Raw genomic sequence first — 54,896 nt, 5'->3', positions numbered from 1 at the left:
ACGGTCGCCGACCTCATCTGGACCCGGGTCCTCGACGTGGCGGCGGCATTCGGCGCGCGGCCCTGGACGAGCGACGGCGAGCTCGTGATCGCGGTGCGCGATGCGCTCGGGCTCGTCGACGGCGGCTACCGGATCACGGTCGACGGCGGGGAGGGGCGCGTCGAGCGCACCGACGCGGCCGCGGTGCTCGAGCTCGACGTCGCCGACCTCGGCACGCTGCTGCTCGGATCGGCCCGCCCGTCGACGCTCGCCCGCGCGGGCGCCGTGGTGCTGGCTCCCGAGGACCGCGAGCGGGTCGACCGCTTCTTCGCGCCGGTCGCGGAGCCGTACTGCATCTCGTTCTTCTGATCCGGCAGGGCGTTCGGAGCCGCACACATAAGGCTCAGAGCCGGGCTCCAGCGGCATTCGCCCCATTCGGAACGCTGAGCCTCACTTCTGCAGGCCTCGCGACTCGCAGGCTCCTCCGGGCATCCCCGCATGCGGCGTCGGTCATGCTGGAGGACCCCCCAACCTGGAGGTCCGCGTGGGTGCATCCGTGATCGTCGACGTCATCGTCGTGCTGAGCCTGATCGGCGCGCTCGTCGACGGCCTGCGCCGCGGGTTCCTCCGCACCGCCGGTGGACTCGCGGGCATCGTCGCCGGCGCGATCGGCGCCTCCTTCGCGGTGCCCGCCGTCTCGGCCTGGGCCGCGGGGAGCGAGTGGCGCCTGCTGGCCGTGATCGGCACCGCGGTGCTCTGCCTCGGCATCGGCTACGCGATCGGCGCCTCCATCGGCGCCGCGTTCGGCCGCGGGGCCGACAAAGTGAAGCTCGGCGTGCTCGATCGGCTCGCCGGAGGAGTCGCGGGCGTCGCGATCTCGGGTCTCGTCTGGATCGCGATCACCTCGGCCGTCTCGCTCCTGGGCGTGCCGCTCGTGACCACCTCGGTCGCGGGTTCCACCGTCATCCGCACCATCGACGATCTGACCCCGGATCCGGTGCGCGGCTTCCTCGCGCAGCTCCAGTCGACGGTCGTCGACGAGGGCACGTCGTGGATCGTCGAGGCGATCGACGCCCCGACGCAGGCGCCGAGCATCGCCGACGTCGCGACCGACGACCCCGAGGTGGCGACCGCCGCCGACTCCGTCGTGCGGGTCTCGGGCACGGCCTGGGCCTGCGACGTCGGAGTGACGGGCAGCGGCTTCGTCGTGTCGGACGACCGCGTCGTCACCAACGCCCACGTCGTCGCCGGAGTGTCGGAGCCCGTCGTCGAGGCACCGGGCGAGCCGCCGCGCACCGGCCGCGTCGTCCACGTCGACACCGCCGCCGATCTGGCGGTCGTCGCGGTCGACGGACTGTCCGCCGCTCCGCTCGCGCTCGACGACGCGGTCGCCGCGGGCGACGACGCGGTGGTCGCCGGCTACCCCTTCGGCGGGCCGCTGACGCTCGGGTCGGCGCAGGTCTCCTCCGACGCCACCGTGTCGCTGATGGTCGACGGCGCCCCCACCTCGCGCGAGGTGCTGACGCTCGCGGCGGTCGTCAACCAGGGCAACTCCGGCGGCCCGCTGCTCTCGCTCGAGGGCACGGTCTCGGGGGTCGTGTTCGGCAAGGCGGCGTCGGTGGACAACGTGGGCTACGCGATCCCGCTGTCGGTGCTGTCGCCCCTGGCGGCGCAGGCGCCGTCGCTGAGCGCGGCCGTCGATCCGGGAGCGTGCGTCTCGCGCTGAGAGTCAGCCGAGGGGACCGCGGGTGAGCACGAGGTCGAGGCCGTCGAGCCGCAGCACCTCGTCCGAGGCGCCGGGGCCCTCGAGGTAGGCCGCCACGGCGGGGTCGACCGGGAAGCGGGCCGACTCCTGGACCGCGATCGCGACGATCCCCTCCGACGCCGGATCGGTCGTGTACCGGTCGCCGAGGTACGGGACGTAGACGCCCGAGGACATGCCCTGCACGAGCACCAGCCCCTCGTCGAGGCCGCGCTCGCGGAGGGCGTCGGCGACGCGCGCCACTCCGGTCGGCCGCTCCTGCAGGACCCCGACCGTCGAGGTCGCCCCGATGACGACGGAGGCGGCCAGCAGGACCGCCCCGACCCCGCGGGCGATCCGGGGCGGCAGGGAGACGCGCCCGCGCAGCGCCTCCGCGACGCCCACTCCGGCGAGCGCGCAGAGCAGCCACGCCCAGACCGCGTAGTAGTGCGGAAGCGCGACCGAGCTGATCGCCAGGTGGAAGACGAGCAGCAGCGCCGTCGCCGAGCCGAGGTACAGCACGAGCGCGCGCTGCCGCGGTGCGATCAGCGCGAGGAGCACCCCGGCGATCAGCACGGCGAGCGCCGGGACCCCGAGGCCCACCGCCGTGAACCAGAGGTTCGCCCAGCACGGCGGGAAGGCGTAGGCGGCGCCGGCCACGTCGATCAGGTGCCCGTCGGCGTTGTGCTCGGACTGGAACTCGACCAGGTACCGGATCGCCTCCACCGGATGCACGGGCAGGTAGGCGAGCACGGCGGCGACGAGGAAGGCGGCGGAGAAGCCCGCGGCGCCGAGCCACGCGCGCCGGCGACTCCGCCGACCGACCATCAGCAGCGGGATCAGCACGACCGGCGCGAGCACCGCCGTCGTGAGCTTCGACGTGACCGAGAGGGCGAGGAGCGCGCCCGCGAGCGGTATCAGCCAGGGGCGCGCGCCCTCTCGCCTGGCCCACGCCCACGCGGCCGCCATCGCGGCGACGGCGAACAGGATCATGAACGGCTCGAGGATCGCGAACCGGTCGATCCTCCCCGGCCCGCCCGCGCTCGAGCGGGGAAGGAGGAGGAAGAGACCGGCCGGGATCAGGGCGAGCACGAAGCCGAGCTCGCGCTTCAGCCAGAACCAGAGGATCGCGCCGGTGAGGAACGTCGCGGCCGCGGCGGCGAGGCGGCCGGCGAACAGCCCCTCGCCCAGGAGGAGCTGCGCGAGGCCGAGCACGTACTTGGCGGTCGGCGGGTGCTCGAGGTTCGCGCTCACGTCGCCGTGCAGGTAGTCCCAGCCTGCGGAGAGGTAGACGGGCTCGTCCGAGTTCACGTTCGCGGCGGTCAGGTTGCCGAAGCACTGCACGAGACCCCAGAGGACGGTCACGAGGAAAGCCGCCCACTTCATCCGGCGATCCTATGCGCTGGGTGCGGTCCCGGTGCTGCCGCGGGAGGCCCCCCGCGGTGCCGTCCCGCGGCCGGGGCCGCGCGGGCGGCGGCCGGTAGGATCGACCCGCATCCCCCGCCCCCTCTCCAGGAGCCTCGAGCACATGGCACAGAGCCGCATCGCCGTCCCCGACACCACCGCGAACGCGGAGGCGACTCCCGAGAAGGAGCAGCCGTACGCGGCCCTGGGCCTCAAGCCCGACGAGTACGCGAGCATCCGCGAGATCCTCGGTCGGCGCCCCACGAGCGGCGAGCTGGCGATGTACTCGGTCATGTGGAGCGAGCACTGCTCCTACAAGTCGTCGAAGATGTACCTCCGCCAGTTCGGGCAGAAGGTCTCCCCCGCGATGAAGAAGAACCTCATGGTCGGCATGGGCGAGAACGCCGGAGTGGTCGACGTCGGCGAGGGCTGGGCCGTCACGTTCAAGATCGAGAGCCACAACCACCCGAGCTACATCGAGCCGTTCCAGGGCGCGGCGACCGGAGTGGGCGGCATCGTCCGCGACATCATCTCGATGGGCGCGCGGCCCGTCGCGGTCATGGACGCGCTGCGCTTCGGAGCGATCGACGACCCCGACACGGCGCGCGTCGTGCACGGCGTGGTCGCCGGCATCTCCTTCTACGGCAACTGCCTCGGCCTGCCGAACATCGGCGGCGAGACCTACTTCGACTCCGTCTACCAGGGCAACCCGCTCGTGAACGCCCTCGCGGTCGGAGTGCTGCGCCACGAGGACCTGCACCTCGCGAACGCCCGCGGAGTCGGCAACAAGGTCGTGCTCTTCGGGGCGCGCACGGGCGGCGACGGCATCGGCGGCGCGTCGATCCTCGCCTCCGACACCTTCGCCGACGGCGGACCGACCAAGCGCCCGGCCGTCCAGGTCGGCGACCCGTTCGCCGAGAAGGTGCTCATCGAGTGCTGCCTCGAGCTGTTCCGCGGCGACCTCGTCGAGGGCATCCAGGACCTCGGCGCGGCCGGCATCTCGTGCGCGACCTCCGAGCTCGCCTCCAACGGCGACGGCGGCATGTTCATCGAGCTCGACTCGGTGCTGCTGCGCGACCCCTCGCTCACGGCCGAGGAGATCCTCATGTCGGAGTCGCAGGAGCGCATGATGGCGGTCGTGACGCCCGAGAAGCTCGACGCGTTCCTCGAGGTCGTCGGCAAGTGGGACGTCGAGACCAGCGTGCTCGGCGAGGTCACCGACTCCGGCCGCCTGATCATCAACTGGCACGGCGAGGAGATCGTCAACGTCGACCCGCGGACCGTCGCCGTCGACGGACCGGTCTACGAGCGCCCCCTCGAGTACCCGGCCTGGCTCGACGCGCTGCAGGCAGACTCGTCCTCGCGCCTGCCGCGGAAGACGTCCGGCGACGGCCTGCGCGCCGAGACCCTCGCCCTGCTGGGCTCGGCGAACCTCGCCGACAAGAGCTGGATCACCTCGCAGTACGACCGCTACGTGCTCGGCAACACGGCGCTCAGCTACCCCGACGACGGCGGCATGGTCCGCGTGGACGAGGAGTCGGGCCTCGGCTTCGCCGTCGCGACCGACGCCAACGGCCGCTGGTGCCAGCTCGACCCGGCGCAGGGCGCTCGCCTCGCGCTGGCGGAGGCGTACCGCAACGTCGCCGTCACCGGCGCCTCCCCCGTCGCCGTCTCGGACTGCCTCAACTTCGGCAGCCCGGAGAACCCCGAGGTCATGTGGCAGTTCCGCGAGGCGGTCACCGCCCTCGCCGACGCCTGCCTCGAGCTCGAGATCCCCGTCACGGGCGGCAACGTCTCGTTCTACAACCAGACCGGCGACGTGCCGATCTTCCCGACCCCGGTCGTCGGCGTGCTCGGCGTGATCGACGACGTGGCGCGCCGCATCCCCTCGGGCTGGCAGGACGAGGGCGACAACGTCTACCTCCTGGGTACGACCCGCGACGAGCTCGACGGCTCGGCCTGGGCCGGCACCGTGCACGACCACCTGGGCGGCCTGCCGCCCGAGCTCGACCTCGGTCAGGAGAAGGCCCTCGCCGAGCTGATCGCGGCGGGCGCGCGGGAGTCGCTGATCGCCTCCGCCCACGACCTCGCCGACGGCGGGCTCGTCGTCGCGGTCGCCGAGTCGGCCCTGCGCTTCGGCGTGGGCGTGCGGATCTGGCTCGACGAGCTGATGGAGCGCGACGGGGTCGACGCGACGGCCGCCCTCTTCTCGGAGTCGACCGGCCGCGTGCTGGTGTCGGTGCCGCGCGAGGACGACGTGAAGTTCCGCGGGCTCTGCGAGGGGCGCGGGTACCCCGTGCTGCGCATCGGCGTGACGGATGCCGCGACTCCGGCCGTCGAGGTGCAGGGGCTGTTCACGCTGCCGCTCGCGGAGCTGCGGACGGTGAACAGCGCGGTGCTGCCGAAGCACTTCGCCTGAGGGGCGTCGCGGTTCCGCAGAAGTCGCGGTGAGCGCGCGCGCTTCCGCCGACTTCTGGAGGATCGCCGTGCGGGCTCCTGCGGGCTCAGTTCCGCAGAAGTCGCGGTGACTGCTCACGCTTCCCGCAACTTCTGGAGAGTGGGCGCGTCTCCGTGGCCGTCGCGCCGTCCACTGTCCAGAAGTCGTCGTACCGGGGCTCGAGTACGACGACTTCGGAGGACTCGAGCGCCGCAGCGGGACGCGCGGGCTCCCGCCCGCTCGCTTCCTCAGAAGTTGCGGTGACCGCGCGCGCTTCCCACAACTTTGGAGAAGAGGCGGATCCGAGGGTTCCGTTATTACGGAATAGTTGCAAGAGTGGAGGCATGACCTCCCGCGACCTCGCCGCCGAGCTCGACGAGCTCCGCGCGCGCCTCGACCGGCTCGAAGCGGGCGGAGTCGTCGCCACCGCGCCCGGAGCCGCGCACGACGACCCACTCTGGGCCCTCACGGCCCTCCGCGACCGGCTCCCCCCTCCCGGCGGCGTCGTCTTCGCGGGCACCGTCGGCACTCCGGCGGGCCCCGTCGAGTGGCAGTACGGGCTCACCACCGACGCGTTCTTCGAGCGCGACTGGGGCGCCAGCCCGGGCCCGGCCGCGCTCGCGGCCCTCGGCAGTCCGGTGCGCCTGCGCTTCCTCCAGGCCGTCGCCGGCGGAGTCGAGACGGTCGCGCAGCTCGCCGAGAGCGAGGGCGCCGGCACGACGGGTCAGATCTACCACCACGTCAACCAGCTCGTCGCGGCCGGCTGGCTCGAGGCGCGCGGACGCGGACGCTACGGCGTCCCTCCGGAGCGCCTCGTCCCGCTGCTCGTGATCCTGCTCGCCTCCGGAGGCCCCCGATGACCCGCCGCACCCGTCTCGTGGCCGCCACCACCGCCGCCGTCGCGGTCCTCGCCGCCGGTGTCCTCCTCCGCCCGCCGACCCCGTCCCTCCCCCCCGAGACGACCGGCGACGCCGAGCTCGCGAGCTGGATCGGCGACAACCTCGGCGACGGCGTGCGCGACGAGATCGTCGCCGCGGTCGTCACTCCGGAGGGCGTGCGCTTCGCCGGCTTCGGCGCGGACGAGACGACCGAGGTCGAGATCGGCTCGGTCACCAAGACGATCACCGCGCTCGTGCTCGCGCAGAGCGCCGCGGCGGGCACCGTCGCGCTCGAGGATCGGGCCGCCGATCACGCCGACGTCGGCGACTTCAGCGGCACCCTCGAGGAGCTCGCGACGCACACCTCCGGACTGCCGCGCCTGTCGAGCGGACTCGGCACGATCGGGCGGTCGCTGCTCGCGCAGCTGCGCGGAACCGATCCGTACGCGGGCTACTCCGCCGACGACGTGCTGCGCCACGCTGCCGATGCGTCACGCGTCGACGAGCCGTTCCTCTACTCGAACCTGGGCGCCGCGGTGCTCGGCCAGACCCTCGCCCGGGCGGAGGGGGTCGACTACGCCGATCTCGTGCAGGAGCGCGTCTTCGCCCCGCTCGGCATGACCGGCAGCCGCGTCCCGACGACCGCCGACGCCCTCGGACCGGACGCTCCGACCGGGTACGCCGCGAGCGGCCGCTCCGTCGACGCCTGGGCGATGGGCGGCTACGCGCCCGCCGGAGGCGTGCGCTCGACCGCGGCCGACATGGCCCGGTACGCGCAGGCGCTGCTCACCGACGACCCCGCGCTCGGAGTCGCCGCCGACGAGGTGCTCGCGCCGCGGCACGACGCCGGCGGGTCGGGTCGGGTCGGCCTCGCGTGGTTCACCTCCGAGGCGGTCGGCGGCGGCGGGACGACGTGGCACAACGGAGGCACCTCCGGCTACTCCACCATGCTCGCGATGGACCGCGAGCGCGGAGTCGCCGTCTTCGTGAACGGCAGCACCGCCACCTCGGTCGACGACGTCGGCCTGGACCTGCTCGCCCACGTCCTGGAGGGGGAGTCGTGATCCTCGCCACGCTCGTCGCACTCGTCATCAGCCTCTACGTCGTCGGACGCACCGCCCTGGCCGCAGTGCCGCTGCGCCGGTTCCGGAGGCTCCTCGCCGGCGACCGCCTCCGCCTGCTCTCGCACCTGGTCGACGCGGTGCTCGTGCTCGCGCTCGTCCGGGTCTTCGCCGACTGGACCGCGGTGACGCTCGCTCCATGGTTCGCACTGGTCGTGGTCACCGCGGCCGCCGCCGCCGGAGCCGCCCTGCGCTGGGAGTCGCTGCCCTGGCTCGCCGAGGGCGAGAAGGCCGGCCGGCGCGGAGTGGGGCTCGCCGCATCCGTCGCGGTGACGGCGGTGCTCGTGGGACTCGTCGCGGCCTGACGCGCGGTCAGTCCTCCTGCTCGGGCAGCGGGTCCGGGGCGTCGTTGTCGAGCACGCGGCCGTTCTGGTCGCCGACGCTCAGCACGGTCGACGGGCTCAGGTTGAGCGTGTCGCCGGCGTAGAGCGAGTCGATGCCCACTCCGTCGCGCCGCACCGAGTTGAGCGCGTCGAGGAACTCGGGGCTGACGCAGAACCGCTCGGCGATCTCGGCGCTGATGTCGCCTCCGGCCACGAGGTAGGAGGCGGGGCTGCCGTCGGTCGCGGTCGTGACGGTGCCCGTCGCGCCGGTCGTCGGACCGCTGTCGCGGACGGACTCGAGATCGACGTCGCCGATCGAGCCCGAGGGAGCGGCGGCAACCGAGGCGCAGGAGCCCGTCGACGGCGTGGATCCGGAGGCGCCCGCCAGCGGAACCGGCGCGAGCACCTCGCTCGGAACGGGACGCGGAGCGGCGGCGGGCTCCGTCGTCGCGGCCGGTGTCTCGGCCGGAGCGCTCGGGCTCGGGGCCGGCGACGTGCAGCCCGCCAGCAGGAGCGTCGAGGAGAGGGCGATCAGGATGCGCTGGGTCGTCGTCTGCCGTGCCACCCGGCGACTCTAACGCGGCCTCCGCCCGACGGCGCCGCCCCGCACCGCCTGTCTTCGAGACGGGCGCACCTCGGGTCTGCACGCGGGTCGAGCATTGCCTCCGAGGGCGCTGAGGATCACACTGTCCCGCAGGAGGCGATGATGCCTGATCCGTACTGCTCGTCGATCGACCGGGATACCGCCGACCCGCGCCCGCACACGTCTCACTATCGAGGCGGTGGGAGCCTCCGCGCGCAGTGGAGAACACTGACGATCGTGCTCCTGCTGGCGGCCCTCGCCGGCCCGGCCGCCGGTGCCGCCGGGAGCGATCCCGTCGTCACCGTCGAGGAGACGGTGACGACCCCCGCTCCGGGGACGACGGTCACCACGACGCGCACGTCGACATCCGCCCCGCCCGCAGAACCGGAGGAGCCCGCCGCGGTGGACCCGGTCTGCACCGCCGCTCAGACCCTGATCGACCAGGGCCGGCCCGTCGACGCCCTCGCCCTGATCGACGCCGAGCGCACGGCACGGGGCGAGGAGGCCGCACAGCTGTGCACGGAGCAGCGCCGGGACGCCCTGCTCGCCGAGACCACGGGGCCGGAGGGACCGATCGGCGACGCCGATCGTGCATGGGAGGCCATCGTCGAGCAGTGGATAACCCCCCTGCTCGGGAGCATGCTCCTTGCCCTCGGCTGGACCGCGCTCGCCTTCGTCGTCGCGGTTCGCGTCCTCACCGCCCTGCCCTGGATGCACTCGCGGCGGCGGGACCGCGGCGCTCAGGCGGCTCTGGCGGTCGGAGCCGCGACGAGCGCGGTGGTGGCTCTCGTGCTGATCGCCGCGCTTCTCGACCAACGCGGTCGAGGTTCGCGTTTCGAGGAGGGCGGTGTCGCCGGAGAGGGAGTCGTCCAGGCGCCGTCCGTGTTCTGGATCGGGCCGGCCGTGCTCCTGGTCGTGTCCGCCGTCCTGACCGCCGCCCACCTCCTCGGGCGCCTCCGGGTCTCGCTCCTGGCGATGGACGTGCAGGGGGACGTCGACCGCTCGAAGGAGAGGACGACTCAGCTGATCGCCCTCCTCGGAAGGGTGGGCGGCAGCCCGCCGGCCGGCGTCGAGATCCCGCGAGGCAGCGACGTCACGTCGCTCGGTGACTCCATGTTGCTGCCGGCCCCGGTCGGCGCCGTGGCGAAGGCGGTGCTCGGGATCCTGGCGGCACTCGTCGGCGGGACGCCCTGGAAGGTGGCGCTCGACTACCTCGACGACGACACCGCCGCGGTCGTCGTCAGCAGGAACGGTCGGACGGTGCAGACCGCCGAGCTGTCGACGTCGGCGGGTCCGGCGGTCGGCGGCGTCTTCGCCGGGAACGACATCGAGGAGAAGCGGTCGATGCTCTGCGCCCTCGCGGCCGGGGTCGTGATCGTGGCGCTCAGCCGGGCCCATCCGGGCTTCGAGGGACTCGGAGGCGCGACCGACGGGCGGAGCGTCGGGCTGCAGTACGTCGCGACGACGACCTTCACCGACGACCACCGGACGGCGATGCTCCTGCTCGGAAGGGCCCTGCAGATCGACCCGGGGAACCGCGCCGCGGACGTGGCGCTGCAGAACCTCCTCCACCGGCGGGCGACGGACGCCGTCGAACTGCGCGCCTACCGCGACAGCCTCGCGGAGACCGCCGACTCCCTCCAGCGGGACGGTCACACCCTCTTGGCGCAACGGGTGCTCATCACCTACTTCGCCGTCCTCGTGAATCTCCACGCCGCGGCGCCCACGACCCTCCGCCCCTACGACCTCCCTCAGCGCCACCTGCAGATGGAGAAGCTCCTCGCCGAGACCGAGCGTCGGGACCGCGTCACTGAGCAGGATCCGCTCCTCCTCGCGACACGGCAGCGGTACGCGGTGCTCGTCGCGGCGGTCGAAGCCGAGTACCGCGGGATCGGGTCGGAGCCCGCGCCGGGCGGACTCGACGCGGTCGCGGCGTCGACGGCGCCGGCCGCGGGCCCGCCGACCGTATCCGCAGCGACGACGCCGACGGCGGTACCGGACCGCTCCCGCCTCGACCCTCACGGCGCCTACAACTCCGCCCTGGTCGCACTACAGAACAACGAGGACGCACTCGCGGAGTTCCTCATCCAGCCCGCCCTGACCTCGCTCGAGCTGCGCCGGTGGATCCGTCGGGACCCGGATGTGGTGCGGAACCGCGACCGGGCGGCCGTCGCTCGGATGGCAGGAGGAGGGTCACCCGCCCGACTATGGGATCTGGAGCTGTTCGCTCCGCACCGCGCTGCCTGCCGCCGCGCGGGCATCGCGACTCCTCTCGCCCTCGCCACCGTCGGGTCGGACGAGAAGACCGCTGCCGATCTGGGCCTGACGACCGCGACGCTACGCCGACTGGCGGATGCGGCGGGCGTCGCCGGTCGCCTCTGGAGCGTGGCGGCTCCCTCTCTACCCCGTCGAACGAACTTCCTGACCGTTAGAACAGACCTCGCTCAGTGGCGGGTGGATCTGGCCGAGATCGTGCTCGACGGCGACGAGCCCGACGTCGCCACGCCGAACGGGGTCGTCGAGGCTCTCAGGAAGCGGGTGCCGCGGCCCGCTGCCGAACACGAGGACTTCGCCGCCGAAGTCGGAGCGTGGCTCGTCGAGCTCGGGCTCGTCGCCTGAGGAGCGCCGACGACTCCCCGCCCGCATTGACCTCCGCCGCCGCTGAATGCCATGACGAGCCCCTGTTGGACACGGGGGCCCGGGCGGCGTGGGATGGGAGCATGCAGTACACGAATCTTGGCCGCACCGGCCTGTCCGTCTCCCGCGCCGTCCTCGGCACCATGAACTTCGGACCCGAGACCAGCGAGCCCGACTCGTTCGCGATCATGGACCGGGCGCAGGAGCTGGGCGTCAACTTCTTCGACACCGCCAACGTCTACGGCGGCGACGGGAACCGCGGCGGCACCGAGGAGATCGTCGGCCGCTGGTTCGCGCAGGGCGGCGAGCGCCGCGAGCGCACCGTGCTGGCGACCAAGGTCTACGGCGACATGGAGCAGTACGCGGCGCCCGGCGCCGAGCGCGGCCGCGACTCCTGGCCCAACGGCGGACGCCTGTCGGCCCTCAGCATCCGCCGCGCCCTCGACGACAGCCTGCGCCGCCTGCAGACCGACCACATCGACCTCTACCAGTTCCACCACGTCGACCGCTCGACGCCGTGGGACGAGATCTGGCAGGCGATGGACGTCGCCGTGCAGCAGGGCAAGGTCCTCTACGTCGGCTCGAGCAACTTCGCCGGCTGGCACATCGCGCAGGCGCAGGAGGCGGCCCGATCGCGGCACTTCACCGGACTCGCCTCGGAGCAGTCGATCTACAACCTGCTCACCCGCGACATCGAGCGCGAGGTGCTGCCGGCCGCGCTCCACTACGGGCTCGGCGTGATCCCGTGGTCGCCGCTGCAGGGCGGGCTGCTGGGCGGAGTGATCGAGAAGACGGAGTCGGGCAGCCGCCGCAATGCGGGCCGCTCCGCCGAGGCGATCGAGAAGAACCGCCCGGCGCTCGAGCAGTACGAGGCGTTCGCCCGCGAGCGCCGCGTCGCGCCCGGAGAGCTCGCGCTCGCGTGGCTCCTGCACCAGCCGGGCGTGACCGGGCCGATCACGGGCCCGCGGACCATGGAGCAGCTCGAGAGCGCGGTCGCGTCGGTCGACGTGGCGCTCGACTCCGACGACCTGGCGCGCCTCGACGAGATCTTCCCCGGACACCGTACGGCGCCCGAGGACTACGCCTGGTGACGCCGCCACTCACCCACCCACTCCCCACGAACGAAGAGGACTCATGAAGCAGCGCGCACTCGGCGACATCACCGTCGGCGCGATCGGCCTCGGCGGCATGCCGATGTCGATCGAGGGCCGCCCCGACCGCGACCGGTCGATCGCCACGATCCACGCGGCGCTCGACGCCGGCGTCACCCTGATCGACACCGCCGACGCCTACCACCTGGGCGGCGAGGACGACCTCGGACACAACGAGCTGCTGATCGCCGAGGCGCTGCGCGGCTACGGCGGCGACACCTCCGGAGTGCTCGTCGCCACGAAGGGCGGGCACCTGCGCCCCGAGCCCGGCGTGTGGACGCAGGACGGCCGTCCCGAGCACCTGAAGGAGGCGGCGCGCGCGTCCGCGCAGCGCCTCGGAGTCGAGGCGATCGGGCTGTACCAGTACCACCGGCCCGACCCCTCGGTGCCGTACGCGGACTCGATCGGAGCGCTCGTCGAGCTGCTCGACGAGGGCGTGATCGTGCGCGCCGGCATCTCGAACGCCGACCCGGCGCAGATCCGGGAGGCGCACGGGATCCTCGGTGCGCGCCTCGTCTCGGTGCAGAACCAGTTCTCGCCGTCGTTCCGCTCCAGCGAGCCGGAGCTCGAGCTCTGCGCGGAGCTGGGCATCGCGTTCCTGCCGTGGAGCCCGCTCGGCGGCATCTCGTCGGCGGCGGAGCTGGGCTCGCGCTACTCGGCGTTCGCGACCGTCGCCGAGGCGCACGGAGTCTCACCGCAGGTGGTCTGCCTGGCGTGGGAACTGGCGAAGGCGCCGATCGTGCTGCCGATCCCGGGCTCCTCGCGTCCCGAGAGCATCCGCGACTCGGCGACCGCGGCCGACCTGGAGCTGACCCCGGAGGAGCTCGCGTCGCTCGAGTGAGTGGCGGGCCTCGATACGCCCCTCCGGGGCTACTCGACCAGCAGACTGCTTGCTGATCGAGTAGCCCGCGCAGCGGGCGTATCGAGATCCACCACCGCCGGACTTGCTGGCGGGGCTACTCGACCGACACCGCGGACGGTGACGGCAGCGCCGACACGAAAGCGCGGGCCGCCGCGGTCGGCCGTTCCGGAACCGCCACCATCGTGCGCCAGACGAGCAGCGGATCCTCGAGCGGTACCGCGGTCAGCGCCTCGGGCCGCTTCTCGGCGAAGTGCGCCGGCACCACCGCGACGCCCATGCCGTAGCCGACCAGGTCGAGCAGCGTGTGCACGTCGTTCACCTCGAGCTCGATCTCGAACGCCAGACCGTGCTCGGCGAACGCCTGCGCGGCCAGGTGGCTCGCGCCCCAGTGCCCCTGCAGCCCCACGATCGTCTCGCCGACGAGATCGTGCACGCGGCACACCGCGCGGTCGGCGAGCGGATGATCGGGGTGCGCCAGGACCGCGAAGCCCTCGCTCGCGAGCGGCAGGGTCCGCACGCCCGCGGGCGTCGCTCCGATGTCGGCGACCAGCGCGAGATCGAGACGGCCGGCGGCCACCGCGTCGAGCAGCGCGCCGGACCCGTCGTGCGTCAGCCGCAGCGCGACTCCCGGATGCTCGCCGCGGAACGTCGCGAGCTCGCGCGGCAGGTGCACGCCGCCCAGGCACTCCTCCGTGCCGACCGCGAGGCTCCCGCGCAGCACGCCCTGCACCGCCCGCACCGCGTCGCGCGCGGCGAGGGCGCTCGCCACCGACCGCTCCGACTCTTCGAGCATCGCCCGGCCGGCGGGCGTCAGCTCCACGCGCCGGGTGCTCCGGGTGAACAGCGGACTGCCGAGCTCGCTCTCGAGCGCGCGGATGGAGGCCGACAGGCCCGACTGCGAGATCTGCAGCGCGCTCGCGGCGCGGGTGAAGTGCTGCTCCTTCGCCACGGCGAGGAAGTGTTCGAGCTGACGCAGTTCCATGGGTCCATCTTCGCCGCGCGCGGGGGCCGGCGGGGACCGCGGGCTCAGACCGGGGCCGAGACCGCGATCACGACTCCTGTGAGGGACGAGCGGAGCCGCTCGAGGCTCTGGTCGTCGGAGTCGCCGTCGAGGAGGGACTGCTTCACCGCGCCCTCGTAGCTCGCCAGCACGAGACGGACCGCGACGGTCGGCTCCAGCGCGAACCTCCGGCCGACCTGCTGCAGCGCCGAGCCGATGATGTCGACCAGGGAGGCGTCGAAGCGCGCCCGGAACCCGCTGTAGCGCGGCGCGATCGCCGGGTCGCGCAGAGCCAGCAGCTCGAACTCGGCCTGCACCAGGCACCAGCGCCGGTCGTCGTCGAAGGGGCCGTGCAGGAAGTCGAGCACCACCGCGCCGAGCGCCTCGGCGGTCAGCGGCTCCGCGGTGCCGGCGAGCTTGGGCAGCGTGCGGCCCATCTGCTCGACGAGCCCGGCGAGGCGGGCGCCGTTCTCGCGCTCCATCAGGGCGAAGAACAGCTCCTCCTTGCTGGTGAAGTTCGAGTAGAAGGCGCCGCGCGTGAAGCCGGCCCGCTCCGAGACCTGCTCGACCGAGGCCGAGTGCACGCCGGTCTCGGCGAAGACGTCGTAGGCCGCGTCGAGCAGCCGCTCGCGGGTGCGGCTGCGGCGGGAGGACTGCTCGGGAGCGTCGATCACGGTCATTCCTGGATCCTCTCCGAGAGCTGTCACGGGGCGTTGAGCGGAATCACTGTATCGGATACGTTCCTGTATCGGATACATTCGTGTATCGGGTACACCGTCGTATCGTCCTCCTCCCCTCGATCATCAGGAGACCGCGTGTCGTCGCTGCTCTACCGACTCGGGCGATGGGTCTACCAGGCCCACCGTCTCGTCGCCGTCCTCTGGCTCGCCGTCGTCGTGCTCGCGGGAGGCGGCGCCGTGCTGCTGAACCAGGGCACCGACAACAGCTTCTCGATCCCGGGCACCGAGTCGCAGACCGCGCTCGACCAGCTCGAGCGCACGTTCCCGCAGGTCAGCGGTACGTCCGCTCGCTACGTCGTCGTCGCTCCGGACGGCGGCAGCGTGGAGGACGCGGACATCACCGGGCCCGTCGGCGACGCCGTCGCCGCGCTCACCGGCATCGAGGGCGTGGCCGCGGTCACCGATCCCTACTCCGACACCGTCGAGGGCACGATCTCGGACGAGGGGAACGCCCTCGTCATCACCGCGCAGATGGAGGGGTCCGCCACCACCACCTCCGAGGAGGCCCGCGACGCCCTCCAGGCCGAGGCGACGACCCTCGAGGACGCGCTGCCCGCCGGCTCCGTCGTGTCGCTCGGCGGCGACCTCTTCTCGCAGAACCTGCCCGGAGTGACGATCACCGAGGCCATCGGCCTCATCGTCGCCCTCGTGGTCCTGGTCCTGACCTTCGGCTCGTTCCTGGCCGCCGGCATGCCGCTCGTCACCGCTCTCCTCGGCGTCGCGCTCTCGATGTCGGCCATCTTCATCGCGACCCGCTTCGCGTCGATCTCGTCGACGACTCCGCTGCTCGCCCTGATGCTCGGGCTCGCCGTTGGCATCGACTATGCCCTCTTCATCATCAGCCGCCACCAGGACCAGCTGAAGCAGGGCATGCACCCGGAGGAGTCGACCGCCCGCTCGGTCGCGACCGCCGGCTCCGCGGTGGTCTTCGCCGGCCTCACGGTGATCATCGCGCTGGTCGGCCTGTCGGTCGCGAACATCCCGTTCCTGACGACCATGGGCGTCGCCGCGGCGGGCGGAGTCGCGATCGCGGTGGTCATCGCCCTCACGCTCACTCCGGCGCTGCTCGGGTTCGCCGGCGAGCGCCTGCGCCCGAAGGAGCGCCGCGCGAAGAAGAAGGCGGCGGCCGCGAAGCAGGTCGCCGGCGCCCATGCCGACTCCGAGGTCGAGCCCGACTCGCTCCCCGCCTCTCCGGGCACCCACGTGCACGCCGAGGTGCCACGCGGCTTCTTCCGCGGCTGGGTCCGCGCCGTCACCCGGTTCCCGATCGTCACGATCATCGCCGTGATCGGCGTGCTCGGAGTCGCGAGCATCCCGGCGCTGAGCCTGCGCCTCGCACTGCCGGACGCCGGCTACCAGGCCGAGGGCACGCCCGCCCGCGAGACCTACGACCTGCTCGCCGAGAACTTCGGCGCCGGCTACAACGGCCCCCTCATCGTGACGGGCACCATCATCGGCTCGACCGACCCGCTGGGCCTGATGGCCGATCTCAAGACCGAGATCGAGGGCCTCGACGGCGTCGCCTCGGTGCCGCTGGCCACCCCCAACGAGACCGCCGACACCGGCATCATCCAGGTGATCCCCGAGGGCGGTCCGGACTCGGAGGCGACCAAGGCGCTGGTCGCCGAGATCCGCGACAGGCACGACTACTTCCAGGAGGAGTACGGCGTCGACCTCGCAGTGACCGGCCAGACGGCGGTCGGCATCGACATCTCGGACACGCTCGCGAACGCCCTGCTGCCGTTCGGCATCCTGGTCGTCGGCCTCTCCCTCGTCCTGCTGACCATGGTGTTCCGCTCGCTGTGGGTGCCGCTGAAGGCGACGCTGGGCTACCTGCTGTCGGTCGGCGCGTCGTTCGGCGCGGTCGCCGCGGTCTTCGAGTGGGGCTGGTTCGCCGACGCCCTGCACGTGGACAAGACGGGCCCGATCATCAGCTTCATGCCGATCATCCTGATGGGCGTGCTGTTCGGCCTCGCGATGGACTACGAGGTCTTCCTGGTGTCGCGGATGCGCGAGGACTACGTCCACGGACGATCGGCGCGTGCCGCGGTCGAGTCGGGCTTCGTCGGCTCGGCGAAGGTCGTCACGGCGGCCGCGGTCATCATGTTCTCGGTCTTCGCGGCGTTCGTGCCCGAGGGCGACACGAACATCAAGCCGATCGCGCTGGGCCTCGCCGTGGGCGTGTTCGTCGACGCGTTCATCGTGCGGATGACGCTGGTCCCGGCGGTCCTGCACCTGCTCGGCGACCGCGCGTGGCACATGCCGCGCTGGCTCGACCGGATCCTCCCCTCCTTCGACGTGGAGGGCGAGGGCCTGACGAAGGAGCTCGCGCTCGCCGACTGGCCCGAGCCCGGAGCGACCGACGCGATCGCCGCGGACGGCCTCTCGCTCGACGGACCCGACGGCCCGCTCTACCGCGACGTCGCCGTGCGGGTGCCGGCCGGAGCCGCGCTCGTCGTGCACGGACCGCACCGCTCGGGACGCACCGCCCTGCTGCTGACGCTGGCGGGCCGGCTGGCGCCCGACTCCGGTCGCCTCAAGGTCGACGGGCTCGTGGTGCCGATCCGCTCCTCCGCGGTGCGCGGCCGGGTCGGGCTCGTGCGCCTGGCCGGAGCCGCCGATCCGATCGAGGAGGTGCGCGCGGCGCTCTCGACGCACCCGGCGCTCCTCGTGCTCGACGACGTCGACACGGTCACCGATCCGCAGCTGCGCGACGACCTGCGGGCCGAGCTCGACGGCGCCCGGGCGCACGCGCTCGAGCACGAGCGCCCGTTCACCGTCGTCGCCTCCGCCGTCGAGCCCGACGCGCTCGACGACCTCCTCCCCTCCGACCGCGACGTGCGCGCGGTCCCGACTGCGGCCGCCGGCCGCGCGATCGCAAAGGTCCTCTGACAGATGGCTCTCTTCTCCCTCGAGCGCCCCCGCGGCGCCAAGAAGGTGTCCTGGTTCACCCTCCTCGGGATCGTCCTGGTCCCCCTCGCCATCGGCGGGCTGCTCGTCTGGGCGCTGTGGGACCCGACCCAGCGCCTCGACCAGGTCACGGCCGCGGTCGTGAACGAGGACACCCCGGTCGACCTCGACGGGCAGACCGTGCCGCTCGGGCGCCAGCTCGCGGCGGGACTGGTCACTGGCGGCACCGAGGAGACGCCGACCGCGTCCCCGACTCCCGCGCCGAACGTCTCGGGCTCGGACTCGACCTCGAACTTCACCTGGGTCCTCACCGACAAGGACGACGCGGCGGAGGGACTCGCCGACGGCTCCTACGCCACCGTGGTCACCATCCCCTCGAACTTCTCGGCGGCGGCGACCTCCTACGCGGGCGACGCGGCGGCGGCGACCAAGGCCACCATCGACATCGCCACGAGCGACAAGGCGAAGCTCGTCGACGACGCGATCTCGGCGACGGTCACGAGCACCGCGACGTCCCTCCTGAACACGCAGCTCACCACCGCGTACCTCGAGAACGTCTACGTCGGCTTCAACACGCTGAACGAGCAGATCGGGCAGGCGGCCGAGGGCGCGGGCACGCTCGCCGACGGAGCGACCGAGCTCGGCACGGGCGCCTCCTCGCTCGCCGACGGCACCAGCTCGCTGGCCGACGGCATCGACGAGCTGTCGACCGGCGCGTCGGCGCTGTCCGACGGAGTCGCGCAGCTGGGCACCGGGGCGACCGACCTGTCGGGCGGAGTGGCGCAGCTGGGCACCGGCGCGTCCGCGCTGTCGGGCGGAGTGACGCAGCTCGCCACCGGCGCGCGCGACTCGGCGACGGGCGCCGCGCAGCTGGGCACCGGAGCGACCGCGGTCGCCGACGGGCTCGACCAGTTGAGCGCGAGCACCGTCACGATCGGCGAGAGCACCCAGCAGATCGCGCAGCTCTCGGGCGGCGCCGCGCAGTCGACCGCGGGGACCTTCGCGGCGCTGCAGCAGGCCCTCGAGGGCTGCGCCGACCCGCAGTGCCTGGCCGCGAGCGGCATCGTCGCGAACGCGCTCACCGCCGCCGACGGTCCCGTCGCGCTGACCGCGACGGCGGCGGGGGCGACGCAGGCGCTCGATGCGGGGATCCGCGTCGGCACCCCCGAGGTGCCCTCACTCGTCACAGGTGCGCAGCAGGCCGCGGGCGGCGCCCGACAGGTCGCGACCGGAGTGACGTCGCTCTCGACCGGCCTCGAACAGCTCGCCGACGGGGCCGACCAGACCGCCGCCGGAGCAGCCCAGCTCTCGACCGGAGCCACGGCCGCCGCGACCGGAGCCGCCCAGCTGGCGACCGGCGCGACCTCGGCCGCCGACGGCGCCTCCGAGCTCGCCACCGGCGCCTCCTCGGCCGCCGACGGAGCCGACCAGCTCGCCGAGGGCGCCGTCGGAGTCTCGGACGGAGCCCTGCAGCTCGCCGACGGCACGCGGACCCTGGCCACCGGCCTGGACTCGGCCGTCGCGCAGCTGCCGACCTACACCGAGGCGGAGTCGCAGAACCTGGCCGACGTGGTCGCGGATCCCGTCGAGAACGCGAGCAGCTCCACGTCGCTGTTCGGGGCGTCCTCGGTGCCGTTCTTCACCACGATCGCCCTCTGGCTCGGCGCGCTGGCGTCGTTCCTGGTGCTCGCCGCGTTCTCGCACCGCGCACTGACCTCGACCCGGTCCTCCGCGGCGCTCGCCCTCTCCTCCTACGCCCCGGCGCTCGGGATCGGGCTCGTGCAGGGCCTCGCCGTCGCGATCGTGATGCAGTTCGTCGCCGATCTCGACGCCGGCTCGTTCGTCGGCTTCGCCCTGCTGTCGATGCTGGTGGGTGCGTCGTTCGCCTCCGTCAACCAGGGCCTCGTGGCACTGCTGGGTGGAGTGGGGCGCTTCCTCGCGATGCTCGCCGCGGTCATCGGGCTGGGCGCGGGCATCATCTCGACGGTGCCCGGCGTGTTCGAGGACGCCCTCGGGTTCCTGCCGCTGTCGGCCGCGCAGAACGCGCTGTCGGGCGTGGTGGAGAGCACCGGAGGCGTCGGCGGCGCGGTCGTCGGCCTCGTGCTGTGGCTGCTGTTCGGCCTGCTGCTGACGGTCGCCGCGATCGCCCGCCGCCGCGTCACCTCGGTGCGCGCCCTGGGCCGCCCCGCGGAGGCATAGGCCGGGCGGGCTCGACGGACGATCTGCAGGGGATCCGCGGGGGAACGCGCTTCCCCCCGCGTCGCAAGTCGCGGATCAGCCCGGATCCCCTGCAGATCGCACGAGCACCACTCCGGAGGCTGCACCCTCCCGGTCCCTCCTCGTACCATCTGCAGGCATTCCGCCCGGGAACACGTTTCCCACCGCGCGACCAGCAGGCATCGGAGCCGGATCCCCTGCAGCTCGCACGAACACCTGCAGATCGCACGAGGACCGCTTCGGAGGCGGCACGCAGCCGAGCAGCCCTCGTACCATCTGCAGGGGATCCGCGCGGGAACGCGCTTCCCTCCACATCGCAGGACGCGGATCCGCCCTCATCCCCTGCAGATCGCACGAGCACCTGCAGATCTCACGAGCACCTGCAGATCGCGCAGGCGCCGCTCAGCGCCTCAGGCCTCCGCGCCGTTCGCGATCTGCTCGTGGTGGTGGATGACCTCGGCGACGATGAAGCCCAGGAACTTCTCGGCGAACGCCGGATCCAGGTGCGACTCCTCCGCCAGCGACCGCAGCCGCGCGATCTGGCGCGCCTCGCGGTCGAGGTCGGCGGCCGGAAGTCCGTGCGCCGCCTTCAGCCGTCCGACCTTCTGCGTGAACTTGAAGCGCTCCGCGAGCAGGTGGATCAGGGCGGCGTCGATGTTGTCGATGCTCTGCCGGATCTGCTCGAGCTCGGCCCGGGCCTTCGACTCCTCGAGCGACGGGTTCTCGGTCATGCGTCCGACCCTAACGGACCCCGTCGACGACGAAGGCCCCCGCTCCGCGAGGAGGAGGGGCCGTCGAAAGGCGCGTCGTCAGGAGACGATCGTCAGCTCCACGGGGATGTTCCCGCGGGTCGCGTTCGAGTACGGGCACAGCGTGTGCGCCTTCTCGGCGACCTGCTGCGCCTGCTCCGGGCTCGCGTTCGGCACGTGGATGTCGAGCTCGACCGCGAGGCCGAATCCGCCGTCGTCGTTCTTGCCGATCGAGACGCTCGCCGACACGGCCGCATCGGTCGTGTCGATCTTCAGCTCCCGGCCGGCGCCGTGCAGGGCGCCGAGGAAGCAGGCGGAGTACCCGGCCGCGAACAGCTGCTCGGGGTTGGTGCCGTCCCCGGAGCCGCCGAGCTCCTGGGGCGGGCGGGTGTCGAGGTCGAGGCGGTCGTCCTCGGTGCGGACGTGACCGTCGCGTCCTCCACCGGAGGCGTGGGCGATAGCGGTGTAGAGAGCTTCCATCCCCCCATCACACCACTCGTCGCCCGTGTGCGAGGTGAACGCCGGATGCACGTCCTCCCAGTGCGCGCTGCCCGCGGCCCGAGAATCCCCGGCAGGCCGAGTATCCGCCGACGATCAAGGCGCCAGGGCGTCAACCCCCTGACAGCCCCTCCCCGCGCGGTGTGGCCTGGAGGGGCACGACCGGCGAGCGCCGGTCAGAACGGAGCAAGCATGCGCGCACTCACGTGGCAGGGCGTCGAGAAGGTCTCGGTCGAGACCGTCCCCGACCCCCGCATCCAGCAGCCCACGGACGCGATCGTCCGCATCACCTCGACCGCGATCTGCGGATCGGACCTGCACCTGTACCGCCTCCTCGGGCCGTACCTCGACAAGGGCGACATCCTCGGCCACGAGCCGATGGGCGTCGTCGAGGAGGTGGGCGCCGGAGTGACCTCGCTGTCGGTCGGCGACCGCGTCGTCGTCCCCTTCAACATCGCCTGCGGCGAGTGCTTCATGTGCCGTCGCGGACTGCAGTCGCAGTGCGAGACCACGCAGGTCACCGAGTACCAGTCGGGCGCCGCGCTCTTCGGCTACACGAAGATGTACGGCCAGGTCCCGGGCGGGCAGGCGGAGTTCCTCCGCGTGCCGCTCGCCGACTACAACACCGTCAAGGTCGGCACCGACCTGCCCGACGACCGCTACCTCTTCCTCAGCGACATCGTGCCGACCGCCTGGCAGGGCGTCGACTACGCGCAGGTCCCGGAGGGAGGCACGCTGGCCGTCTACGGGCTCGGCCCGGTCGGTCAGTTCGCCGCCCGCATCGGCGTGCACAAGGGCTTCCGGGTGCTCGCGATCGACCCGGTCGCCGAGCGCCGCGCCATGGCGGCTCGCCACGGCGTCGAGGTGTTCGATCTCACGGACGACGTGGTCGCCGAGCTGCGCGACCTGACCGAGGGGCGCGGCCCCGACTCCGTCGTCGACGCGGTCGGCATGGAGGCGCACGGTTCGCCCGTCGGGTCGCTCGCGCAGTCGATGGCCGGGCTGCTGCCCGATCCGCTCGCGCGGAAGGCGATGGACACGGTCGGAGTGGACCGGCTCGCCGCGATCCAGGGCGGACTCGAGCTGGTGCGCCGCGGCGGCACCGTGTCGCTCAGCGGCGTGTACGGCGGCGAGGCGGATCCGCTGCCGTTGAAGTCGATGTTCGACAAGCAGGTCACGCTCAAGATGGGCCAGTGCAACGTGAAGCGCTGGATCGACGAGCTGCTGCCGCTCGTCGAGGACCCGAGCGATCCGCTGGGCGTCATGGACCTCGTCACGCATCACGCGCCGCTCGAGGATGCACCGGGCCTCTACGAGACGTTCCAGAAGAAGGAGGACGGCTGCATCAAGGTCGTCCTGCAGCCGTAGGGCTCCCTTTCCGCGATCAGAACGTCGGCCAGGAGTAGGGCTCAGCCACCATCGTGGCTGACAAGCACTCCTGGCCGACGTTCTGCTCGGCCACGGCTCCGAGGCCCGTTGACGCACGAAGGCGGCGCCCCCCGCGAGGGGAGCGCCGCCGACGTGAGCGACTGCCTACTTGAAGACGTCCTTGACGTCCTCGCCGACCTTCTTGGTCGAGGCGGCAGCCTGGTCCTTCTGGCCTTCGGCCTTCAGGTCCTGGTCGTTCTTGTGGTCGCCGACGGCTTCCTTCGCCTTGCCGGCGATGTCCTGAGCGGCGTTCTTGATCTTGTCATCGAGCCCCATAGGTGGTGCCTCCTTCACTGATCGTTGAGCACGACGTTAGGCATCGAAGCTCGCTACCACCTGAACAGGGGCAGGGGGTTGCGTCCCGGCCCGGGGAGGGCCAAGCTCCGCCCCTCAGGTCGCGGGAGTCGCCGTCTCGGACGCCGGAGTGTCCGACGGCGGATTCGTGGGCGTCTGCGTCGATCCGTCGTCGGCGCTGGTCGGCACCGCGCTGCCCGACTGGTTCGGCGTCTGCGCGTCACCCGTGCAGCCGGCCAGCAGGCCGACCATCAGGGCGGACGCGCCGAGCGCCCCGAGGATCCGTCGGGCGGTCACTTCTTGCTCACCGCGTCCTTGACCGCTCCGGTGACCTTCTCGTCGATGTTGGGCTTGGGGTCGGTGCCGTAGAAGCGCGGGTCCGGCTGAGTGGCCGGCGGCATCGGCGCGCTGGTGGTCGGCCCGTCGTGGTAGCTGAACTCGCCCTTGCCGTCGGGGGTGGGGCCCGACGCCCAGGTGCCCTCCTTGGCGGCCTGCCCGTCCGAGAAGTTGAGGTACTGGTACGAGACCGAGCGCTCCTCGTTCGCGAGCGGGAAGTTCGAGGGCACCGGCAGGTCCTCCTTGCCCTCCGCGCGCAGCTCGGCGGCGGCCGCCATCCACTGGTTCTGGTGCATGGTGTCGCGGGCCAGGAGGAACGACATGAGGTCGCGCACGCCGTGGTCGTCGGTCATGTGGTACAGCCGCGCCACCTGGAGGCGGCCCTGCATCTCGGCGTTCGCGTTCGCGGTGAAGTCGGCGAGCAGGTTGCCGCTCGCGGTGATGTACGAGCCCTGCCACGGGTTGCCCATGCTGTCGACGGGGCGGGCGCCGGCGCCGGCGACGATCGCGTGCTGGATATCGGTGCCTCCTATCACCGCGGCGAGGACCGGGTCCTTCTTCATCGCGTCCTCGGACTGCTCGATCGGAGCCTTCTCGAGCAGCTGGGCGATCATCACCGCGATCATCTCCACGTGGCCGAACTCCTCGGCACCGATGCCGAACAGCAGGTCGCGGTACTTGCCGGGCTCGTGCGAGTTCCACGCCTGGAAGCCGTACTGCATGGCGACGGAGATCTCTCCGTACTGCCCGCCGAGCACCTCCTGGAACCTCCTCGCGAAGACCGCGTCGGGCTTGGAGGGCGACGCCTTGAACTGCAATTCCTGCTTGTGGAAGAACATGCTGATGGTTCCCTTTCCTCACAGATATGGGCGGGTGCGACCCCGTGTCCTCTCGACCGTAGGCAGCCCTGTTCGCGGGCCAGAAGGGGCTTGACTGCGGAGCGTTCCCGCCGCGGGACCGACGAATTGAGAGCGCTTTCCCGGCGACTCCGCAGTGCGCTCCGAGGCGCTCGACGGCAGCCCCCGTCGCACCCATTCCGGGCATCGCGGGGGCGCGATGGTAGACCTGTCCACCGCCTCAGCGCTACGCCCTTCCCGCTTCCTGGGAGCGCTGCCCAGACTGGCCACTGCCGGCGCACCGATCCCCTCGGAGCGGCCCGTCGGCACGCACACCTATTCCCCCGACTCGATCCTGGAAGGGACTGACGATGTCCACCATCGATCCCGATTCACCTCCGTTCGGCAACGGCGCGGCCAACTACGGCGCGACCGAGGCGAGCTACGACACCACGACGACCACCGGGACCACCGGCACTTCCGGGACCTCCGGCAAGGTCGACACCGCGAAGGAGGCTGTCGGCACCGCGAAGGAGCAGGCCGGCTCCGTCGCCGGCGACGCCAAGCAGGCCGCCGGTGACGTGCTCTCCACCGGCAAGCAGGAGGCGGCGAACGTCGCCCACGAGGCCAAGGTGCAGGTCAAGGACCTCCTCGACCAGAGCCGCGGCCAGCTGACCGAGCAGGCGCACGCCCAGAAGGACAACGCCGCCAAGGGCGTCCGCGCCTTCAGCGACGACCTCACCTCGCTCGCCAAGGGCGAGGGCGGGAGCAACGCCGCCACGAACCTCGTCTCGCAGCTCGCCGATCGCGCCCAGGGTGTGGCGTCGTGGCTCGAGGACCGCGAGCCCGCCGAGCTGCTGGAGGACGTCAAGTCCTTCGCCCGCCGCCGTCCGGGTGCGTTCATCCTGATCGCCGCGGCCACCGGCCTCGTCGGCGGACGCCTCCTCCGCGCGCTCACCGCCGAGGCCAAGGACGAGAAGGAGGCCACCGCCTCCACGTCGGGCCCCGAGTACAGCGCCCCCGCCGCGTCCAGCGTCGACACCGCGTACGTCGACAGCCCCTTCGTCGACGACACCTATACGGGCACCACCGGCAGCAGCTCGCTCGAGCGCGACCACCTGCCCACCGAGCCGGTCGCCGACCCGCTGAGCACGCCGCCGACCTCGACGGGCTACGACACCTTCCCCGGTGGGAGCAGGCCATGACCGACTCCACCGGAGCGCATCGCGCCGGGTTCGGCGAGCCGACCCCCGACGAACGCGCCGCGACCACCTCGCTGGGCGAGCTGCTCGGCGAAGTGTCCCGCGACCTCTCCACGCTGATCCGCCAGGAGATGGCGCTCGCGAAGGCCGAGATCAAGGAGTCCGCCGGCAAGGCGGGCAAGGGCGCAGGACTGCTCGGAGGCGCCGGTTACGCCGGCGCGATGGCCGTGCTGTTCCTCTCGATCGCCCTCTGGTGGGGCCTGGGTCACCTGATCGACAACGGCTGGTCGGCCGTCGTCGTCGCCGTGATCTGGGGCGTCATCGCCGCGATCCTCTACTCCGTCGGGCGCAAGAGCCTCAAGCAGGTGGAGGGCGCACCCGAGACGGTCGACTCCCTCAAGAAGATTCCCGAATCACTCAAGCCGAACGGGGCAGGACGATGACGTACGACGCAGCACAGAACAAGACCGCGGACGAGATCCGCGCCGACATCGAGCGCACCCGCGGCGAGCTGGGCACGGATGTGGACGCGCTGGCCGAGAAGGTCAGCCCGCACGCCATCGCGCAGCGCCAGACCGACAAGGTCAAGAACGCTGTCGGCTCGGTCCGCGACCGGGTGATGGGCACCGTGCACGACGCGACCGACTCGGTCTCGGGCTCGGTCTCCGGAGCGGGCGACTCCGTCAAGGGCGCCGCCGGCTCGGTCAAGGGCAAGGCCGAGGGCAACCCGCTCGCGGTCGGACTGATCGCACTGGGCGCGGGACTGCTCGTCGCCTCCCTCATCCCGGCGTCCAGCGCCGAGAAGCAGGCGGCGTCGAAGGTCAAGGACTCGGCCCAGCCGGTCGTCGACAAGGTCACCGACGCGGCGAAGGAGGCGGCGAGCGAGCTCCAGGAGCCCGCGCAGCAGGCCTTCGCGTCCGTCAAGGAGACCGCGACCGACGCCGCCGCGAACGTCAAGGACGCCGGCACGTCCGCGACCGAGGACGTCAAGGACTCGGCCCGCGAGGCCAAGCACGCGGTGCAGGAGAACGGACAGGCGTAGCCTCTCCCCCTCACACGAGAAGGGCGGCGGATCCTCGGATCCGCCGCCCTTCTGTGTTCCCGTCAGCCCCGCAGCGGCGGCGATCCCGCCTTCGTCGTGCGGTCGGCGAGTCCGGACAGCAGCTCGCGGAACGCGTCCTCGGCCGTCCGCGTCGGCTCCCAGCCGAGCACCTCGCGCGCCCGCTCGGTCGACATCACCGGCACGTTCGTCGCGATGTCGATCCACCCCGCGTCCGTGCGCTGCAGGCGCAGGTGCCAGGTGGCGGTGACGAGCGAGCGGATCAGACCGGTCGGCGCCGGGATCCAGCGCGCGCCGACGAGGTCCGCGATCCGCTGCGGTGTGAGCACCGGCTCGGCCGCGATGTTGAACGCGCCGCCCGCCCGGCGGTCGATCGCCCGCCAGAAGGCGTCGGCGACGTCGTCCGCGTGCACCGCCTGGAAGATCATCGTGCGCGGCAGCGGCAGCACCGGCGGCCGGATCGCTCCGAGCCACCGCGTCGGGTAGCGCGGCCCCGCGAAGAGCCCCGCGATCTCGGTCGCCGCCGCCTTCTGGAACACCAGCCCGGGCCGCAGCCGCGTGACGACGATCTCCGGATGCTCCGCCTCGAACACGTCGAGCGCCCGCTCGTTCGCCGCCTTGTGCACGCTGTAGGTCGAGGTGTGCAGCCCGCCCGTGGGCCAGCTCTCGTCGACCCGCTCCGACTTCGGAGCCGCGCTGTAGGTGCCGACGGAGGAGGCCACCGCCACCTGCCCGACCCCGCTCGCGGCCGCCGCCTCGAGTACCTTCGCCGTGCCTCCGACGTCGACGAGGCGCTGGAACGCCGGGTCGTGGCTGGGCTGGAGAGCCCACGCGAGGTGCACGACCCCGTCGACGCCCGCGAAGGCCTCGCGCAGGAGCCGCGGCGCCGCGCTCGACGCGACGTCGATCTCCTTCCACGTCGCTCCCCGGTACTCGGAGGAGTCGGGGCGGGGCGCCCGGCGCGCGATGCCGACGACCTCCACCGACTCCTCCCGCTCGAGCCGCCGCAGCAGCGCCGTCCCCAGATTGCCCGTCGCTCCGACGATCGCGATCCGCATGTCGATGTCCTCCCCCGGCCGGCAGGCGCCGCCGTGGTTCGAGGCTAGGCAGTGGTGCAGGGGTGACGCGGCGGCTTGACAGGGTGCGCCCGTCGGCGACGAGGTAGTCGCCCGCGTGTCTGACGCGCTCTCTTCCTGCTGCGCCGCCGAGACCAGCGCTGGGACGCTTCGAGCGGGATCCGGTGGAGAGCCATGAACATGGGCGCCTCGGCCGTGACCTCCCGATGAAGCGCGCTACGGAGTGGTCGACCGAGAAGGGCACGCAGACGCCACCAGTCCGATCGGTCGTCGGCGAACGCCGTCGTGACCTACCGCTCGAGGACGGTGAACTGACGATTCCGACCGACCTGGTTCCACTGTCTCCGGATTACAAAGGCCTCCTGGCGCACTTCATCCGCGTAGAGCTGTAACGGGCCTATGTCCTCGTCGAGGATCCAGCCCCTGCGCCGCAGCCATTCAGCCGCATGCGCACCCCCGAGAGATACTCCGCGATGAGGCTTTCACAGGACCACCTTGTTCGAACCCGGACGGAGAACAGAGGTGACCGACCTCGCAGGTCGCCGTCGAGCTCGCCGCTCTCTCGCCCGATCTCGTCGAGGGGTCGTGCTGATCGGCCCCGTGGTGGATCCGGAACGCCCCGGAGCCGTCCGGCAGGGCCTCGCGCTTGACGACGACGCACTCCGCGACACCTCCCACGAGCACCTACCTCCCGGGTCAGGGCCCGACCGCCGCATCACTTGCGGCTCTCCGGTCATGCCCTCCGACCATCACCCGCATGCCGCCTGTGCGGGGGGTGACTAGACTTCGCAGGAACGGCGTCCCGTACATGGTGGAGCGTACGGGACGCGTCTCCTCCCAGCCCCCGAGGACGCAGACGCTCCTTGCTTCGGAGGGCCGTTCCATGCCCGAGAGCCGATACGTCGCAGCCCTCCGCAGCGCTGCCGAGGCCCAGGACTGGAGTCGCACCCTCGAACTCCTCGAGGCGTACTGGCCGCGTCTCGTGCACGTCCGCCAGGCCGAGCTGCTGGGGATCCTCGAGCTGATCCCGGAGAGCGTCCTGGACGAGCGCCCGCGGTGGATCCGGGCACGGGACTTCGTCCGCAGCCGCTCGAGCACCGCACCACCGGACGACGACGATCCTCACGGGCTCCCGGCCCTCACCTCCCGGATCATCGAGCTCCGGCACGCGGGCCGAGCCGCGGAGGCGCTTCCGCTCCTCGCGCAAGGCCGGAGCCTGGAGAACGCGACCTCGCAGGTCGAGACGTCCGGCGAGCGCTCCGAACGGCTCTACCAGTGGGCTCGCGCTCTCGAGGACATCGGCGAGACGAGCGACGCGCTCGACCTCTACGAGGACGCGGCCCTCGCGTCGGGGTCCGCACCGTCCGGCCGGATGCGCTCGCTCGCGGGCGGCGCCGCCGCCCTCCTCGCCGCGCTCCACGGCGAGCGGGCCCGAGCTCAGCGCTCTCTCGACGAATTCTGCGGGGGCGAGGAGGAGCCGCTCGGCGGCGGCGCCTCCGCGGCTCTCGCCCGGGCGCTCCTGCGCTTCGACGTCCTCGACCGCGAGGGGGCTCGCCGACTCGTCGCCGGGATCGATCCGACCACCGTCAGGCACCGCTGGGCGCACTACTTCCACGTCCGCGCGATCGTGGAGTGGGAGCAGCGATCGCGCGTTCTCGGAGCCGAGCTGGACACGCAGCTGAAGTCGCGACCGCTCTCGACGCTCTCCGTGATCGATGCCGGTTCCGTGCGGATCACGCGCTACCTCCTGCATGCCGCCGATGCTCGGACCCGTCGCGCAGCGGACGCACTGGGTTCCTCGACGTCGATGAGCACGATCCTCGACCACTTCATCACAGCCCTCAGGGCGTCCGTCCACACCCGCGAGGGACGCACCGCCGACGCCCGCCACCTCCTCGCCCGCCTCCGCACCGCCCGGCTCGCTCCCCGCGCCGAACTCCTGGCGCTCGTCGTCGGACCGGACCGCTCCCCCGATGACCTCGAGCGCATCGCCGCCCTTGCGGCCGAGCACGGCCTGTACTGGCTCCTCACTGTGCTCCCCGAGCAAGATCGGAGCGCGGTCTCGGCGCTACTCGCCCAGCACGAGCCGCTCATCGCCCCCGCGAGCGCCATCGAGCCGACTAGAGCCCTCTCTCCCCCGCTGCTGACCCCCCGGGAACAGGACGTCGCCCAGCGCGCCGCCCTCGGGGAATCGACCGCCGACATCGCCTCCGCCCTGCACGTGAGCCCCAACACGGTGAAGACCCAACTCCGCAGCGTCTACCGCAAGCTCGGCGTCTCCACCCGCGACGAGCTCTTCGCCGCGCTGCACTGACGGGCGCCCTGGTCGGCGAGCCGGCGCTGCCGACCGGGACGACGGAACGCACCCGGCGACGACGCGGGCCGACGACCCCTAGCCCAGCCACCGCCCCCGCGCATCCCCGCGCGCAGCATCCGCACGCTCCCTAGCCTGGGACGCATGCCCCACCGCGATCCCGCCGTCCACCACGAGGTCGACGGCGTGCAGCTGCGCTCCTACGCCGTCGGCCCGCTCGACGCGCCCCGGACCTTCGTGCTCCTGCACGGCATCGGGATGTCGCACCGCACGTTTTCGCGCCTGGTCGCTCCGCTTCGGCGGCACGGCCGGGTGGTCGCCGTCGACCTCGCGGGCTTCGGCGCCAACCGCTCGCCGAGGCGGCGGGTCGGCATCGCCGATCACGCCCGGTTCGTGGCACGGGTGCTCGAGGACCGCGGCGTCACCCGCGCGATCGCCGTCGGCCACTCGATGGGCACGCAGGTCGCGGTCGAGCTGGCCGCACTCGTCCCCGACGTCGTCGAGGGGGTCGTCCTCATCGGCCCCGTCGTCGATCCGCAGCGCCCCGGAGCCGTCCGGCAGGGCCTCGCGCTCGCCCGCGACTGCCTCGGCGAGCCGATCGGAGTCGACGCGCTGGTCTTCGTCGACTACCTGCGCGGAGGGATCGGCTGGTACCTGCGGCAGCTCCCGGAAATGCTGCACCACCCGATCGTCGAGCGGGCGGCCGTGCTCGCGCAGCCGGTGCTGATCGTCCGCGGCCACGACGACCCGATCGGCACGCGCGACTGGTGCACGCGGCTCGCCGACGCCTGCTCGGACGCCCGGGTGATCGAGCTCGGTCGCTCCCGCCACGTGGTTCCGCGCACCGAGCCCGAGGAGCTGGCCCGCGAGCTGGGGCGCTTCGCCGCCGCGATCGGGACACCCACCGCGGCTCCCGGCGAGTCGACCGCCGAGTCCTCCCCCGCGACGGCCCAAGTCGTCGAGGCCGTGCGGTGAACCGGATCGTCCGTGACGGCCTCTGGTGGATCCAGGACTACGCCTACGCCGTGGCCTGGCAGGTGCGCGGCGTCGTCTCCCGCCGCGCCCCCGACGACTACCTCGACGGCGACCGTCGGCCCGTGCTCGTCCTGCCCGGGATCTGGGAGACGTGGTCCTTCCTCCGCCCGATCATCGACCCGCTGCACCGGCGCGGTCATCCGCTGCACGTGCTCGACGACCTGGGCCGCAACGGCCGCCCGGTCGCCCGCACGGCGGAGGACGTCGCCGCCTACCTGAAGCGCCACGACCTGCGCGACGTGGTGATCGTCGCCCACAGCAAGGGCGGTCTGATCGGCAAGTACGTCATGAGCGAGCTCGACCCCGACGGCCGGGTCGACCGCATGGTCGCGGTCTCGACCCCGTTCGGCGGCTCGCGCTACGCGCCCTACCTCGTGCTGAAGAGCCTCCGCTCGTTCTCGCCGCGCGACGCCACGACGCTGCTGCTCGCCAGCCGGGCGGGAGCGAACGCACGCATCACCTCGGTCTTCGGCGTCTTCGACCCGCACATCCCCGAGGGCAGCATGCTCGAGGGCGCGGTGAACGTGCGGATCGAGACCGGCGGTCACTTCCGGATCCTCGGGAACCCCGAGACGCTCGCGGCCGTGATCGCCGCGGTGTCGGCCGAGGAGCGCGCCTGAGCGCCTACTCCTTCGCCGCCGACCGCCCCACGAAGTGCACGGAGCGGCGCCGCTCCGCCTCCTCGCGCACCTCCAGGTGCCGCACGACGAAGGCGCCCGCGAGGAACGCGTAGCCGACGCCCGACGCGACTCCCGCCGTGATCGAGAGCACCTGGAGCAGCAGCGCCAGCGTCGGCGACGACCCCTGGTACGGCCCCCACACGAACGGCGCGACGTCGATCAGCAGGATGCGCAGCGCTACGGCGACGAGGCCGATGACGAGCATCGCGCGCGAGGACAGCGTCGGGATCATGGGTCTCCTCAGGTCGTCGTCCCAGTCTCGTCCGCGCGCCCGGAGGAGTCGAGGGCCCTGTAGCGCGCGCTCCTCACCGGTCGCAAACCCCTACCCGTCCGGGGGCACCGAGCGGATGCTGGTGGCATGGCTCCTGCGCGCACGACCGGACCGACCGAGCTCCTCCTGGTGCGCCACGGCGAGAGCGTCGCCAACGTCGCCGCCAGCGCGGCCGAGGCCGAGGGTGCTCTCGAGATCGCGGTCGACCGGCGCGACGCCGACGTCGAGCTGTCCGAAGCCGGGCAGGAGCAGGCCCACGCGCTCGGACGCTGGCTCGGCGGGGAGGCGGCCCCGGTCTCGGCCTGGAGCTCGCCCTTCCTCCGCGCCTCGTCGACCGCGCACCTGGCCCTCGCCGAGGCCGGCCTCGACCTGCCGCTCCGGATCGACGAGCGCCTCCGCGACCGCGACCTCGGCATCGCCGACCGGCTGACCACCTCCGGGTTCCGCGCCCGCTACCCCGACGAGGCGGCGCGGAGGGAATGGCACGGCAAGTTCTACTACCGGCCGCCGGGCGGCGAGTCCTGGACCGACCTGGCGCTCCGGATGCGCTCCTTCCTCGACCACCTCGCCGCCGTTGCGCCGCCCGGACCCGCGGTGCTGTTCTGCCACGACGCCGTCGTGCTCATCACCCGCTACGTCTGCGAGGGGCTGTCCGAGCGCGAGCTCCTCGACATCGGCGCCTCCACCCCGGTGGCCAACGCGTCGGTGACGCGCCTGATCCGAGGCGACGACGGCTGGAGCGTCGAGCGCTTCTCGAGCACCGAGCACCTGGAGCGGACCGGCGCGCCGGTCACCCGGCACGACGACCGTGACGAAGGAGAGGGAGACCCGCATGAGTGAGGTCATCGACCGCGCACTGCTCGAGGGGCGCTGGCCGCTGCCCGAGCCCGGAGGATCGAAGCACGCCCGCGGAGACGTGGTCGTCGTCGGCGGCGCCAGGAAGACCCCCGGCGCCGCCCTGCTCGCGGGGATCTCGGCGCTGCGGGTCGGCGCGGGCCGCATCACGCTCTGCGTCGCCGAGTCCGTCGCCTCGGCCACCGCGGTGGCGCTCCCCGAGTGCGGCGTCGTCCCGCTGCAGGAGTCGCGGACCGGATCGATCACCGGCCGCGGGCTCGAGGCGCTCGAGGGCGAGCTCGCCTCGGCCGACGTCGCCCTGGTCGGACCGGGCCTGGACGACCCGAAGGCGACCGCCGCGACGCTGCGGGCCCTCGCTCCGCTGCTGCGGGACGTGCCCGCCGTGCACCTGGACGCGTTCCCGCTCGGCGTCCTGCCGGGCCAGAAGCGGGTCGCCCGCTCGCTCGCGGGACGGCTCCTGATGACTCCGAACACGGCCGAAGCCGAGCGGCTGCTCGGAGCGGAGATCGACGACGTCGAGACGGCCGCCGTCGCGATCGCGCGCCGCTACGAGGCGGTCGTGAGCCTGTTCAACGTCGTCGCGAGCCCGGACGGCGTGCTCGTGCACGCCGAGGGCGAGCACCCGGGCCTCGCGACGGCCGGGAGCGGCGACGTGCTCGCCGGCGCGACCGCGGGACTTCGCGCGCGAGGCCTCGACGGCGCCGGCGCGGCGGCCTGGGCGGTGCACCTGCACACCGAGGCCGACTCCCGCCTCACCGAGCGGAGCGGCGCGGCCGGCTACCTGGCGAGCGAGATCCCCGCCGAGTTCCCGCCCCTGCTGCGCGCCTGAGCCACCCCCTCCGAGACACCGCGGATCTCGATACGGCCGCGCCGCGGCCTACTCGATCAGCGAGGGCGACCGCTCAGAGCGCGACGTCCGCGACCGAGAACGCGACTCCCGGAGTGATCAGGATCGCCGTCTTGCGCGGCTCGCCCTCGCCCTGATTCACGATCAGCCAGCGCGACGCCTCGCCGTCGAGCGCCCGCTCCACATCGGCGCACACCTCCGCGGCGCTCGTATCGGTCAGGCTGTACGGCGATCCGCCGTAGATGATCTCGACACGCTTCACAGGATGGGCTCCTCGCTCGGGCGACTGCTTCCGTGCGGTTCCTCGCTGATGCGCAGACCGTGTGCGGTGTGCGAATCGGCCAGCAGCTGACGGATCCAGTCGGGGTTGATCGAGGGCGCGCGGCCCCCGTGGTACTTGAAGCGCAGCGGGATCGCGGGGTGCAGCCAGATCGAGGTGCGCCCGTCGCCGACCGCCTGAGAGTCCTTCCACGAGAAGTAGAAGGACTCGTTGCGCGACAGCTTCGAGCCGATGACGATCTGCAGGTGCGCCAGCAGGCGGTCGTCGAAGTCGGCCTCCAGAGTGGAGTCGTAGATCAGTCGGCCCATCAGGGCACTCTCCGTTCGGGCCGCGATGCTCGGCGGGGGCCGGGTGACGCCGGGGCAGCGCTCCCGCTCCGGTACTCGCGGCAGGAGCCGATCCTACCGAGGCGTCCTCGTGCGGCCACCTCAGCGCACCTCGTCGTCGTCGAACCCGGTGAAGACCAGGTCGGGCAGGTGCAGCGCGCTCTCGGAGTCCGCCGGCTCGGCGACCGGGTGCGAGACGCCCAGCCGCCCCGCCTCACGCGTCATCCGCGCCACGAGCTCCTCGTCCACGATCTCCTCGGCGTCGCTCTCCTCCGGCTCGCTGAGGAGCTGGCTGGCGGGGCCGATGAGCAGTGCCGCAGTGCCGAGCCCGCCGTCCTCGCGCCGGACGGGGATCTCGACCGCCGCGGATCCCCTCCCCAGCGCGAGCGCCTCGGCGTAGTGCACCAGCGACCGCGCGATGGCGCTGCCGGTCAGCACCGAGCTGCCCGCGTAGTGGATCCGTTCCATGGCCTCTTCCTACTCCTGTCCCGGATCGGGGGGCAGGAGTTGCGGGAGCGGCCTCGCCGTTGCTAGCGGAGCGCCTCGAGTCTCTCGTCGAGGCCGTCGCGCACCGCCGGCCACTCCTCGCGGAGGATCGAGTGCACGGCCGTGTCGCGCCACGATCCGTCGGCCCGCCGTTGATCGTGCCGCAGCACCCCCTCGAACGTCGCGCCCAGGCGGAGGATCGCGGCTCGCGACCGCGCGTTGGCCGCGTCGGCCTGCAGCTTCACCCGCGAGTAGCCGCTGTCGAACGCGAGGCCGAGCAGCAGCCGCTTCGTCTCGGGGTTCACCGCGGTGCCCCACACCTCGGGCGCGTAGGCGGTCCAGCCGAGGTGCGCCGCCTCGCGCGTCTCGTCGAAGTCGGCGAGCGCCGTCGCCCCGACCACCCGCTCGTCGACGAGGACGGCGCACGGCAGTCCCTCCCACGGGTAGTAGCGGCGGACGAAGGCGCTGAAGGCGGCCGGATCGGGATCGAGTCCCGCGGCTCCTCCTCCGTAGCCGCCGGCGAAGACCTCGGGGCGCGCGATCGCGGCGTGCAGGCCGTCGAGGTGCTCCTCGCCGAGCGGCTCGAGCACGACGATGCGGCCGACGAGGCGCACGGGGCCCGGGCGGCGCGGAGGGACGGGAGCGGAGTCGGTCACCCGGCCATTCTGGGTCCCCTCCGCCCCGGCGAGAGGTCCAAACCGCGTGCCAGCATGGGGTCCATGGCCGACTCCGCGCTGTTCGAGACCTCCGCCGCCGCCTTCGTCCGCCTGCTCGAGCGGATCCGCGACGACCAGTGGACGCTGCCCGCCCTCGGCGAGTGGGACGTCCGAGGGCTCGCCGGGCACACCTCGCGCGCGATCCTCACCGTCGAGGCGTACCTGGCCGCCCCGGAGCCGGCCGAGGCGACGGTGCCGGACGCGCTCGCGTACTACGGGGCCCTCGCCGGCAACATCGGCGACCCGGCGGCCGTCGCCCGGCGCGGAGTGGAGGCGGGCGCCGCTCTCGGCGACCGGCCCGCGGTGGTCGCGGCGGAGGCGCTGCGCCGCGCGTCAGCGCGTCTCGCCGAGCAGCCGCCCGGTCGGCTCGTCGCGGTGGGGCCGCACTCCCTCGCGCTCGACGAGTACCTCCGCACCCGCGTGCTCGAGCTGGTCGTGCACTCCGTCGACCTGTCGCGCGCGACGGGAGCGCCCCACGGGCTGCCCGGCCCCGCTGTCGAAGCGGCCTGCGCGCTGGCGGGGTCACTCGCGGCGAGGTCCGGGCGGGCGGAGGAGTTCCTCATGGCGGTCAGCGGCCGCGACGGGCTCCCGGCCGGCTTCTCGGTCGTCTGACCCCGGGCACACGAAAGGGCCGCCGCTCCGGATCCCTCCGGGCGACGGCCCTCCTGCACACCCGGCGCACCCTCGCTGACCGAGTAGGCCGCTCACGGCCGTATCGAGATCCGCATCCGCCCTACTGCCGGCGGAACCAGACCCCGCTCAGGCCACCGCGAGCGCGGCGACCGGTGAGACCGTCGTCGCCCGGCGGGCGGGCAGCACCGCCGAGACGACCGTGATCAGCACGCCGACGGCCACCACCGAGACGAGGACCCCCACCGGGATCGTCGGCGGCACGAGGCCGATGCCCTTCATCGAGCCGAAGATCGCGATCGCCCCGCTCCAGCCGTAGACGACGCCGAGCACGAGGCCCAGCAGCGCCGCGGCGAGCACCATCTGCGCAGCCTCGAGCACGACCATCCAGCGCACCTGCGAGCCCGTGAATCCGAGGGCGCGGAGCAGCCCCAGCTCGCGGCGCCGCTGCAGCACGCTGAGCGAGAGGGTGTTGACCATGCCGACCGCGGCCAGGAGCACCGAGAAGCCGAGCAGGACGCTCATGATCGCGGTGCTGACCGACACGAACTGGTCGAGCGCCGCGAAGAGCTCGGGCTCCATGTCCTCGGACATCCGCATGATCGTGGCGAAGGTCGCGGCGGCGACCGCGAACATCGTGACGAGCGTCACTCCGATCACCAGCCCGATGACCGCGCGGGCGCTGCGGGCGGGGTTCCTGATGGCGTTCGCCGAGGCGAGGCGGGCGACGGACCCGCCGCCGAACGCCCGGCCGACCAGCGAGGTCAGCGGAGGCAGGAGAACAGGGGCGCCGAGGATGACGCCCGTGAACGAGACCATGCCCCCGACGAGACCGAGCAGCACGCCGTACGGGCTCACCAGTCCGGCCACGACACCCGCGCCCAGGAGGACGAAGCCGAGCACGACGAACGCGATCGCGAGCGCGTTGCGTCCACGACGTCCGCGGAGCTCGTCGTAGCGCGGCTCCGCGGCGGATCCCGCGGCCTCGGCCGGCGAGACCGAGAGCACGCGCCGCGATCCGCCCCACGATGCGATCACGGTCGACGCGATCACCGCGGCGGCCGGCAGCACGAGGCCCGGCGAGACGAGCGGGTAGTCGATGCGCGAGAACGTGCCCGTGGCGAAGGCGAGCTCGGCGCCGGCCGCGACGAGCACGACGGCGGCGACGAGGCCGATGACCGCGCCGAGCACCCCCTGCACGAGGCCGTTCCGCACCACCTCGGCGCGCAGTGAGCGACCGGAGGCGCCCAGCAGTCGCAGCAGCGAGATCTCGCGGGTGCGCCCCGCGATGACGGTCGACACGGCGTTCGAGGTGACGATGCCGCCGACGAACACCGCGATGCCGAAGAACACCGCCCCGACGACTCCGAGGGTCGTCGCGGCCTGCTCGATGCCGTCGAGGCCGGCGTCCTGGAACGCGGCGACCATGTCGGCGACGACCATGACGAGCACGCCGCCGAACGCCGCAGAGAGGGCTGCGACCGTGACGATCGCTCCTCCGCCCTGGCGGGAGCCCGTGCGCACGCCGCTCACGCCGCCGCCTCCATCTCGAGCATCGCGCGCGAGACCTCCTCGGCGCTCATGCCGCGGCGGTCGTCGACGACGGCGCCGTCGCGGAGGAACACGATGCGGTCGGCGTACGCGGCCGCGATCGGGTCGTGGGTCACCATCGCGATCGACTGGCCGTACTCGCGGGTGGAGGCGCGCAGCAGCGTGAGGACCTCGCGGCCGGTGCGCGAGTCGAGGTTGCCGGTGGGCTCGTCGGCGAAGATCAGCTGCGGCCGGGTCGCGAGGGCGCGGGCGATGGCGACGCGCTGCTGCTGACCGCCCGAGAGCTCGTAGGGCCGGTGGGTGAGGCGCTCGCGCAGCCCGAGCGACTCGATGAGGCTGGCGATCCACGCCTCCTCGTCGGCGGTGACACGGCGGGCGTCGAGCTCGAACGGCAGGCGGATGTTGCCGCGCACGTCGAGCGTGGGGATCAGGTTGAACGCCTGGAAGACGAAGCCCACCTCGCGGCGGCGGAGCATCGTCAGCTCGGCGTCGCCGAGGCCGCTGATCTCGGTGTCGCCGAGGAACACGCGCCCGTCGGTCGCCGTGTCCAGGCCGGCGAGGACGTGCATGAGGGTGGACTTGCCGGAGCCGCTCGGACCCATGACGGCGGTGAATTCGCCGCGCTGGATCGAGAGGGTGACGCCGTCGAGGGCGACGACGGGGGGCGTGCTGCCGTACAGCTTGCGCACGTTCTCGACGCGCGCCACGACGGTGGAGGTCTGGTTCTGCATGTCCTCGACGCTACGGAGCGGGCCGCGTCGCGGGCGTCGCCCGAGGGTGGTCGCCCGGTCATCCCAGCGGGGGACCGGAGGTGGTCCTCTGTAGGGGCGGCCCCGGGTCAGCGAGGGCGGAGTCCGGCCCGGCGGAGCGCGAGGGCGGCGAGGGCCCGCGTCGCCCCGGGGTCGCCCGTGCGCCACCCGGGGACGGCGTCCGGGTGCGCCGCGAGGATCTCGCGCGGCGACGCCTCCGTCAGCGCACGCAGCGCCAGGAGCTCGGAACCCGCAGCCGTCGTCCCCAGCGCCCGGAGCTCGGCGGTTCGCCGAGCGAAGCGCAGTCGCGGACGCAGCCAGAGCACGGCCAGGAGCAGGAGCGGCAACCCGCCGACGGCCAGGCCCGCCACGATCGCGAGGGCTCCCGCGAGCTGCTGCTGGTCGCGACCCGCGGCGGCCAGCACGGAGCCGGCTCCGCTCGCCTCGTCGAAGGGCACGCGCACGGCGTCGCCGAGCAGCGGGATGCCGCCGAGCGTCGTCCCGGCGTCGGACATGGTGGAGCCGAAGCCGCTGCCCGCGCTCTCGAGGCGGCGTCCGATCTCGGCCAGCCCGGCGATCAGGCTGCCCACGGCGACGCCGGCCGCGATCGCGATCACGGCGACGGCGACCGCCAGGGCGTCGGCCGTGATCTGCCGCGCACGCACGGCGGGGAGGTCCGCGTAGATCTGCATCCGCCGATCATGCCGGGCCCGGGCCGAGGAACGCGCCCCCTTGCCGATCCGCTGGGGGAGGCGAGGTGTCGCCCTCCTGCTGATCGAGTAGCCCGCGCAGCGGGCGTATCGAGATCCGCGTGTCCCGGACGTGCCGGGACTCGATACGCGCCTGCGGCGCTACTCGATCAGTGGGGGGCGGCACTCAGTGGTCACTCGATGGCGTCTGCCGACTCCGCGGGGCCCGTTCCGGGTCGGCTCGGCGCGCAGGGCGACGGCGAGTGGGCGCGAGAAGGGGTCCAGCGGAGGCGCAGGGGCCGTCTCGCGGCGGTTCGCACCCTTGCTGATCGGAGTGGCCGCGCAGCGGCGTATCGAGCGGGGGGGGCGCCTTCGGTACCGACGCAGGGCGGGGAAGAAACGGATCTCCTGGGAGGCGTGGGTCTCGATACGCCCCTTCGGGGCTACTCGACCAGCAAGGAGGCGGGGTCTCTTCCCAGTAGATCCACCAGAGTCAGAAGGCCCGCTCAGGTCGCCGATCCGCTCGCGACGGCGGGTCTCGATACGCCCCTGCGGGGCTACTCGACCAGCGGAGAGTTCCCGCACCGCGGCGCCCGCGAGCGAGTCTGCCGCGGAGCGACGACGGGTGCGGGTCAGTCGAGGAGGTCGTGCAGGACGACGACCTGCTCGCGCTCGGGGCCGACTCCGATGGCCGAGAAGCGGGCGCCGCTCATCGCCTCGAGGGCGCGGACGTAGTCCTGCGCGGCCTGCGGGAGGTCGGCGAACGTGCGGCAGCCGGTGATGTCCTCCTGCCAGCCGGGGAACTCCTCGTAGATCGGCTTCGCGTGGTGGAAGTCGCTCTGCGAGACGGGGACCTCGTCGTGGCGCACGCCGTCGACGTCGTAGGCGACGCAGACGGGGATCGTCTCGAGGCCCGAGAGGACGTCGAGCTTGGTGAGGACGAAGTCGGTGACGCCGTTGATGCGCGCGGAGTAGCGGGCGATCGGGGCGTCGTACCAGCCGCAGCGGCGCGGGCGGCCGGTCGTGGTGCCGAACTCGAAGCCCTGCTTGCGGAGGTACTCGCCCCACTCGTCGAACAGCTCGGTCGGGAAGGGGCCCGCGCCGACGCGGGTCGTGTACGCCTTGATGACGGCGATGACGCGCTCGATGCGGTTGGGGGCGACTCCGGAGCCGGTGGCGGCTCCTCCGGAGGTCGCGTTCGAGGACGTGACGAACGGGTAGGTGCCGTGGTCGACGTCGAGCATGGTGGCCTGGCCGGCCTCGAAGAGCACGGTCTTGCCGGCGTCGAGCGCCTGGGCGAGCACGAGCGAGGTGTCGGCGACCATGGGGCGCAGGCGCTCGGTGTACTGCAGCAGATCCTCCATGACCTGCTCGACGAGGATCGCGCGGCGGTTGTAGACCTTCACCAGCAGGTGGTTCTTCTGGTCGAGGGCGCCCTCGACCTTCTGACGGAGGATGTTCTCGTCGAAGAGGTCCTGGATCCGGATGCCGACGCGGTTGATCTTGTCGGCGTACGCGGGGCCGATGCCGCGGCCCGTGGTGCCGATCTGGCGCTTGCCGAGGAACCGCTCCGTCACCTTGTCGAGGGTGCGGTGGTAGCTCGTGATGACGTGGGCGTTGGCGCTGACGAGCAGCTTCGAGACGTCGACGCCGCGGGCGCTCAGCGCCTCGAGCTCGTGGAAGAGCACTTCGATGTCGACGACGACGCCGTTCGCGATGACGGGGACGACGCCCGGCGTCAGGATGCCCGAGGGGAGCAGGTGCAGCGCGTACTTCTCGTCGCCCACGACGACGGTGTGGCCGGCGTTGTTGCCGCCGTTGAACTTGACCACGTAGTCGACGCGGCTGCCGAGGAGGTCTGTGGCGCGTCCCTTGCCCTCGTCGCCCCACTGGGCGCCGGTGATGACGATTGCTGGCATGGCGTGTCCTTCTCGACGGGGAGTGGGCGCCCGGCCCGTTTCGGGTCCACCGGGCCTCGGCGGGCCGGCCCGGCATCGAGATGCCGCTTCTGCGCGACCAGCCGCTCGATTCTAGCGGAGCGGCTCCGGGGGTGCTCAGGAGGCGGAGGGGATGCATCGCCGAGCAATGCTCTCGAATCCGACACACGGCGTTCACACATCCGGCCTAGGTTCGAAGACGTTCACTCTCCACCCATCACGCGAACAGGACACCGATGCGCCGATACCGCGCTGCCAGCCTCCTCGTCGTCGCCGCCCTCGGAGCGGCCACCGTCGCCCCCTCGGCGGCAGCGGCCACCGTCGACGACGGCCTCGAGCTCACCCTCGTCTCGACGACCGACACCCACGGACACGTCTACAACTGGGACTACTTCGCGAACGCGCCCTACGAGGGCGAGGACACCCTCGGCCTCACGCGCGTCGCGACCGAGGTCGACCGCCTGCGCGCCGAGAAGGGCGACGAGTCCGTCCTCGTCTTCGACAACGGCGACGCGATCCAGGGCACCCCGCTCACCTACTACTACGGCCTGGGCGACGGAGCCGCGGGCGTCCTCGCGGGCGAGACGACGCATCCGATGGCCGCCGCGTTCAACACGATCGGCTACGACGCGCAGGTCGTCGGCAACCACGAGTACAACTACGGCCTCGACATGCTCAGCTCCTACGAGGGCGATCTGAACGCCCCGCTGCTGGGCGCGAACGTCGTCGACGTCGCCACCGGCGAGCCGTACCACGAGCCCTACACGCTGATCGAGCGCGAGATCGACGGCGAGACCGTCACCGTCGGCGTCCTCGGCCTCGTCACCCCGGGCGTCCGCGTCTGGGACAAGCAGTACGTCGACGGCGTGCTCGAGTTCCGCGACATGGTCGAGACCGCGAAGGAGTGGGTGCCGAAGGTGCAGGCCGAGGCCGACGTGGTCGTCGTGCTCGCGCACACCGGTCAGGGCACCGTCGCCGACGCCGACTACGACCCGGCCGACCTCAACGAGGACGTCGTCAACAACATCGCGACGCAGGTCCCCGGCATCGACGTGCTCGTCGCCGGGCACAGCCACCAGGACGTGCCGCAGACGCTCTACACGAACGTCGCCGGCGAGCAGGTGCTCGTCACTCAGCCCTACTACTGGGCGCAGGGCCTGACCGAGGTCACGCTGAACCTCGTGCCCGATGCGGCCGGCGACCTGCAGGTCGACTGGTCGGCGGGCGAGGCGCCGGTCGCCGAGGCCGTCTACGCGCGCGACATCCCGGAGGAGTCGACCGCTGTGCTCGACGCGCTCGCCGAGGCGCACACGACGACCATCGACTACGTGAACACCCCCGTCGCGGAGTCGGTCGAGGAGCTCTCGGCCGAGACCTCGCGCTACGAGGACACCCCGATCATCGACTTCATCAACTCCGTGCAGGCCGAGACGGTCGACGCCGCGCTCGAGGGTACGGAGTGGGCGGACGTCCCGGTGATCTCGCAGGCGTCGCCGTTCTCGCGCACCGCGGTCTTCCCGAAGGGGCAGGTCACGATCCGCGACATCGCGGGCCTCTACATCTACGAGAACACCCTGCGCGGAGTGGAGATGACCGGTGCCGAGGTGCGCGAGTACCTCGAGTTCTCGGCCCGGTACTTCAACCAGGTCGCGCCCGGCGCACCGTTCGACCCGGCCACGGGAACGAACGCGATCACCGAGGACCGCCCGACGGGCATCCCGGACTACAACTACGACGCGCTCTCGGGCCTGGACTACGTGATCGACATCTCGCAGCCCGCGGGATCCCGCATCCGTGATCTCGCCCTGCTCGACGGCACCCCGGTCGCCGACGACGACGTGTTCGTGATGGCGGTCAACAACTACCGTCAGAGCGGCGGAGGCGCCTATCCGGCCGTCGCCGCGGCTCCGCTGGTCTACGACGAGCGGCTCGAGATCCGCCAGCTGCTCATCGACTGGGCGACCGCGCGCGGAGTGATCGACCAGGCCGACTTCTTCGACGCGAACTGGTCGCTCACCTCGGTCGCGGCTCCCGTCGCGCCCGCCCCGACCGAGCCGGGCACCCCCGCGCCGACCGAGCAGCCCACGGCCGCTCCGTCGCCGCAGCCCACGGCCACGGCGGCGCCGGTCGCCGGAGGCGGGAACTCGGGCTCGCTCGCGCACACCGGCTCCGACGCGGCCGGCTTCGCGGGCGCCGCGCTCCTGCTGCTGCTCTCGGGAGCGGCGCTGACGATCCTGCGGCGCCGCCGCACGGCGTAGCGAGCGCCGCGCCCCGCGGGCTCCCTCCGCGGGAGCACCTCCGGCTCGTGGAATCGCGTTCGGCTCGCGGAATCGTCCTGATTCCGCGAGCCGGACGTCGTTCTGCGGGCCGGACGTGAGGCCGGCGTACCGAGCCGCCTCAGCGGCGGGCGACGATGCGCTCGGTGCCCGTCCACGTCGGCAGGGGACCGTAGCCGTCGCGGACGACGGAGACGACGGCCGCGGCGATCGCCCAGACGATCAGGGCGGCGAGGACGATGAGGAAGACCATGGCGAACTCCTTCGCATTCGGGCGCTCTCTGCGCCGATCACGACGATCCGCGTAAGACCCCGCCGGCCGCATCGGGCGATCGCCCTATCCCTCCCGATCCCCGCCGTTCCGCGGATCGGGACGCACGTTCCACCCGGGTGGCACCGCTCAGCGCCCCGGGATCCACGGGGCGGGACTCGTCCAGCCGCGCCCGCGCTCCTCCTCCGCTCGTCGGATGAGGCGATCGCCCGATGCGCCGCCGCGCACTCCCGCGGGAGCCTCCTCTCACGCCCGATGAGAGGACCGAGATGATGCTGAGCGACCACTCCTTCCCCGCGCTGCTCGAGGAGCGCGAGCGCCGCCTCGCGCAGGACCTCGAGCGCGAGCGGCTGCGCCGGGAGCGCGCTGCGGAGACCTGCCGACCGCCCCTGATCAGCCGCCTCCTGCCCGTGCTCCGCCGCGGTCCCGCCCGCCTCTGAACGACTCCGCCGCGTTCCGGTCGAGCACCGGCGCGAAACCGACATCGCGCGTCGCGGAGCCCCTCCGGTGTCCGTGCCCGGTGGCACCATGACTCCCATGCCGATCCCGCCCTCCCCGTCCGTCCTCGTCGGTCGTGACGACGACCTCGCGGCCCTGCGGCGCGCCTACGAGCGGATGCTCGTCCAGGGTGCGCGCGCGGTGGTCGTCGGCGGCGAGGCCGGCATCGGCAAGAGCAGGCTCGTCGCCGAGTTCGTGCAGCGGCTGCCGCCCGAGGCCCTGGTGCTCCGTGGGCAGTGCGTCGATCTCGACCGCGACGCGCCTCCCTACGCGCCGATCACCGCGCCGCTGCGCGAACTGGCGCGCGTGGTGGGGCCGGAGGAGCTCGCCGCGCTGGCGGGCGCCTCGGTCGAGGGGCTGCGCATCCTGCTCCCCGAGCTGCCCGGGAGCGGCGAGCCGGCCGCGGCCGCCCCGCCCGTCCTCGAAGCGGTCACCGTCGCCCTCGAGGCGGCGTCGCGCGTGCGTCCGATCGTGCTGGTCGTGGAGGACCTGCACTGGGTCGATCCGGCGACGCTCGGAGTGCTGCGCTTCCTCGTGCGCGTCGCGACCGCCGGCCGGATCCTCGTGGTCCTCACCTTCCGCAGCGATCAGCTGCGCCGCGGCGATCCCCTGCGCGCCTGGCTGCCCGAGCTCGAGCGGAGCGACCGGGTGCAGCGGCGCGAGCTCGCCCGGCTCGACCGTCGCGGCGTCGAGGCGATGGTCGCGTCCCTCCGCGGTGCCGCGGTCGCTCCGCGCGATCTCGCGCTCGTCGTCGAGCGGACGGAGGGGGTGCCCTTCTTCGTCGAGGAGTTCGCGCGCGCCGAGGCGGCGACGGTGCCCGAGTGCTACCCCGAGTCGCTGCGCGACGTCCTGCTCGCCCGGTACGAGGGGCTCAGCGAGCCGACGCAGAAGATCCTGCGCACGCTCTCGGCGGGCGGCACCTGCGTCGAGCACGACCTCATCACGGTGGTGCACGGCGACGCCGACTCGGTCGAGACCGCGGCGCGCGAGGCCATCGCCGGCGGGGTGCTCGTCGTCGACGGCAGCAGCTACAGCTTCCGGCACGCCCTCGTGCGCGACGCCATCCACGACGAGCTGCTGCCCGGCGAGCGGGTGCGAGCGCACACCTGCTACGCCGAGGCGCTCGAGTCGCGGGGCCCCTCCGCCGCGTCCGAGATCTCGTACCACTGGATGGCCGCCCACGACGCCGAGCGGGCGTTCGCCTCCTCGCTCGATGCCATGGCGCACGCGCGCGCCTCCTTCGCCCACGCGCTCGCCGCCCGCATGGGCGAGCGGGCGCTCGAGCTGTGGGAGCAGGTGCTGCCCGAGGCCCGCGGGCGCGACCGGGCCGAGCTCCTCGGCTCGACCGCGCACCACTTCCGCGACGCGGGGGAGAGCGAGCGGGCGGTCGCCCTGGTCGACGAGGCGCTGGCGATCGAGGGCCTGGGCGCCCCTTGCCGGGCGACCCTCCTGCGCGACAAAGCGTCCTACCTCGCGAACCTCGGCCAGGTCGGCTCCGTCGCCCTGCTGCGCGAGGCGCTCGCCCTGCTCGAGGGCGGGGAGCCGAGTGCCCTGCGCGCACGGATCCTCGGCGAGCTGGCCGCCCGGCTGATGCTCGAGGCCGATCTCGTCGAGGCGGTCGCGGTCGCCGACGCGGCGGCCGCCGAGGCCGAGGCGGTCGGGTCGCAGGGGCGCCGGAGCGTCGCGGCGAACATCCGCGGCATGGCGCTCGTCGAGCTCGGCCGGATCGACGAGGGGCTGGAGCAGCTGGAGCTGGCCGGCGCGCTCGCGGGCGAGGACGACTCCGCTCGGCTGCGCTACTGGCTCAACCTCTCGGACGCGCTCTCGCTCCTCGGGCGGTTCCGCGAGGCGGTGGCCGCGGGCGAGCAGGGCGCCGAGCACGCCCGTCGGCACGGGGTCGCGCGCACGCTCGGCGCGATGCTGATGGCCAACACGGCCGACGCCCTCGCCTCGACCGGCGAGTGGCGCCGCGCCGAGGAGCTGCTCGACCGCGCGCTCGAGCTCGACGCTCCGCTGGGGTTCGCGGCCCACCTCCAGCGCCGCAAGATCTGGACGGTCCTCTGGCGCGGGGACCGGGCGCAGGCGGCGTCCCTCCTGGCCCGCTGGCGGCAGCCGCTGAGCCGTCAGCTGCGCACCGAGCGGCTCTCGCTCGTGGGCCTGGCGAAGGTCGCCGGAGCGATCGCGCTCGAGAACGGCGACGTCGCGGGCGCGTGGGCCGAGGTCCGCGACGCGATCGGTCCCGAGCACCGGCCGCTCCCCTCCGCCGATCTCTTCCTGCTCGTCGTCGTGGCCCGCATCGTGGCCGCCGCGCGTCGCGAGGGCGTCGTGCTCCTCGACGCGCAGGGCGAGCGGATCGACGCGGAGGCGCGGCTGCGCGAGATCCTCGCGACGGCGGCCCGGTGGCCGACGGGCGCCGCCCTGATCGCCGTGATCGAGGCGGAGCTGGGAGGCGCCTCGGGAACGGGGGACGACCCCCGCGCCTGGGCGGTCGCCGCCCGGGCGAACGAGGCCGACACGGCGGAGGTGCACCTGCTCCCCTATTCGCGGCTCCGCCTCGCCGAGGCGCTGGCGGCCGTCGGCCGGCGCGACGAGGCCGAGCGGGAGGCGCAGGAGGCGCGGATCGTGGCCGAGCGGGCCGGCCTGGGGCTCCTCGTCGACGCCGTCGACCGCTTCGAGCGCCGACTCGGCCGTGACGCGGGGGCGGGTTCCGGAGGCGCGTCCGGCTCGGGCGCACTCGGCACCGAGCCGTTGACGGACCGCGAGCGGCAGGTCCTCGCGCTCGTGGCGCAGGGGCTCGGCAACCGCGCCATCGCCGAGGAGCTCTTCATCAGCGTCAAGACGGCGAGCGTGCACGTCTCGAACATCCTCCGCAAGCTCGGCGCGGCCACCCGCACCGAGGCGGCGTACCTCGCCCGGAGGTCGGGCGGCTGAGCCGCCCCGCGCGACCTCAGACGCGGCGCCGCCGGGAGCGCCAGGCCGCGAACGCCCCGGTCGACCAGAGCGCCCAGATCACCAGCAGCGGCTGGAAGACGAGCCGGATCGCCCGCGCGGCGTCCGTCTCGAGGCCGAAGGCCGACGTCCGGGTGACGAGCTGCGAGACGTTGCCCGGGAACACCGCCACGAAGAACGCCGCGACCACGACTCCGACGACCACCCGCCACCGCGCCAGCAGCACGAGCGCCAGCCCCAGCGCGATCTCGACCACCCCCGACGCGACGACCACGGTGTCGGGATCGAACGGGAGCCACGGCGGCACCTGCGCCTGGAAGGACTGCCGCGCGAAGGTCAGGTGGCCGACCCCCGCGGTGACGAGCACGAGACCCAGGAGGATCCGGGCGATCGTGCGGGGCACGGAGCGGCCTGCTGCGCGAGAGGAGGACGGAGAGGCGGGCATGCCCCCAGTCTGCGCTCGCCGACCCGTCGGACGCGCACGCGAGCGGCTCCGGAGACCGCCGGACGCGCGTTCCCGCGCCGCCCCGTATCCTCGTAACCGCCCCGTCCGCAGACCGTGAAACGAGAAGTATGAGCACCCTGCCCCGCCTGATGGCCTTCGACCTCGACGACACCCTCGCCGCCTCGAAGTCCCCCGTCGACCCGGCGATGGCCGACCTCCTCGTCCGCCTGCTGAAGGCGACCGAGGTCTGCATCATCTCGGGCGGGCAGATCGGCCAGTTCCGGATGCAGGTGCTCGACCGCCTCGAGGGCGCCGACCCCGAGGCGCTCGCCAAGCTCCACCTCATGCCCACCTGCGGCACGCAGTACTACCGCTTCGAGAACGGCGACTGGGCGCAGGTCTACGCCGAGAACCTCACCGAGGACGAGAAGTCCCGCGCCCTCGCCGCCGTCGAGGAGAAGGCGAAGGAGCTCGGCTACTGGGAGTCCGAGACCTGGGGCCCGATCCTCGAGGACCGCGAGTCGCAGATCACGTTCTCGGCCCTCGGCCAGGCCGCGCCCGTGCCCGTCAAGCAGGCCTGGGACCCGACCGGAGAGAAGAAGAACACCCTCCGCGAGGCCGTCCAGGCCGTGCTGCCCGACCTCGAGGTGCGCTCCGGCGGCTCCACCTCGGTCGACATCACCCGCAAGGGCATCGACAAGTCCTACGGCATGAACAAGCTCACCGAGCTCACCGGCATCCCGCTCGACGACATGATCTTCGTCGGCGACCGCCTCGACCCCGACGGCAACGACTACCCGGTCAAGGCCATGGGCGTCGAGTGCTTCGCGGTCGAGGGCTGGCACGACACCGCCGCGTACCTGGAGTCGTACGGCATCTGATCCGCGGCATCCGGACCGCTCCGCGGGGCCCTCTGCTCCGGCAGGGGGCCTCGCGTCGTCCGGGCGAGGGCCGCTGCCGGGGTCACGCGGGCGCCTCTGCAGGGGTGACGCGGGCAGCCGACCGGCCTAGCATCGGAGGCAGCCACCGCGGACGCCCGCTGGACGCGCCTCCGCACCGCCCCGACCGAGGGAGTAGCGACATGAGCACGGACGAGATGATGAAGGCCATGCCGATGGCCGACGCCGCGACGATGGACACGACCGCGATGCAGGCCTGCATCGACGCGTGCTCCGCCTGCCTCCAGGCCTGCACGATGTGCTCCGACGCGATGTCGTCGATGGACGGCATGGGCCGGTGCGCGTCGATGTGTGCCACCTGCGCCGACGTCTGCCTCGCGATGATGCGCATGATGATGCGGCCGGCGAGCATGGACGCCGCCGTGCTGCGTCCGATGCTCGAGGCGTGCATCGCCGTGTGCCGCGCCTGCATGGCCGAGTGCTCCTCCCACGCCGAGATGAGCGAGACCTGCCGTCTGTGCGCGATGGCCTGCGAGGACTGCGCCTCGGCGTGCGAGGCGATGCTGGCGACCCTGCCGGCCTGGCCGGCGCTGCGAGACGGGCCGTCGCTCCGCTAGGGCCTGGTGAACACGATCTCGCGTGCTCCGCTCGTCCTGATCGCACGATCTGCGGCGTCGGGAATCTCGACCACTGCCCGCAGTGGCCTTCGCTTCCCTCCTTGCAGCTCGCACGATCAGGCCGTGCTCGCGACGGCGATCTCTTGTTCACCAGGCCCTAGCCGCGGGCGACGCTGATCTGCTGCGCGCCAGCCGTCAGCACGCCGTAGCGCGCGTGGAACGACACCGGAGCACCCGCGGCGAGCGCCGTCGCGGCATGATGCCAGACGCGCTCGGTCGCGCCCGACTCCCAGAGCACGAGCTCGATCCAGCCCTCGTCGTCGACCGAGGCGACGATCGCGTCGACCCGGCCCTGCGGAGTGGCGCGCGCCAGCCGCAGCTGCAGTGCGCCGAGTCCGTGGCCGGCCCGGTCGTGCACGCACATCGCGCCGCGCTCGCAGGCGGTGTCGACCGTCGTCTGCAGGCGGGTGCGGGGTGGCATGGCGCGTCCTCTCGTGGGGTGGTCCCCGCCACGGTAGGCGCGCACTCGGAGTCCCGCATCCGAGGGCGTCACACGGCGCAACAGCGCGTCAGCCGTCCTCGGACAGCGAGCCGCTCGAGGTGCCGTCGAGGGACAGCCGGACGCGGCGCGGCAGCTTCGCGACGATGATCGCGAGCGACTCCTGCACCAGCTCGGCGGCCAGGCCCGGATCGACGCGGGCGAGGTCGACCGTGACCCAGTGCGTCTTGTTGAGGTGGTACCCCGGATCCACGCCGTCGACCCCCGCGACGAGGTGCACCACGTTCTCGGGCAGCGCCTTCACGCTGATGCAGGCGCGGCCGCGCAGCTCGGACTCGAGCGCGAACACCTTGCCGCCGACCTTCCACACCCGCGTGCCGGGGCCGAACGGGAAGCCGGGCTCCGCTCCGGGGAGGTCGGTCAGCAGCTGCTCGAGCGCGTCGGGATCCACGGAGCCAGTGTGCCGCGGGCGACGCACGGGCGCATCCCGCGATCGGGCCGGTCGGTAGACTCGCCGGGTCGATCGAGCAGCCAGCGGAGCGCCTCCGCTTTCGGTCGGCCGGAATCGGAACCCGCATGCCTGACTCCCCGGCACCCTCCTCCCCGAGCCCTGCGGCCGCGCCGCGATCGGCGCTCGGACGCGCCGCCGGGCGGTACTCCCGCGCGTTCGCGGTGCCCGGATCGCTCGCGTTCTCCTCCTCGGGCTGGTTCGGACGGTTCCCCAAGGGCAGCCTCGCGATCGGCGTGCTGGTGCTCGTCACCGAGGTCTCGGGCAGCTACGCGCTCGGCGGAGCCGTCTCGGGCACGCTGACGCTCTCGCTGGCCGCCGCGGGGCCGGTCTGGTCGCGGGTGATGGACCGCTGGGGACAGCGGCGCGCACTCGCCCTGTCGCTCCCGGTGCTCGTCGCGGCGTCGCTCGGACTCGTCGCCGCCGTGCTGCTCGGCGCGCCGGTCTGGAGCTGGTTCGCCCTCGCGGTCCTCGCCGGACTCGCCGTGATCGATATCGGCTCTGCCGTGCGCTCGCGGTGGAGCGCCGCGACGTCGGACCCCGGGCTGCGGCACACCGCCTACTCGGTCGAATCGGTGGCCGACGAGGCGGCGTTCGTCGTCGCTCCGCCGGTCGTGACCCTGCTCGCCTCCCTCGTGCATCCGGCGGCGGGCGTGCTCGTGGGCCTCGCGATCGGAGTGATCGGGAGCGGCTCGCTGCTCGCGCAGGTGCGGACGCAGCCCCCGCTCGCGGTGCGCTCCCCCGCAGGCAGGGCGGTGCCCGTGCGCCTGCCCGCGGCACTGATCGGGGTGGTCGCCGTGTTCGCGACGATCGGAGGCGTCTTCGGCTCGTTCAACGTGGCCGCGATCGCGACGGCGGAGGCCGCCGGTGCGGATGCCGCGTCGGGCCTCCTGCTGTCGGTCTACAGCATCGGCAGCGTGCTCACCGGAGTCGTCGTCGGCGCCGCGCACTTGCCCGGCAGCCCGCTCTCGCGCTTCGTCGTCGCGGGTGTCGCGTTCGGCGTCGTCGTGCCCGTGCTGGTCTTCTCGGGCTCCCTGCCCGTCCTCGCCGTGCTCGCGTTCCTCGCGGGCCTCGCGACCTCCCCGCTCCTCATCACCGGCTCGAGCCTCGTCGAGACGATCTCCCCCCGCGCCCGCCTCACCGAGGCCCTGGCCTGGCCCCCCACCGGCCTCGCGATCGGAGTGACCGCCGGCTCCTCCCTCAGCGGCCTCGCCGTCGAGTCCCTCGGCCCCCAGTCCGGCTTCACCGTCACCGCCGCCTCCGCCGCCCTCGGCGCCCTCCTGACCCTGGCCACCGCCGCGTCCCTCCGCCGCCGCTGAGGGCCCGCGTCGGTCAGGTCTCACGGACGAGGCCTGCACAGCTGAGGCTGAGCACGACGATCGGCCGGAATCCGTCCGCGTCGTCGCGTCCAGCCTTACTCGCGAGGCTGCAGCGTCCCGTCCGGAAGACGTGGGTCTCGATACGCCGCTCCGCGGCTACTCGACCAGCAAGGGGCGGCTCGCCGTCCCGCCCCGCTCGTGCCGCAGGCACGGCACCTCCCGCTCGTGCCGCAGGCACGGCACCTCCCGCTCGTGCCGCAGGCACGGCACCTCCCGCTCGTGCCGCAGGCACGGCACCTCCCGCTCGTGCCGCAGGCACGGCGCCTCCCGCTCTCCAGAAGGTGGCTGATCGGCGTCCGGTTGCGGTGATCGCAAGGCGGAGGAGGGAGTCGTAGCGGGAGCTACGGCGACCGACGACAACGCCGCGAGCGCCGTGACCGGGCGCCGATCAGTCCTCGCCGAGGATGACTATGGCGGCGGTGGGGGGTAACGCGTCCTCGTGGTACCGCTCGATCTCGGGGATGGCGGCCGGGTCGGCCTGCTGGAGGAAGGTGGTGAGGCGCTGGACCTCGTCGGTCTCGCCGATCGATTCGGCGGCGCGGCGGAGGGCGTAGAGGGCGAGGAGGAAGCCGCGGTTGGGGCCGTGGCGCCAGGGGATGGGGCCTTGTCCGCGCCAGCCGGCGGTGCGGAGGAGGTCGAGGCCGCGGTGGTAGCCGACGCGGGCGTAGGCGTAGGACGGCAGGGCCGCGTCGATGCCCCAGACGCTGTCGGCGAGGAGTGCCCAGGCCAGCGGGGAGCGCGGGTGGGCGGCGGCGAGGGCGGCGAATTCGACGGCTCCCGGGGTCGCGTGCTTCGCGAGGGCCGCGGTGACCGCGGGGTCCTCGGGGAGGAGGGTCGGTTCGGGGCCCAGCAGGTTCTCGCCGTTCATGTCTTCAGGCTAACCCCGTCCTCCTGGGGCGTCACCGTGGAGGCCACTTGATCTTGCACAGTAGTGTGCAACTTCGTACGATGGACGGGTGACCACGAGCAGAGCACCCCGACGCGATGCGGCCGACAACCGCGCCGCGATCCTCCTCGCCGCGCGGACCCTCCTCCGCACCGACTCCGACGCCTCGCTCGAGGCGATCGCGAGCGAGGCCGGAGTGACGCGCCGCACCGTCTACGGCCACTTCTCCTCCCGCGAGGAGCTCCTCACCACCGTGTTCCGCGAGGGAGCCGCGCGGATCGCCGCGGTCCTCGCTCCGGTGCGGCACGAGGACCCGGCGTGCGAGCTCGCGCTGATCGGCTCGCGGATGTGGCGCGAGGTCGAGTCGATCCGCGTCCCCGCCCGCTCCGCCCTGCGCTCCCCCTTCGCCGAGCTCGTCGCCCAGACGCTCGAGCCCGTGCGCGCCCAGCTGCGCGAGACCGCCGCCCGCGGCATCGCCTCCGGCCGTTTCCGCCCCGATCTCGACGCCGGTCGCCTGGCGCGACTCGTCGAGGACGCGGCGATCGCGGTGCTCGACGAGGCCGCCGACTCCGATCTCGGCGAGGCGGAGGCCGAGCGCCTCGTCATGGTCGACGTCCTCGCGATCGCGGGCTTCGGTTGGACCGACGCCGACGCGCTCGCCGCCCGGGTCGCCGCCGAGGAGGCCCGCTCGTGAGGATCGAGCTGCACGACGTCGCCAAGGGCGGAGCGCTCCCGGCCGTCTCGCTGACGTTCTCGAGCGGATCGGCGACCCTCGCCCTCACCGAGACGGAGCAGCGCCCCACGGTCCTCGGCCTCCTCGCGAGCGGGCGGATGCGCCCCGACAGCGGGCGCATCACCGTCGACGGAGCCGAGGACCCGAAGCGGATGCGCGCCGCGGTCGCCCTGGTCGACGCCCCGGCGGTCAGCGAGCCCGCCCCCGACGTGACCCTCGCCGGAATGGCTTCCGAGGAGCTCGTCTTCGCCGGACGCTCCTCGCACCCGCGCGCCGTCTCGCGCGCGCTCGAGGCGCTCGGCGTCGCCGACCTCGCGCGCCGACCGGTGTCCGAGCTCCCCGCGCTCGAGCGCGTCCGCGTGCTCGCCGAGCTCGCGCTGCTGCGCGAGGGGGTGGAGGCGCTCGTGATCGTCTCGCCCGACCGCCACGGCGGCGACCCCGCCGCGTGGTGGGCGCTCGCCAAGGAGCTCGCCGCGCGCGGGCCGGCCGTCCTCGTGATCGCGGGCACCGCCTCCGCTTCGGCCATCGCCGCGACGGATCTCCTCCGCACGCAGTTCGACCCCGCACCGCCCACCGCCCTCGCGACCCTCGAGGACGGCGTCGAGGAGGAGACCGCCGGCGCTCTCCACCGCGCCCTCGCCCCCTCGCACTTCCCCGGCACCACCCCCGACCCGATCGACGACACCCGCTCATGAGAATCCGCGTCCCCCAGATGATCCAGGCGGAGTTGCGCCGCCTCACCGCCACCCCGATGGCCCGCCTCGCGCTGATCGCGCTGATGCTCGTGCCGATCCTCTACGGCGGCCTGTACCTCTGGGCCAACCAGGACCCGTACGCGAAGCTGCCCGACGTCCCGGTGGCCCTGGTCGTCGACGACGCCGGCACGACCGCCGACGACGGCACCGCCACGAACACGGGCGACGAGGTCGCCGACCAGCTCCTCGAGGACCACGCGTTCGATTGGCACCGCGTCTCGTCGACCGAGGCCGCCTCCGGAGTCGACGACGGCACCTACGACTTCAGCGTCACCCTGCCTGCGGACTTCTCGGCCGCCCTCGCCTCGAGCGGCAGCGACGCGCCCTACCGCGCCAGCGTCGTCCTCACCACCAACGACGCCACGAGCTACCTCGCGAGCACGATCGGCGAGCAGGCCGCGAAGACGCTGCGCGCCTCCATCGTCGAGAAGGTCGACGAGGAGGCGGCCGCCCAGTTCCTCGTGGGCCTCGCGACGATCCGCGGCGACCTCTCGACGGCGGTCGACGGCGGCTCGCAGCTCGTCGACGGCGCGACGACCCTCTCGAGCGGAGCCGCCTCCGCGCAGGACGGCGCCGGCACCCTCGCCGACGGGGCCGCGCAGCTCTCCGACGGAGCGTCCTCGCTCGCCGACGGCACCGCGCAGGTGGCCGGCGGAGTGCAGCAGCTCGCCGACGGGAGCGGCACGCTCGACGCGGGCCTGCAGCAGCTGCGCGGCGCCACGGCCGATCTACCCGCGCAGACCGCGACCCTCGCCGAGGGCGCCGCGCAGGTCGCCGCGGGCGATTCCGCCCTCGCCGCGCAGGCCGACGCCGTGGGCGCCGCCTCCCAGCAGGTGGCCGACAGCGTCCCCGTGATCCGCGGCGACATCGAGGCGAGCCTGCAGGAGTCTGGACTGGATCCCGCGCGCATCGCGGAGGTGCTCGCGCTGCTGGATCCGCTCGGCGACGACACCCTGGCCGCGAACGCGCAGGCGCAGGGCCAGGTCGCGCTGATCGACCGGCTCGCCGGAGGAGCGACGCAGGTCGCGACCGGCGCGCAGGCCCTCGCCGACGCGACTCCGGCCCTCGCCGCGGGCATCGCGAGCGCGGCCGACGGCTCGTCGCAGCTGACGAGCGGAGCCGCCACCGCCGCCGACGGGGCGCAGTCCGCCGCCGACGGGGCCGCGACCGTCCGCGACGGCGCCTCCTCCCTCCTCGACGGCTCGACGGCCCTGCGCGACGGACTCGGCGACCTCACCACCGGGCTCGGCGACCTCACCACCGGCGCCACCACGCTCCGTGACGGCCTCGAGGACGGCGTCGTCGCGATCCCCGACCGCTCGGCCGAGCAGCAGGCGGCGCAGGCCTCCGCCA

At 73.0% G+C, this 54,896-nt stretch carries 54 protein-coding genes (2 of these 54 only partly in view); 30 read left to right on the top strand and 24 right to left on the bottom strand.

What is annotated here, in order from left to right; translation table 11 throughout:
* Together LRG51_RS12925 and LRG51_RS12920 are read left to right on the top strand one after the other, a co-directional pair.
* Positions 1 to 348, top strand: partial view of a GNAT family N-acetyltransferase gene (locus LRG51_RS12925; protein WP_230673046.1) — the final stretch only. Its footprint begins 936 nt before the window's first position; only the last 348 of its 1,284 coding nucleotides appear in the window; its start codon lies off the left edge, out of view; the stop codon is at positions 346 to 348.
* Positions 349 to 523: 175 nt separating this feature from the next.
* Complete coding sequence (locus LRG51_RS12920) at positions 524 to 1,705, top strand: MarP family serine protease (RefSeq protein WP_230673045.1); 1,182 nt, start codon at positions 524 to 526, stop codon at positions 1,703 to 1,705.
* A 3-nt stretch (positions 1,706 to 1,708) separates the two neighbouring features.
* On the opposite strand, the gene LRG51_RS12915 is transcribed toward LRG51_RS12920, so the two are convergent.
* Positions 1,709 to 3,106, bottom strand: coding sequence for an ArnT family glycosyltransferase (locus LRG51_RS12915; protein WP_230673044.1), 1,398 nt, complete (start codon positions 3,104 to 3,106; stop codon positions 1,709 to 1,711).
* Positions 3,107 to 3,248: 142 nt separating this feature from the next.
* On the opposite strand from LRG51_RS12915, the gene purL reads away from it, so the two are divergent.
* The 4 genes from purL to LRG51_RS12895 all read left to right on the top strand — a co-directional run bounded on the left by purL (position 3,249) and on the right by LRG51_RS12895 (position 7,865).
* Positions 3,249 to 5,543 carry a phosphoribosylformylglycinamidine synthase subunit PurL gene (gene purL, locus LRG51_RS12910; protein ID WP_107573806.1) on the top strand — a complete coding sequence of 765 codons (2,295 nt, stop codon included), beginning with the start codon at positions 3,249 to 3,251 and terminating at the stop codon, positions 5,541 to 5,543.
* A gap of 362 nt (positions 5,544 to 5,905) precedes the next feature.
* The gene (locus LRG51_RS12905; RefSeq protein ID WP_230673043.1) at positions 5,906 to 6,421 is read left to right on the top strand and encodes a winged helix-turn-helix domain-containing protein; all 516 of its coding nucleotides are present in this window, start codon (positions 5,906 to 5,908) and stop codon (positions 6,419 to 6,421) included.
* Positions 6,418 to 7,503: a serine hydrolase domain-containing protein gene (locus tag LRG51_RS12900; RefSeq protein WP_230673042.1), complete on the top strand. Its 1,086-nt coding sequence runs from the start codon at positions 6,418 to 6,420 to the stop codon at positions 7,501 to 7,503. Before LRG51_RS12905 ends, LRG51_RS12900 begins: the two co-directional genes overlap by 4 nt.
* Positions 7,500 to 7,865, top strand: a complete 366-nt coding sequence (locus LRG51_RS12895; protein WP_055794269.1) for a hypothetical protein — start codon at positions 7,500 to 7,502, stop codon at positions 7,863 to 7,865. Before LRG51_RS12900 ends, LRG51_RS12895 begins: the two co-directional genes overlap by 4 nt.
* Positions 7,866 to 7,872: 7 nt before the next feature.
* On the opposite strand, the gene LRG51_RS12890 is transcribed toward LRG51_RS12895, so the two are convergent.
* On the bottom strand, positions 7,873 to 8,448 hold the full coding sequence (locus LRG51_RS12890) for a hypothetical protein (RefSeq protein WP_107573810.1): 576 nt from the start codon (positions 8,446 to 8,448) through the stop codon (positions 7,873 to 7,875).
* A 255-nt stretch (positions 8,449 to 8,703) separates the two neighbouring features.
* Between LRG51_RS12890 and LRG51_RS12885 the strand changes: the two genes are divergently transcribed.
* The 3 genes from LRG51_RS12885 (at position 8,704) to LRG51_RS12875 (ending at position 13,095) form a co-directional block, all read left to right on the top strand.
* A complete protein-coding gene (locus LRG51_RS12885) occupies positions 8,704 to 11,085 on the top strand; it encodes a hypothetical protein (protein ID WP_230673041.1) in 2,382 nt (793 codons plus the stop codon).
* Positions 11,086 to 11,186: 101 nt separating this feature from the next.
* Entirely contained in the window at positions 11,187 to 12,194 is a 1,008-nt protein-coding gene (locus LRG51_RS12880; RefSeq protein ID WP_055794263.1) for an aldo/keto reductase, read from the top strand.
* A gap of 43 nt (positions 12,195 to 12,237) precedes the next feature.
* Positions 12,238 to 13,095 carry an aldo/keto reductase gene (locus tag LRG51_RS12875; RefSeq protein ID WP_230673040.1) on the top strand — a complete coding sequence of 286 codons (858 nt, stop codon included), beginning with the start codon at positions 12,238 to 12,240 and terminating at the stop codon, positions 13,093 to 13,095.
* A 115-nt stretch (positions 13,096 to 13,210) separates the two neighbouring features.
* Here the strand turns inward: LRG51_RS12875 and LRG51_RS12870 are convergent, their stop codons facing one another.
* Positions 13,211 to 14,098 (bottom strand): LysR family transcriptional regulator, encoded by an 888-nt coding sequence (locus LRG51_RS12870; RefSeq protein ID WP_230673039.1) that lies wholly within the window; start codon positions 14,096 to 14,098, stop codon positions 13,211 to 13,213.
* 44 nt (positions 14,099 to 14,142) lie between these two features.
* Complete coding sequence (locus LRG51_RS12865) at positions 14,143 to 14,796, bottom strand: TetR/AcrR family transcriptional regulator (protein ID WP_230673038.1); 654 nt, start codon at positions 14,794 to 14,796, stop codon at positions 14,143 to 14,145.
* A 135-nt stretch (positions 14,797 to 14,931) separates the two neighbouring features.
* On the opposite strand from LRG51_RS12865, the gene LRG51_RS12860 reads away from it, so the two are divergent.
* Positions 14,932 to 17,748, top strand: a complete 2,817-nt coding sequence (locus LRG51_RS12860; protein ID WP_230673037.1) for an MMPL family transporter — start codon at positions 14,932 to 14,934, stop codon at positions 17,746 to 17,748.
* Between the two features lie 3 nt (positions 17,749 to 17,751).
* Positions 17,752 to 19,965 (top strand): YhgE/Pip domain-containing protein, encoded by a 2,214-nt coding sequence (locus LRG51_RS12855; RefSeq protein ID WP_230673036.1) that lies wholly within the window; start codon positions 17,752 to 17,754, stop codon positions 19,963 to 19,965.
* Positions 19,966 to 20,393: 428 nt separating this feature from the next.
* Here LRG51_RS12855 and LRG51_RS12850 read toward each other — a convergent pair whose 3' ends face one another.
* A complete protein-coding gene (locus tag LRG51_RS12850; protein ID WP_230673035.1) occupies positions 20,394 to 20,714 on the bottom strand; it encodes a chorismate mutase in 321 nt (106 codons plus the stop codon).
* Between the two features lie 78 nt (positions 20,715 to 20,792).
* On the bottom strand, positions 20,793 to 21,212 hold the full coding sequence (locus LRG51_RS12845; protein ID WP_107573817.1) for an organic hydroperoxide resistance protein: 420 nt from the start codon (positions 21,210 to 21,212) through the stop codon (positions 20,793 to 20,795).
* 210 nt (positions 21,213 to 21,422) lie between these two features.
* Here LRG51_RS12845 and LRG51_RS12840 point away from each other — a divergent pair, with 210 nt between their 5' ends.
* Positions 21,423 to 22,598 (top strand): zinc-dependent alcohol dehydrogenase, encoded by a 1,176-nt coding sequence (locus LRG51_RS12840; protein WP_107573818.1) that lies wholly within the window; start codon positions 21,423 to 21,425, stop codon positions 22,596 to 22,598.
* A 165-nt stretch (positions 22,599 to 22,763) separates the two neighbouring features.
* Here LRG51_RS12840 and LRG51_RS12835 read toward each other — a convergent pair whose 3' ends face one another.
* The 3 genes from LRG51_RS12835 to LRG51_RS12825 form a co-directional block, all read right to left on the bottom strand.
* On the bottom strand, positions 22,764 to 22,934 hold the full coding sequence (locus LRG51_RS12835) for a CsbD family protein (protein ID WP_055794249.1): 171 nt from the start codon (positions 22,932 to 22,934) through the stop codon (positions 22,764 to 22,766).
* 114 nt (positions 22,935 to 23,048) lie between these two features.
* Entirely contained in the window at positions 23,049 to 23,249 is a 201-nt protein-coding gene (locus tag LRG51_RS12830) for a hypothetical protein (RefSeq protein WP_055794248.1), read from the bottom strand.
* A complete protein-coding gene (locus LRG51_RS12825; RefSeq protein WP_230673034.1) occupies positions 23,246 to 24,127 on the bottom strand; it encodes a manganese catalase family protein in 882 nt (293 codons plus the stop codon). Before LRG51_RS12825 ends, LRG51_RS12830 begins: the two co-directional genes overlap by 4 nt.
* 368 nt (positions 24,128 to 24,495) lie before the next feature.
* On the opposite strand from LRG51_RS12825, the gene LRG51_RS12820 reads away from it, so the two are divergent.
* From LRG51_RS12820 to LRG51_RS12810, 3 genes are read left to right on the top strand one after another with little or no spacing between them, the layout of a single operon-like run.
* Positions 24,496 to 25,329 (top strand): hypothetical protein, encoded by an 834-nt coding sequence (locus tag LRG51_RS12820; protein WP_055794244.1) that lies wholly within the window; start codon positions 24,496 to 24,498, stop codon positions 25,327 to 25,329.
* A complete protein-coding gene (locus tag LRG51_RS12815) occupies positions 25,326 to 25,769 on the top strand; it encodes a phage holin family protein (protein WP_055794243.1) in 444 nt (147 codons plus the stop codon). The genes LRG51_RS12820 and LRG51_RS12815 overlap by 4 nt, the downstream gene beginning before the upstream one ends.
* Complete coding sequence (locus tag LRG51_RS12810) at positions 25,766 to 26,368, top strand: DUF3618 domain-containing protein (protein WP_055794241.1); 603 nt, start codon at positions 25,766 to 25,768, stop codon at positions 26,366 to 26,368. The genes LRG51_RS12815 and LRG51_RS12810 overlap by 4 nt, the downstream gene beginning before the upstream one ends.
* A gap of 62 nt (positions 26,369 to 26,430) precedes the next feature.
* Here the strand turns inward: LRG51_RS12810 and LRG51_RS12805 are convergent, their stop codons facing one another.
* The gene (locus tag LRG51_RS12805) at positions 26,431 to 27,444 is read right to left on the bottom strand and encodes an NAD-dependent epimerase/dehydratase family protein (protein ID WP_230673033.1); all 1,014 of its coding nucleotides are present in this window, start codon (positions 27,442 to 27,444) and stop codon (positions 26,431 to 26,433) included.
* A 901-nt stretch (positions 27,445 to 28,345) separates the two neighbouring features.
* Between LRG51_RS12805 and LRG51_RS12800 the strand changes: the two genes are divergently transcribed.
* The 3 genes from LRG51_RS12800 to LRG51_RS12790 all read left to right on the top strand — a co-directional run bounded on the left by LRG51_RS12800 (position 28,346) and on the right by LRG51_RS12790 (position 31,431).
* Complete coding sequence (locus LRG51_RS12800; protein WP_230673032.1) at positions 28,346 to 29,776, top strand: helix-turn-helix transcriptional regulator; 1,431 nt, start codon at positions 28,346 to 28,348, stop codon at positions 29,774 to 29,776.
* 144 nt (positions 29,777 to 29,920) lie between these two features.
* On the top strand, positions 29,921 to 30,751 hold the full coding sequence (locus LRG51_RS12795; protein WP_230673031.1) for an alpha/beta fold hydrolase: 831 nt from the start codon (positions 29,921 to 29,923) through the stop codon (positions 30,749 to 30,751).
* The gene (locus LRG51_RS12790; RefSeq protein WP_230673030.1) at positions 30,748 to 31,431 is read left to right on the top strand and encodes an esterase/lipase family protein; all 684 of its coding nucleotides are present in this window, start codon (positions 30,748 to 30,750) and stop codon (positions 31,429 to 31,431) included. The genes LRG51_RS12795 and LRG51_RS12790 overlap by 4 nt, the downstream gene beginning before the upstream one ends.
* 4 nt (positions 31,432 to 31,435) lie before the next feature.
* On the opposite strand, the gene LRG51_RS12785 is transcribed toward LRG51_RS12790, so the two are convergent.
* Positions 31,436 to 31,723 carry a hypothetical protein gene (locus LRG51_RS12785; protein WP_055794232.1) on the bottom strand — a complete coding sequence of 96 codons (288 nt, stop codon included), beginning with the start codon at positions 31,721 to 31,723 and terminating at the stop codon, positions 31,436 to 31,438.
* Positions 31,724 to 31,849: 126 nt separating this feature from the next.
* Here LRG51_RS12785 and LRG51_RS12780 point away from each other — a divergent pair, with 126 nt between their 5' ends.
* On the top strand, positions 31,850 to 32,602 hold the full coding sequence (locus LRG51_RS12780) for a histidine phosphatase family protein (protein ID WP_230673029.1): 753 nt from the start codon (positions 31,850 to 31,852) through the stop codon (positions 32,600 to 32,602).
* Positions 32,595 to 33,446 carry an ADP-dependent NAD(P)H-hydrate dehydratase gene (locus LRG51_RS12775; RefSeq protein ID WP_230673028.1) on the top strand — a complete coding sequence of 284 codons (852 nt, stop codon included), beginning with the start codon at positions 32,595 to 32,597 and terminating at the stop codon, positions 33,444 to 33,446. The genes LRG51_RS12780 and LRG51_RS12775 overlap by 8 nt, the downstream gene beginning before the upstream one ends.
* A gap of 73 nt (positions 33,447 to 33,519) precedes the next feature.
* On the opposite strand, the gene LRG51_RS12770 is transcribed toward LRG51_RS12775, so the two are convergent.
* The 4 genes from LRG51_RS12770 to LRG51_RS12755 all read right to left on the bottom strand — a co-directional run bounded on the left by LRG51_RS12770 (position 33,520) and on the right by LRG51_RS12755 (position 35,212).
* Positions 33,520 to 33,726, bottom strand: a complete 207-nt coding sequence (locus tag LRG51_RS12770; protein WP_230673027.1) for a hypothetical protein — start codon at positions 33,724 to 33,726, stop codon at positions 33,520 to 33,522.
* On the bottom strand, positions 33,723 to 34,052 hold the full coding sequence (locus LRG51_RS12765) for a DUF7882 family protein (RefSeq protein ID WP_055794224.1): 330 nt from the start codon (positions 34,050 to 34,052) through the stop codon (positions 33,723 to 33,725). The genes LRG51_RS12770 and LRG51_RS12765 overlap by 4 nt, the downstream gene beginning before the upstream one ends.
* Before the next feature lie 120 nt (positions 34,053 to 34,172).
* Positions 34,173 to 34,538, bottom strand: coding sequence for a hypothetical protein (locus tag LRG51_RS12760; RefSeq protein WP_230673026.1), 366 nt, complete (start codon positions 34,536 to 34,538; stop codon positions 34,173 to 34,175).
* Between the two features lie 62 nt (positions 34,539 to 34,600).
* The gene (locus tag LRG51_RS12755) at positions 34,601 to 35,212 is read right to left on the bottom strand and encodes a GNAT family N-acetyltransferase (protein ID WP_230673025.1); all 612 of its coding nucleotides are present in this window, start codon (positions 35,210 to 35,212) and stop codon (positions 34,601 to 34,603) included.
* 63 nt (positions 35,213 to 35,275) lie between these two features.
* Between LRG51_RS12755 and LRG51_RS12750 the strand changes: the two genes are divergently transcribed.
* Positions 35,276 to 35,884 carry a maleylpyruvate isomerase family mycothiol-dependent enzyme gene (locus LRG51_RS12750; RefSeq protein WP_230673024.1) on the top strand — a complete coding sequence of 203 codons (609 nt, stop codon included), beginning with the start codon at positions 35,276 to 35,278 and terminating at the stop codon, positions 35,882 to 35,884.
* Between the two features lie 147 nt (positions 35,885 to 36,031).
* Here LRG51_RS12750 and LRG51_RS12745 read toward each other — a convergent pair whose 3' ends face one another.
* From LRG51_RS12745 to LRG51_RS12730, 4 genes are all read right to left on the bottom strand, one after another.
* The gene (locus LRG51_RS12745; RefSeq protein WP_230673023.1) at positions 36,032 to 37,435 is read right to left on the bottom strand and encodes an ABC transporter permease; all 1,404 of its coding nucleotides are present in this window, start codon (positions 37,433 to 37,435) and stop codon (positions 36,032 to 36,034) included.
* Complete coding sequence (locus LRG51_RS12740) at positions 37,432 to 38,184, bottom strand: ABC transporter ATP-binding protein (protein WP_230673022.1); 753 nt, start codon at positions 38,182 to 38,184, stop codon at positions 37,432 to 37,434. The genes LRG51_RS12745 and LRG51_RS12740 overlap by 4 nt, the downstream gene beginning before the upstream one ends.
* Positions 38,185 to 38,291: 107 nt before the next feature.
* Positions 38,292 to 38,894: a hypothetical protein gene (locus LRG51_RS12735; RefSeq protein ID WP_230673021.1), complete on the bottom strand. Its 603-nt coding sequence runs from the start codon at positions 38,892 to 38,894 to the stop codon at positions 38,292 to 38,294.
* Positions 38,895 to 39,523: 629 nt separating this feature from the next.
* Entirely contained in the window at positions 39,524 to 40,810 is a 1,287-nt protein-coding gene (locus tag LRG51_RS12730) for an adenylosuccinate synthase (RefSeq protein WP_055794202.1), read from the bottom strand.
* Between the two features lie 254 nt (positions 40,811 to 41,064).
* On the opposite strand from LRG51_RS12730, the gene LRG51_RS12725 reads away from it, so the two are divergent.
* Positions 41,065 to 43,086 (top strand): bifunctional metallophosphatase/5'-nucleotidase, encoded by a 2,022-nt coding sequence (locus LRG51_RS12725; RefSeq protein ID WP_230673019.1) that lies wholly within the window; start codon positions 41,065 to 41,067, stop codon positions 43,084 to 43,086.
* A gap of 139 nt (positions 43,087 to 43,225) precedes the next feature.
* On the opposite strand, the gene LRG51_RS19525 is transcribed toward LRG51_RS12725, so the two are convergent.
* Complete coding sequence (locus tag LRG51_RS19525; RefSeq protein ID WP_268966587.1) at positions 43,226 to 43,357, bottom strand: hypothetical protein; 132 nt, start codon at positions 43,355 to 43,357, stop codon at positions 43,226 to 43,228.
* 287 nt (positions 43,358 to 43,644) lie between these two features.
* Between LRG51_RS19525 and LRG51_RS12720 the strand changes: the two genes are divergently transcribed.
* A complete protein-coding gene (locus LRG51_RS12720) occupies positions 43,645 to 43,815 on the top strand; it encodes a hypothetical protein (protein ID WP_157603207.1) in 171 nt (56 codons plus the stop codon).
* Positions 43,816 to 43,912: 97 nt separating this feature from the next.
* Positions 43,913 to 46,804, top strand: coding sequence for an ATP-binding protein (locus LRG51_RS12715; protein ID WP_230673017.1), 2,892 nt, complete (start codon positions 43,913 to 43,915; stop codon positions 46,802 to 46,804).
* A gap of 16 nt (positions 46,805 to 46,820) precedes the next feature.
* Here the strand turns inward: LRG51_RS12715 and LRG51_RS12710 are convergent, their stop codons facing one another.
* Positions 46,821 to 47,267 (bottom strand): DoxX family protein, encoded by a 447-nt coding sequence (locus LRG51_RS12710; protein WP_230673015.1) that lies wholly within the window; start codon positions 47,265 to 47,267, stop codon positions 46,821 to 46,823.
* A gap of 128 nt (positions 47,268 to 47,395) precedes the next feature.
* Here LRG51_RS12710 and LRG51_RS12705 point away from each other — a divergent pair, with 128 nt between their 5' ends.
* Together LRG51_RS12705 and LRG51_RS12700 are read left to right on the top strand one after the other, a co-directional pair.
* On the top strand, positions 47,396 to 48,148 hold the full coding sequence (locus tag LRG51_RS12705; RefSeq protein ID WP_230673013.1) for an HAD-IIB family hydrolase: 753 nt from the start codon (positions 47,396 to 47,398) through the stop codon (positions 48,146 to 48,148).
* 200 nt (positions 48,149 to 48,348) lie between these two features.
* The gene (locus LRG51_RS12700; protein ID WP_230673012.1) at positions 48,349 to 48,783 is read left to right on the top strand and encodes a hypothetical protein; all 435 of its coding nucleotides are present in this window, start codon (positions 48,349 to 48,351) and stop codon (positions 48,781 to 48,783) included.
* A gap of 157 nt (positions 48,784 to 48,940) precedes the next feature.
* On the opposite strand, the gene LRG51_RS12695 is transcribed toward LRG51_RS12700, so the two are convergent.
* Together LRG51_RS12695 and LRG51_RS12690 are read right to left on the bottom strand one after the other, a co-directional pair.
* Positions 48,941 to 49,264 carry a hypothetical protein gene (locus tag LRG51_RS12695; protein ID WP_230673010.1) on the bottom strand — a complete coding sequence of 108 codons (324 nt, stop codon included), beginning with the start codon at positions 49,262 to 49,264 and terminating at the stop codon, positions 48,941 to 48,943.
* Positions 49,265 to 49,352: 88 nt separating this feature from the next.
* Positions 49,353 to 49,733: an MmcQ/YjbR family DNA-binding protein gene (locus LRG51_RS12690; RefSeq protein WP_230673008.1), complete on the bottom strand. Its 381-nt coding sequence runs from the start codon at positions 49,731 to 49,733 to the stop codon at positions 49,353 to 49,355.
* Between the two features lie 125 nt (positions 49,734 to 49,858).
* Here LRG51_RS12690 and LRG51_RS12685 point away from each other — a divergent pair, with 125 nt between their 5' ends.
* Entirely contained in the window at positions 49,859 to 51,109 is a 1,251-nt protein-coding gene (locus LRG51_RS12685; RefSeq protein WP_230673007.1) for an MFS transporter, read from the top strand.
* A gap of 448 nt (positions 51,110 to 51,557) precedes the next feature.
* Here the strand turns inward: LRG51_RS12685 and LRG51_RS12680 are convergent, their stop codons facing one another.
* Positions 51,558 to 52,037, bottom strand: a complete 480-nt coding sequence (locus LRG51_RS12680) for a DUF3151 domain-containing protein (protein ID WP_107573848.1) — start codon at positions 52,035 to 52,037, stop codon at positions 51,558 to 51,560.
* Positions 52,038 to 52,125: 88 nt separating this feature from the next.
* Between LRG51_RS12680 and LRG51_RS12675 the strand changes: the two genes are divergently transcribed.
* The 3 genes in view from LRG51_RS12675 to LRG51_RS12665 are tightly spaced (at most 2 nt apart) and all read left to right on the top strand, a layout consistent with a single transcriptional unit that may run on beyond the window.
* The gene (locus LRG51_RS12675; protein WP_055794184.1) at positions 52,126 to 52,749 is read left to right on the top strand and encodes a TetR/AcrR family transcriptional regulator; all 624 of its coding nucleotides are present in this window, start codon (positions 52,126 to 52,128) and stop codon (positions 52,747 to 52,749) included.
* Positions 52,746 to 53,483: a hypothetical protein gene (locus LRG51_RS12670; RefSeq protein WP_230673006.1), complete on the top strand. Its 738-nt coding sequence runs from the start codon at positions 52,746 to 52,748 to the stop codon at positions 53,481 to 53,483. The genes LRG51_RS12675 and LRG51_RS12670 overlap by 4 nt, the downstream gene beginning before the upstream one ends.
* Positions 53,484 to 53,485: 2 nt before the next feature.
* On the top strand, positions 53,486 to 54,896 hold the 5' portion of the coding sequence (locus LRG51_RS12665) for a YhgE/Pip domain-containing protein (RefSeq protein ID WP_230673126.1). It continues 656 nt past the right edge of the window; the window shows 1,411 of its 2,067 coding nt (coding positions 1-1,411); the start codon lies at positions 53,486 to 53,488; the stop codon falls past the right edge of the window.

Origin of the sequence: Rathayibacter sp. Leaf248 (assembly GCF_920939495.1) — a bacterium.
GTDB classification, from domain to species: Bacteria; Actinomycetota; Actinomycetes; order Actinomycetales; family Microbacteriaceae; genus Rathayibacter; species Rathayibacter caricis.
The sequence above is the reverse complement of the archived record's forward strand: the minus strand, read 5'-3'. Positions and strand labels throughout refer to the sequence as shown.

Excerpts from the sequence above, each read along its gene's own strand:
- LRG51_RS12915 (WP_230673044.1), bottom strand. The coding sequence starts at position 3,106 with ATGAAGTGGGCGGCTTTCCTCGTGACCGTCCTCTGGGGTCTCGTGCAG.
- purL (WP_107573806.1), top strand. The coding sequence starts at position 3,249 with ATGGCACAGAGCCGCATCGCCGTCCCCGACACCACCGCGAACGCGGAG.
- LRG51_RS12905 (WP_230673043.1), top strand. The coding sequence starts at position 5,906 with ATGACCTCCCGCGACCTCGCCGCCGAGCTCGACGAGCTCCGCGCGCGC.
- LRG51_RS12900 (WP_230673042.1), top strand. The coding sequence starts at position 6,418 with ATGACCCGCCGCACCCGTCTCGTGGCCGCCACCACCGCCGCCGTCGCG.
- LRG51_RS12880 (WP_055794263.1), top strand. The coding sequence starts at position 11,187 with ATGCAGTACACGAATCTTGGCCGCACCGGCCTGTCCGTCTCCCGCGCC.
- LRG51_RS12875 (WP_230673040.1), top strand. The coding sequence starts at position 12,238 with ATGAAGCAGCGCGCACTCGGCGACATCACCGTCGGCGCGATCGGCCTC.
- LRG51_RS12870 (WP_230673039.1), bottom strand. The coding sequence starts at position 14,098 with ATGGAACTGCGTCAGCTCGAACACTTCCTCGCCGTGGCGAAGGAGCAG.
- LRG51_RS12865 (WP_230673038.1), bottom strand. The coding sequence starts at position 14,796 with ATGACCGTGATCGACGCTCCCGAGCAGTCCTCCCGCCGCAGCCGCACC.
- LRG51_RS12855 (WP_230673036.1), top strand. The coding sequence starts at position 17,752 with ATGGCTCTCTTCTCCCTCGAGCGCCCCCGCGGCGCCAAGAAGGTGTCC.
- LRG51_RS12850 (WP_230673035.1), bottom strand. The coding sequence starts at position 20,714 with ATGACCGAGAACCCGTCGCTCGAGGAGTCGAAGGCCCGGGCCGAGCTC.
- LRG51_RS12845 (WP_107573817.1), bottom strand. The coding sequence starts at position 21,212 with ATGGAAGCTCTCTACACCGCTATCGCCCACGCCTCCGGTGGAGGACGC.
- LRG51_RS12840 (WP_107573818.1), top strand. The coding sequence starts at position 21,423 with ATGCGCGCACTCACGTGGCAGGGCGTCGAGAAGGTCTCGGTCGAGACC.
- LRG51_RS12835 (WP_055794249.1), bottom strand. The coding sequence starts at position 22,934 with ATGGGGCTCGATGACAAGATCAAGAACGCCGCTCAGGACATCGCCGGC.
- LRG51_RS12825 (WP_230673034.1), bottom strand. The coding sequence starts at position 24,127 with ATGTTCTTCCACAAGCAGGAATTGCAGTTCAAGGCGTCGCCCTCCAAG.
- LRG51_RS12820 (WP_055794244.1), top strand. The coding sequence starts at position 24,496 with ATGTCCACCATCGATCCCGATTCACCTCCGTTCGGCAACGGCGCGGCC.
- LRG51_RS12815 (WP_055794243.1), top strand. The coding sequence starts at position 25,326 with ATGACCGACTCCACCGGAGCGCATCGCGCCGGGTTCGGCGAGCCGACC.
- LRG51_RS12810 (WP_055794241.1), top strand. The coding sequence starts at position 25,766 with ATGACGTACGACGCAGCACAGAACAAGACCGCGGACGAGATCCGCGCC.
- LRG51_RS12805 (WP_230673033.1), bottom strand. The coding sequence starts at position 27,444 with ATGCGGATCGCGATCGTCGGAGCGACGGGCAATCTGGGGACGGCGCTG.
- LRG51_RS12800 (WP_230673032.1), top strand. The coding sequence starts at position 28,346 with ATGCCCGAGAGCCGATACGTCGCAGCCCTCCGCAGCGCTGCCGAGGCC.
- LRG51_RS12795 (WP_230673031.1), top strand. The coding sequence starts at position 29,921 with ATGCCCCACCGCGATCCCGCCGTCCACCACGAGGTCGACGGCGTGCAG.
- LRG51_RS12785 (WP_055794232.1), bottom strand. The coding sequence starts at position 31,723 with ATGATCCCGACGCTGTCCTCGCGCGCGATGCTCGTCATCGGCCTCGTC.
- LRG51_RS12780 (WP_230673029.1), top strand. The coding sequence starts at position 31,850 with ATGGCTCCTGCGCGCACGACCGGACCGACCGAGCTCCTCCTGGTGCGC.
- LRG51_RS12775 (WP_230673028.1), top strand. The coding sequence starts at position 32,595 with ATGAGTGAGGTCATCGACCGCGCACTGCTCGAGGGGCGCTGGCCGCTG.
- LRG51_RS12765 (WP_055794224.1), bottom strand. The coding sequence starts at position 34,052 with ATGGGCCGACTGATCTACGACTCCACTCTGGAGGCCGACTTCGACGAC.
- LRG51_RS12760 (WP_230673026.1), bottom strand. The coding sequence starts at position 34,538 with ATGGAACGGATCCACTACGCGGGCAGCTCGGTGCTGACCGGCAGCGCC.
- LRG51_RS12750 (WP_230673024.1), top strand. The coding sequence starts at position 35,276 with ATGGCCGACTCCGCGCTGTTCGAGACCTCCGCCGCCGCCTTCGTCCGC.
- LRG51_RS12740 (WP_230673022.1), bottom strand. The coding sequence starts at position 38,184 with ATGCAGAACCAGACCTCCACCGTCGTGGCGCGCGTCGAGAACGTGCGC.
- LRG51_RS12735 (WP_230673021.1), bottom strand. The coding sequence starts at position 38,894 with ATGCAGATCTACGCGGACCTCCCCGCCGTGCGTGCGCGGCAGATCACG.
- LRG51_RS12730 (WP_055794202.1), bottom strand. The coding sequence starts at position 40,810 with ATGCCAGCAATCGTCATCACCGGCGCCCAGTGGGGCGACGAGGGCAAG.
- LRG51_RS12725 (WP_230673019.1), top strand. The coding sequence starts at position 41,065 with ATGCGCCGATACCGCGCTGCCAGCCTCCTCGTCGTCGCCGCCCTCGGA.
- LRG51_RS19525 (WP_268966587.1), bottom strand. The coding sequence starts at position 43,357 with ATGGTCTTCCTCATCGTCCTCGCCGCCCTGATCGTCTGGGCGATCGCC.
- LRG51_RS12720 (WP_157603207.1), top strand. The coding sequence starts at position 43,645 with ATGATGCTGAGCGACCACTCCTTCCCCGCGCTGCTCGAGGAGCGCGAG.
- LRG51_RS12715 (WP_230673017.1), top strand. The coding sequence starts at position 43,913 with ATGCCGATCCCGCCCTCCCCGTCCGTCCTCGTCGGTCGTGACGACGAC.
- LRG51_RS12710 (WP_230673015.1), bottom strand. The coding sequence starts at position 47,267 with ATGCCCGCCTCTCCGTCCTCCTCTCGCGCAGCAGGCCGCTCCGTGCCC.
- LRG51_RS12705 (WP_230673013.1), top strand. The coding sequence starts at position 47,396 with ATGAGCACCCTGCCCCGCCTGATGGCCTTCGACCTCGACGACACCCTC.
- LRG51_RS12700 (WP_230673012.1), top strand. The coding sequence starts at position 48,349 with ATGAGCACGGACGAGATGATGAAGGCCATGCCGATGGCCGACGCCGCG.
- LRG51_RS12695 (WP_230673010.1), bottom strand. The coding sequence starts at position 49,264 with ATGCCACCCCGCACCCGCCTGCAGACGACGGTCGACACCGCCTGCGAG.
- LRG51_RS12685 (WP_230673007.1), top strand. The coding sequence starts at position 49,859 with ATGCCTGACTCCCCGGCACCCTCCTCCCCGAGCCCTGCGGCCGCGCCG.
- LRG51_RS12680 (WP_107573848.1), bottom strand. The coding sequence starts at position 52,037 with ATGAACGGCGAGAACCTGCTGGGCCCCGAACCGACCCTCCTCCCCGAG.